This is a genomic window from Nostoc sp. FACHB-110 (assembly GCF_014697425.1).
Taxonomy (GTDB): domain Bacteria; phylum Cyanobacteriota; class Cyanobacteriia; order Cyanobacteriales; family Nostocaceae; genus Nostoc_B.
Genome location: NZ_JACJRU010000019.1, coordinates 57,672 through 115,342, shown reverse-complemented (window position 1 = coordinate 115,342; position 57,671 = coordinate 57,672). Strand labels below are relative to the sequence as shown.

53 protein-coding genes and 1 pseudogene (2 of these 54 cut by a window edge) are annotated in these 57,671 nt (G+C 39.1%); 41 read left to right on the top strand and 13 right to left on the bottom strand.

Annotation, left to right across the window (positions count from 1 at the left end; all coding sequences use genetic code 11):
- Both nifU and nifS read right to left on the bottom strand, forming a co-directional pair.
- Window positions 1-277, bottom strand: the 5' portion of a protein-coding gene (gene nifU / locus H6G69_RS18460; protein WP_190690372.1) for a Fe-S cluster assembly protein NifU. 638 nt of this gene lie to the left of the window's left edge; 277 of the gene's 915 nt are visible here — the first part of the coding sequence; the start codon lies at window positions 275-277; the stop codon falls past the left edge of the window.
- Window positions 278-388: 111 nt separating this feature from the next.
- On the bottom strand, window positions 389-1,591 hold the full coding sequence (gene nifS, locus H6G69_RS18455; RefSeq protein WP_190690369.1) for a cysteine desulfurase NifS: 1,203 nt from the start codon (window positions 1,589-1,591) through the stop codon (window positions 389-391).
- 111 nt (window positions 1,592-1,702) lie between these two features.
- Here nifS and xisF (H6G69_RS18450) point away from each other — a divergent pair, with 111 nt between their 5' ends.
- Entirely contained in the window at window positions 1,703-3,247 is a 1,545-nt protein-coding gene (gene xisF, locus H6G69_RS18450; RefSeq protein WP_190690366.1) for a fdxN element excision recombinase XisF, read from the top strand.
- On the opposite strand, the gene H6G69_RS34405 is transcribed toward xisF (H6G69_RS18450), so the two are convergent.
- From H6G69_RS34405 to H6G69_RS18435, 4 genes are all read right to left on the bottom strand, one after another.
- The gene (locus H6G69_RS34405) at window positions 3,244-3,372 is read right to left on the bottom strand and encodes a hypothetical protein (RefSeq protein WP_277883411.1); all 129 of its coding nucleotides are present in this window, start codon (window positions 3,370-3,372) and stop codon (window positions 3,244-3,246) included. The genes xisF (H6G69_RS18450) and H6G69_RS34405 overlap by 4 nt on opposite strands.
- 306 nt (window positions 3,373-3,678) lie before the next feature.
- On the bottom strand, window positions 3,679-4,002 hold the full coding sequence (locus tag H6G69_RS18445; protein ID WP_242072104.1) for a hypothetical protein: 324 nt from the start codon (window positions 4,000-4,002) through the stop codon (window positions 3,679-3,681).
- 72 nt (window positions 4,003-4,074) lie between these two features.
- The gene (gene xisF / locus H6G69_RS18440; RefSeq protein WP_190690360.1) at window positions 4,075-5,616 is read right to left on the bottom strand and encodes a fdxN element excision recombinase XisF; all 1,542 of its coding nucleotides are present in this window, start codon (window positions 5,614-5,616) and stop codon (window positions 4,075-4,077) included.
- A gap of 317 nt (window positions 5,617-5,933) precedes the next feature.
- Window positions 5,934-6,791, bottom strand: coding sequence for a hypothetical protein (locus H6G69_RS18435; protein WP_190690357.1), 858 nt, complete (start codon window positions 6,789-6,791; stop codon window positions 5,934-5,936).
- A 567-nt stretch (window positions 6,792-7,358) separates the two neighbouring features.
- Here H6G69_RS18435 and H6G69_RS18430 point away from each other — a divergent pair.
- Window positions 7,359-8,282 carry a ParB/RepB/Spo0J family partition protein gene (locus H6G69_RS18430; protein WP_190690355.1) on the top strand — a complete coding sequence of 308 codons (924 nt, stop codon included), beginning with the start codon at window positions 7,359-7,361 and terminating at the stop codon, window positions 8,280-8,282.
- A 177-nt stretch (window positions 8,283-8,459) separates the two neighbouring features.
- Here the strand turns inward: H6G69_RS18430 and H6G69_RS18425 are convergent, their stop codons facing one another.
- Window positions 8,460-10,652, bottom strand: coding sequence for a pentapeptide repeat-containing protein (locus tag H6G69_RS18425; protein WP_190690352.1), 2,193 nt, complete (start codon window positions 10,650-10,652; stop codon window positions 8,460-8,462).
- Between the two features lie 63 nt (window positions 10,653-10,715).
- Window positions 10,716-11,576 (bottom strand): peptidoglycan-binding protein, encoded by an 861-nt coding sequence (locus H6G69_RS18420; RefSeq protein WP_190690349.1) that lies wholly within the window; start codon window positions 11,574-11,576, stop codon window positions 10,716-10,718.
- Window positions 11,577-12,185: 609 nt separating this feature from the next.
- On the opposite strand from H6G69_RS18420, the gene H6G69_RS18415 reads away from it, so the two are divergent.
- The 25 genes and pseudogenes from H6G69_RS18415 to proC all read left to right on the top strand — a co-directional run bounded on the left by H6G69_RS18415 (window position 12,186) and on the right by proC (window position 40,911).
- On the top strand, window positions 12,186-12,770 hold the full coding sequence (locus tag H6G69_RS18415; protein WP_190690346.1) for a DUF4255 domain-containing protein: 585 nt from the start codon (window positions 12,186-12,188) through the stop codon (window positions 12,768-12,770).
- A gap of 13 nt (window positions 12,771-12,783) precedes the next feature.
- Window positions 12,784-13,422 (top strand): carboxypeptidase regulatory-like domain-containing protein, encoded by a 639-nt coding sequence (locus tag H6G69_RS18410; RefSeq protein WP_190690343.1) that lies wholly within the window; start codon window positions 12,784-12,786, stop codon window positions 13,420-13,422.
- Between the two features lie 42 nt (window positions 13,423-13,464).
- Window positions 13,465-14,910, top strand: a complete 1,446-nt coding sequence (locus H6G69_RS18405) for a phage tail sheath subtilisin-like domain-containing protein (RefSeq protein ID WP_190690340.1) — start codon at window positions 13,465-13,467, stop codon at window positions 14,908-14,910.
- A gap of 3 nt (window positions 14,911-14,913) precedes the next feature.
- Complete coding sequence (locus H6G69_RS18400; protein ID WP_242072103.1) at window positions 14,914-16,080, top strand: phage tail sheath subtilisin-like domain-containing protein; 1,167 nt, start codon at window positions 14,914-14,916, stop codon at window positions 16,078-16,080.
- A gap of 33 nt (window positions 16,081-16,113) precedes the next feature.
- On the top strand, window positions 16,114-16,554 hold the full coding sequence (locus H6G69_RS18395) for a phage tail protein (RefSeq protein ID WP_190690334.1): 441 nt from the start codon (window positions 16,114-16,116) through the stop codon (window positions 16,552-16,554).
- A gap of 58 nt (window positions 16,555-16,612) precedes the next feature.
- Window positions 16,613-16,975 (top strand): phage tail assembly protein, encoded by a 363-nt coding sequence (locus H6G69_RS18390; protein ID WP_190690331.1) that lies wholly within the window; start codon window positions 16,613-16,615, stop codon window positions 16,973-16,975.
- Between the two features lie 17 nt (window positions 16,976-16,992).
- A pseudogene (locus tag H6G69_RS34690) lies at window positions 16,993-17,127 on the top strand (DUF6760 family protein); the annotation flags it as partial.
- An 8-nt stretch (window positions 17,128-17,135) separates the two neighbouring features.
- The gene (locus tag H6G69_RS18385) at window positions 17,136-17,618 is read left to right on the top strand and encodes a phage tail protein (protein WP_190690328.1); all 483 of its coding nucleotides are present in this window, start codon (window positions 17,136-17,138) and stop codon (window positions 17,616-17,618) included.
- A 4-nt stretch (window positions 17,619-17,622) separates the two neighbouring features.
- Window positions 17,623-19,185 carry a hypothetical protein gene (locus H6G69_RS18380; protein ID WP_190690325.1) on the top strand — a complete coding sequence of 521 codons (1,563 nt, stop codon included), beginning with the start codon at window positions 17,623-17,625 and terminating at the stop codon, window positions 19,183-19,185.
- Window positions 19,182-19,844, top strand: a complete 663-nt coding sequence (locus H6G69_RS18375; RefSeq protein ID WP_190690323.1) for a LysM peptidoglycan-binding domain-containing protein — start codon at window positions 19,182-19,184, stop codon at window positions 19,842-19,844. The genes H6G69_RS18380 and H6G69_RS18375 overlap by 4 nt, the downstream gene beginning before the upstream one ends.
- 3 nt (window positions 19,845-19,847) lie before the next feature.
- Window positions 19,848-20,912 carry a phage late control D family protein gene (locus H6G69_RS18370; protein WP_190690320.1) on the top strand — a complete coding sequence of 355 codons (1,065 nt, stop codon included), beginning with the start codon at window positions 19,848-19,850 and terminating at the stop codon, window positions 20,910-20,912.
- Complete coding sequence (locus H6G69_RS18365; RefSeq protein ID WP_190690317.1) at window positions 20,909-21,622, top strand: phage baseplate assembly protein V; 714 nt, start codon at window positions 20,909-20,911, stop codon at window positions 21,620-21,622. The genes H6G69_RS18370 and H6G69_RS18365 overlap by 4 nt, the downstream gene beginning before the upstream one ends.
- The gene (locus H6G69_RS18360; protein ID WP_190690314.1) at window positions 21,622-22,008 is read left to right on the top strand and encodes a GPW/gp25 family protein; all 387 of its coding nucleotides are present in this window, start codon (window positions 21,622-21,624) and stop codon (window positions 22,006-22,008) included. Before H6G69_RS18365 ends, H6G69_RS18360 begins: the two co-directional genes overlap by 1 nt.
- A 6-nt stretch (window positions 22,009-22,014) precedes the next feature.
- Window positions 22,015-25,734, top strand: a complete 3,720-nt coding sequence (locus H6G69_RS18355; RefSeq protein WP_242072102.1) for a putative baseplate assembly protein — start codon at window positions 22,015-22,017, stop codon at window positions 25,732-25,734.
- Between the two features lie 37 nt (window positions 25,735-25,771).
- On the top strand, window positions 25,772-26,710 hold the full coding sequence (locus tag H6G69_RS18350; RefSeq protein WP_190690311.1) for a baseplate protein J: 939 nt from the start codon (window positions 25,772-25,774) through the stop codon (window positions 26,708-26,710).
- Window positions 26,691-28,358 (top strand): phage tail protein I, encoded by a 1,668-nt coding sequence (locus H6G69_RS18345; protein WP_190690308.1) that lies wholly within the window; start codon window positions 26,691-26,693, stop codon window positions 28,356-28,358. The genes H6G69_RS18350 and H6G69_RS18345 overlap by 20 nt, the downstream gene beginning before the upstream one ends.
- A complete protein-coding gene (locus tag H6G69_RS18340; RefSeq protein ID WP_190690306.1) occupies window positions 28,351-31,068 on the top strand; it encodes a tail fiber domain-containing protein in 2,718 nt (905 codons plus the stop codon). The genes H6G69_RS18345 and H6G69_RS18340 overlap by 8 nt, the downstream gene beginning before the upstream one ends.
- A 48-nt stretch (window positions 31,069-31,116) precedes the next feature.
- Complete coding sequence (locus H6G69_RS18335) at window positions 31,117-31,545, top strand: hypothetical protein (RefSeq protein WP_190690303.1); 429 nt, start codon at window positions 31,117-31,119, stop codon at window positions 31,543-31,545.
- A 7-nt stretch (window positions 31,546-31,552) separates the two neighbouring features.
- Window positions 31,553-31,768 carry a hypothetical protein gene (locus tag H6G69_RS18330; protein WP_190690300.1) on the top strand — a complete coding sequence of 72 codons (216 nt, stop codon included), beginning with the start codon at window positions 31,553-31,555 and terminating at the stop codon, window positions 31,766-31,768.
- 197 nt (window positions 31,769-31,965) lie between these two features.
- On the top strand, window positions 31,966-33,156 hold the full coding sequence (locus H6G69_RS18325) for a DUF4157 domain-containing protein (RefSeq protein WP_190690297.1): 1,191 nt from the start codon (window positions 31,966-31,968) through the stop codon (window positions 33,154-33,156).
- A 21-nt stretch (window positions 33,157-33,177) separates the two neighbouring features.
- Window positions 33,178-34,605 carry a DUF4157 domain-containing protein gene (locus H6G69_RS18320; protein ID WP_190690294.1) on the top strand — a complete coding sequence of 476 codons (1,428 nt, stop codon included), beginning with the start codon at window positions 33,178-33,180 and terminating at the stop codon, window positions 34,603-34,605.
- A 9-nt stretch (window positions 34,606-34,614) separates the two neighbouring features.
- Window positions 34,615-36,726: an ATP-binding protein gene (locus H6G69_RS18315; RefSeq protein ID WP_190690291.1), complete on the top strand. Its 2,112-nt coding sequence runs from the start codon at window positions 34,615-34,617 to the stop codon at window positions 36,724-36,726.
- A gap of 1,203 nt (window positions 36,727-37,929) precedes the next feature.
- Window positions 37,930-38,724: a hypothetical protein gene (locus tag H6G69_RS18310; RefSeq protein WP_190690288.1), complete on the top strand. Its 795-nt coding sequence runs from the start codon at window positions 37,930-37,932 to the stop codon at window positions 38,722-38,724.
- A gap of 165 nt (window positions 38,725-38,889) precedes the next feature.
- A complete protein-coding gene (locus H6G69_RS18305; protein ID WP_190690285.1) occupies window positions 38,890-39,996 on the top strand; it encodes a zinc-binding dehydrogenase in 1,107 nt (368 codons plus the stop codon).
- Window positions 39,997-40,089: 93 nt separating this feature from the next.
- Window positions 40,090-40,911 carry a pyrroline-5-carboxylate reductase gene (gene proC, locus H6G69_RS18300; RefSeq protein ID WP_190690282.1) on the top strand — a complete coding sequence of 274 codons (822 nt, stop codon included), beginning with the start codon at window positions 40,090-40,092 and terminating at the stop codon, window positions 40,909-40,911.
- Window positions 40,912-40,948: 37 nt separating this feature from the next.
- Here proC and H6G69_RS18295 read toward each other — a convergent pair whose 3' ends face one another.
- Both H6G69_RS18295 and nifB read right to left on the bottom strand, forming a co-directional pair.
- Window positions 40,949-41,299: a DUF362 domain-containing protein gene (locus H6G69_RS18295; RefSeq protein ID WP_190690279.1), complete on the bottom strand. Its 351-nt coding sequence runs from the start codon at window positions 41,297-41,299 to the stop codon at window positions 40,949-40,951.
- Window positions 41,300-41,457: 158 nt separating this feature from the next.
- Entirely contained in the window at window positions 41,458-42,894 is a 1,437-nt protein-coding gene (gene nifB / locus H6G69_RS18290) for a nitrogenase cofactor biosynthesis protein NifB (RefSeq protein ID WP_190690276.1), read from the bottom strand.
- Between the two features lie 135 nt (window positions 42,895-43,029).
- Between nifB and H6G69_RS18285 the strand changes: the two genes are divergently transcribed.
- Both H6G69_RS18285 and H6G69_RS18280 read left to right on the top strand, forming a co-directional pair.
- Window positions 43,030-43,245, top strand: coding sequence for a hypothetical protein (locus tag H6G69_RS18285; RefSeq protein WP_190690273.1), 216 nt, complete (start codon window positions 43,030-43,032; stop codon window positions 43,243-43,245).
- A gap of 749 nt (window positions 43,246-43,994) precedes the next feature.
- Complete coding sequence (locus H6G69_RS18280) at window positions 43,995-44,939, top strand: NAD(P)-dependent alcohol dehydrogenase (RefSeq protein WP_190690269.1); 945 nt, start codon at window positions 43,995-43,997, stop codon at window positions 44,937-44,939.
- Window positions 44,940-44,943: 4 nt separating this feature from the next.
- On the opposite strand, the gene H6G69_RS18275 is transcribed toward H6G69_RS18280, so the two are convergent.
- From H6G69_RS18275 to H6G69_RS18265, 3 genes are all read right to left on the bottom strand, one after another.
- Window positions 44,944-45,798: an HIT family protein gene (locus H6G69_RS18275; RefSeq protein ID WP_190690266.1), complete on the bottom strand. Its 855-nt coding sequence runs from the start codon at window positions 45,796-45,798 to the stop codon at window positions 44,944-44,946.
- A gap of 66 nt (window positions 45,799-45,864) precedes the next feature.
- Complete coding sequence (locus H6G69_RS18270; protein ID WP_190690263.1) at window positions 45,865-46,611, bottom strand: Uma2 family endonuclease; 747 nt, start codon at window positions 46,609-46,611, stop codon at window positions 45,865-45,867.
- Between the two features lie 8 nt (window positions 46,612-46,619).
- Entirely contained in the window at window positions 46,620-46,814 is a 195-nt protein-coding gene (locus H6G69_RS18265; protein WP_190690260.1) for a hypothetical protein, read from the bottom strand.
- 238 nt (window positions 46,815-47,052) lie between these two features.
- Between H6G69_RS18265 and H6G69_RS18260 the strand changes: the two genes are divergently transcribed.
- The 12 genes from H6G69_RS18260 to H6G69_RS18205 form a co-directional block, all read left to right on the top strand.
- Window positions 47,053-50,874: a HEAT repeat domain-containing protein gene (locus H6G69_RS18260; RefSeq protein ID WP_190690258.1), complete on the top strand. Its 3,822-nt coding sequence runs from the start codon at window positions 47,053-47,055 to the stop codon at window positions 50,872-50,874.
- A 15-nt stretch (window positions 50,875-50,889) separates the two neighbouring features.
- Window positions 50,890-51,114, top strand: a complete 225-nt coding sequence (locus H6G69_RS18255; protein ID WP_190690255.1) for a type II toxin-antitoxin system HicA family toxin — start codon at window positions 50,890-50,892, stop codon at window positions 51,112-51,114.
- On the top strand, window positions 51,111-51,335 hold the full coding sequence (locus H6G69_RS18250; protein ID WP_190589871.1) for a type II toxin-antitoxin system HicB family antitoxin: 225 nt from the start codon (window positions 51,111-51,113) through the stop codon (window positions 51,333-51,335). Before H6G69_RS18255 ends, H6G69_RS18250 begins: the two co-directional genes overlap by 4 nt.
- 770 nt (window positions 51,336-52,105) lie before the next feature.
- Window positions 52,106-52,870: a serine O-acetyltransferase gene (cysE, locus tag H6G69_RS18245; protein WP_190690253.1), complete on the top strand. Its 765-nt coding sequence runs from the start codon at window positions 52,106-52,108 to the stop codon at window positions 52,868-52,870.
- A complete protein-coding gene (locus H6G69_RS18240) occupies window positions 52,867-53,100 on the top strand; it encodes an Asr1405/Asl0597 family protein (protein WP_190690250.1) in 234 nt (77 codons plus the stop codon). The genes cysE and H6G69_RS18240 overlap by 4 nt, the downstream gene beginning before the upstream one ends.
- Window positions 53,101-53,315: 215 nt before the next feature.
- Entirely contained in the window at window positions 53,316-53,513 is a 198-nt protein-coding gene (locus tag H6G69_RS18235; RefSeq protein ID WP_190690248.1) for a DUF2949 domain-containing protein, read from the top strand.
- 526 nt (window positions 53,514-54,039) lie between these two features.
- Entirely contained in the window at window positions 54,040-55,173 is a 1,134-nt protein-coding gene (gene nifV, locus H6G69_RS18230; RefSeq protein WP_190690245.1) for a homocitrate synthase, read from the top strand.
- Window positions 55,160-55,447 (top strand): nitrogen fixation protein NifZ, encoded by a 288-nt coding sequence (locus tag H6G69_RS18225; protein ID WP_190588706.1) that lies wholly within the window; start codon window positions 55,160-55,162, stop codon window positions 55,445-55,447. Before nifV ends, H6G69_RS18225 begins: the two co-directional genes overlap by 14 nt.
- On the top strand, window positions 55,422-55,625 hold the full coding sequence (gene nifT / locus H6G69_RS18220) for a putative nitrogen fixation protein NifT (protein WP_190690242.1): 204 nt from the start codon (window positions 55,422-55,424) through the stop codon (window positions 55,623-55,625). The genes H6G69_RS18225 and nifT overlap by 26 nt, the downstream gene beginning before the upstream one ends.
- A 240-nt stretch (window positions 55,626-55,865) precedes the next feature.
- On the top strand, window positions 55,866-56,405 hold the full coding sequence (locus tag H6G69_RS18215) for a (2Fe-2S) ferredoxin domain-containing protein (protein WP_190690239.1): 540 nt from the start codon (window positions 55,866-55,868) through the stop codon (window positions 56,403-56,405).
- A gap of 243 nt (window positions 56,406-56,648) precedes the next feature.
- Window positions 56,649-57,458, top strand: a complete 810-nt coding sequence (locus H6G69_RS18210; RefSeq protein WP_190690236.1) for a Uma2 family endonuclease — start codon at window positions 56,649-56,651, stop codon at window positions 57,456-57,458.
- Window positions 57,459-57,518: 60 nt separating this feature from the next.
- On the top strand, window positions 57,519-57,671 hold the 5' end (the start) of the coding sequence (locus H6G69_RS18205) for a Uma2 family endonuclease (RefSeq protein WP_190690234.1). The gene runs 426 nt beyond the window's last position; the window shows 153 of its 579 coding nt (coding positions 1-153); it begins with the start codon at window positions 57,519-57,521; the stop codon falls past the right edge of the window.

Sequence of the window (57,671 nt, the reverse complement as noted above, 5' to 3'; positions counted from 1 at the left end):
CCTTCAAGGCTTCATCTAAAGTCAAACCCTTAACCATTTCTGTCAACGCACTCGAAGAAGCGATCGCACTGGTACAGCCAAAGGTTTGAAAGCGTGCATCCAGAATCTTATCAGATTCTACTTCTACTTTCAGGTGGAGTCTTAAAGCATCACCGCAGGCAATACTTCCTACTTCTCCCGTTGCAACCTTAACTCCAGGTTCACCCGTTTCTTCGATGACTCCCTGATTTTTGGGATCGTAAAACAGTTCTAATACTTTATCTGTGTAGTCCCACATATTTTAAGTGCTGAGTGCTGAGTGCTGAGTGGAAAGTATGAAGTATGAAGGATGAAGTATGAAATTTAGTATTCTTTCAGACTTTAACCTTCATCCTTCCTTACTCCTTATTTATCGATGTGCCAGTGTTTGTTCTTGAGATTGCAACCAACCTGCGTCGTCGTTTTTGAATGGCGACAGAGCGCGGAGACGTTCTACAATTTCGGGCATGACTTCAATGACGCGATCGATTTCAGCGTCGGTGGTGTAGCGACAAAGGCTGAAGCGAATGGAACCATGCAAAGTGGTGTATGGTAAACCCATTGCCCGGAGAACGTGGGATGGTTCGAGTGAACCAGAGGTGCAAGCGGAACCAGATGAGGCACAGATATTGTGTTTATTTAACAAAAGTAGGATTGCTTCACCTTCGATATATTTAAAACCGATGTTGGTGGTGTTGGGCAATCTATTTTTGATATCGCCGTTAACTTCACAGTCAGGTATTTTAGCAAGGAGAGTTTGTTCCAGGCGATCGCGCAACTTTCTTTCTCTCGCAGTTGCTTCTTCTATATGCAGCAATTCCAACTCGGCTGCTTTTCCTAAACCAACGATACCTGGAACATTCTCTGTACCCGCGCGGCGACCGCGTTCTTGGTGTCCACCAATCAACAGGGGACGGAATCTCACGCCCCGGCGCACATACAACGCGCCAATCCCTTTGGGTGCGTGAATTTTGTGACCAGACATAGTTAACATATCTACTGTGCTGGTCTTCATATTCAGGGGAATCTTACCCACTGCTTGCACTGCATCGACGTGGAACAGTGCGCCGCGTTCTTTGACGCGCAATCCAATCTGCTCAATCGGGAAAATCGTACCTGTTTCGTTGTTAGCATACATGATGCTGACCAAGGCAGTATTCCCTGTCAGGGAGGCTTCTAGTTCATCTAGATCCAACTGCCCCTGACTATTCACCGAAAGATAAGTAACACTATAACCTTGGGTTTCTAATTGTTTGCAGACATTCAGCACCGCCGGATGTTCTACTTGGGTGGTGATGATGTGGCGCTTTTCGGGCTGGGCTAACAAAGCGGCGCGAATGGCTGCGTTATCTCCCTCGGTTCCACAACTGGTAAAAACAATTTCTGATTCATCTGCACCGAGGAGGGCGGCTAGTTGTTCTCTGGCTGTTCTCACTGCTTTAGCCAGTTGACCGCCAAAGGTGTGCATACTTGAGGGGTTGGCATAATATTCGGTTAAATAAGGCATCATTGCCTCTAAAACCTGTGGGTCTACCTTAGTAGTCGCATTATTATCTAGATAAATGACGCTCATTATTTATACCCCTAGGATTTCACCCTGATGCTTTTGAATTTGTTCAGAGAACTGCTGAGACTAGAAGTATTTGCTATCTAATATAATTGAAAGTCGTATCTATGCGTTGTTATGGAAAGTTGGGGTTATGCCAGAGTTAGTGGTGAAGAACAGCAAACAGATAAAGGTGCGTTGCGTAAACAAATAGAACGCTTGCGTGGTGTAGGATGTTCCAAAGTATATTGGGATATTCAATCGCGGACAACGGAAGTCAGGGAAGGTCTGCAACAATTAATTAATGATTTGAAGACATCGCCCAAGGGTAAAGTTAAATCTCTGCAATTTACCCGCATTGACCGGATTGGTTCATCATCGCGGTTGTTTTATTCATTGTTGGAGGTGCTGCGTTCCAAAGGAATTAAACTCATAGCCTTAGACCAAGGAGTAGACCCCGATAGCTTGGGTGGAGAATTAACCATAGATATGTTGCTGGCGGCTGCCAAATTTGAGGTCAGAATGGTGACAGAGAGATTAAAAAGTGAACGTCGTCATCGGGTGAACCAAGGCAAAAGTCACCGAGTTGCCCCATTAGGATATCGTATCGACAAAGATAAATATATCTGCGATCGCTCTCCATGCGTTTGTTTGTTAGAAGGACGCAGAGAATTAACTGTATCTGATGTAGCGAGGTATATTTTTAATACTTTCTTTGAGTGTGGTTCAGTGGCGGCGACTGTGCGGAAGTTGCACGCAGATTTCGGTATAGAAACAAAAGCTTTTGATTTGAACAAACCAGAAACATCTTCACGGATTGTTAGTGATGATGACTTAGATAAAATTGTATTTACACCACATAAAACTAACCATCCCTTGCGTTATCCTTGGTCTGGGTTGAGATGGTCGATCGCAGGTTTAAAGGCATTATTAGTCAACCCTGTTTATGCTGGGGGTTTACCTTATGATACTTACGTTAAATCAAAGGGGAAACGCAAAAACTTTGACGAGTGGAAAGTAAAATGGGGAACTCATGATGATCAGGCAATAATTACCTACGAAGAACACGAACGAGTCAAACAGATTATTAGAGAAAATCGCAATAATCGCTGGGCTTCTAGAGAAGATAAAGAAGTAAACCCATTTGCTAATTTAATCAAATGCGCTCATTGCGGAGGTTCGATGACGCGCCATGCAAAAAGGGTAAATAAAGATGGTGAAGCCATTTATTATTATCAGTGCCGTTTGTATAAAGCTGGCAACTGTAGCAATAAAAATATGATTTCATCAAAAGTATTAGATATCCAAGTAGTAGATTTTTTAGCACAAGAAGCCGAACGGTTAGCGAATTTAGTAGAAACAGATGAACCATTACCAATAGAGGAACCCGCAGAAGTCAAAACCCTGCGTGCATCGCTGAATACATTGGAAACCTTACCACCAAGTTTAGCGATAGAACAAATCAAAAATGACCTCAAAGAACAAATTGCGATCGCGCTTGGAACAACACATAATACAGCTAAAGAATCTCTAATTGCTAAAGAACGAATTATACAGGCTTTTGCTAATAAAAGTTACTGGCAAGGATTGAAAGGTCAAGATAAACGATTAATACTCAATGGCTGTGTAAAAAAAATATTTGTAGATGGCCACTTCGTTACAGCCATTGAGTATCGTTACTAAGCAGTTTTGTTTTTGGACTTTGTTTTTTGTTCTGGAATAGCCGAGGTAGATTGTAGCTCGGCTTTACGTTTTTCCCATTCTAAAACTGTGCGAATTACAACTTGTGACCAAGATTCGTAAGCCATAAGCACCATTGTTAGCTAATATGAGGATAGCGAAAGTTAAAAATTTTTTTGTTCATGACAAGCCAGTTGCTAAAAATAATTTTTATTGAGAGAAAAACCTTAAACAGTAGTTTGGATACCCAAACTAAAGCACTGGCAAAGAAAATGAACTAGTTGGAATAGAATAATTTGACAGCTTCTGTGTATAAAGGAAGTTGTCTTGCAATAATCTTCAATCTTCGGAGACTCTGAAAGATTTTTGGAGGATTCAGTGTTATGCAGCGACTTTTAATTACTTAGTAATAAATAATACTACAATAAAAATAATTAATCAAGTGTTTCAGCCAAAGAAGATTTGAGATTTTGTAACTCTTGAAAGCTTAAGATACGCAATTCATCCATTTTTTGCTTAACTAGGGCTAAAAATTCTTGGAACTGAGGACAAGACTGACAATTTGACTGATGACCTGGGATTAAACATTCACATTTAAGCCTTGGTCTTTCTTGAAAAATGCGATCGCAATCATTACATAAATACTTTTGTTTGCCATTATACCTACCCATTTTCACAAGCTGAGTGGAATTACATTTAGGACAATCAAGACCATAAGTTTGAGGCTGTGGTTGCCATTCCTGTAGAGCCTGTTGCATGGCAACTTCACATCTAAGTTTATTTAGATCAAAAATCTTTTGAGTATTCATAAGTCTCAATGAGGATAAACCTTAAATTTTCAGAATAACTTCTTTAACTTTTCCGTTATGGACAGTGATTTTATGGACAATTTGCTGAAAAACTTTCACCTTATCATCCGGACAAAGTGTGTGCCAGATTGCTAAATTATTACCAACACGAATAATTTCTTCCGTACTCTTATCCACAATAGAATCAGAGATAAAAGGATTAATTTCCTCTGTGATCTGCTTACGAATCTTATTCTTGAGATTTTCCATGTCGGGATCAAAACCAGGAATTTTTTCAAGAGCATCTAGCCTTGATTCTAATTCCTTTAATTTCTCTGACTTTTCTGGTGGTAGGGGAGATGGTTCTAACTCACTTGTGATAGTTTGAGAACGTTGTACTAAAGTCCTAATTAGAGCATCTTCAATATTTTGTTTCCGGGTAGATGTTATATTTTCACATCCCATTCCTGTATATCTACAGGCAAAATAATAATACATGCCCCCATGCTTACGTTTGGCACTTTTAGTAATGCATTTAGAACCACATTCAGCACAGAAAACAAGCCCGCTTTGATAAGCATACTCTCGATATGAGTTAGTCTCATTGAGTTCTGGATTTGTAATCGGCCCTTTCTTGTGATTAAACTTAAGTATTCGCTGAATTTCTAAAGCTTCTTCATCAGTAATCAGCTTATGTTCTGAATGCGTATTATAGACCAATTCCCAATTTTCGCGTTGATTCTTCTTTCGTTTACCTTTCCCTAGATTAATTCGTTGCAGATAGGCAGTATGTCCACATAACACAGGATTACTTAACCACCAAATAAATCCTGTAACTGTCCAATGAAATTTACCATCGCTACCATTTCTTCGGTAATTAATTTTAGCCAAGCCATATTTTTGAAATATGACTTTTAAAGCCCTTGTAGCTCCTTTAACATTGAAAAAAATATCAATACAATCTCTGGCAATCTCTTTAACTGTTAAAGCATTTAGTTTAGTTAAATCTGTTTCATAATAAAGTTCTAGATAAGTAGATGGTCTATTAGATATTAGACAGAGGAATGGACTCTCATTTAAGTGATATTTATCGTTAACAATTTTATAACCCCAAGGATAAGATTCATTAGCTACTTGTTTATTACGGCGGTACTGTTTACCATGACGCACTCGTTCTGATAAAAGGTCAGTTTCCCATTCGGCAAGAGAGCCTAATAAATTAACCATTAATTTACCTTGGGATGTCGTAAAATCAATTTCTTGGTCTAAAACTCGGAGATCAACTCTACGATTGGCAAAAATTTCTATACATTCTCGCAGCTTTGGTAAAGACCTTGCGATTCTATCAATTCTAGTGATGATGACTTCATGGATCTTTCCTTCGCTGATTGATGTCATTAATTCTTTCAACGCAGGTCTGTTATTCTTACTTCCAGATTGAATATCTTGAAAAATTTCTGTTGCTCCGGCTGCTTTGAGTCTTGCAATCTGTTGTTCCAAAGCCTGAGAGTCAACAGCTTGTTCACGAGAAGAAACTCTAGCATAACCGACAATTATTCTGTTTTTTTCTAATTCAACTATCATTTTGCTCCTTGCTAATTCAATATATTTATTTAGTAGCCAGTATTTATATTTGCGACTAATTAATATGAAAATGTTAACAGTTTTTTGTGCATACCTAGCAGGCAGTGGCTATGCACAAAAGCTAGCCAATTTATTGGATTATTTAATAGTGAAATTACTCTTTTACAATTTATTCAGTCTGCTAATTATGAATAAAATAAAGAAAGAATAACTAGTATTTTCTCTTTGATTTCATCTCCTAAAAAAATTCTGCTCTGAAATAAGTTTCTCAAAGCAGAATTTGAATTTCATCTTCTGTGCATCTTTTTGGCTATTTGTTACTTTTCTTTACAAAACCCTTTTTGACTTTTTCCCCGTTTACCCTTTCCACCAACAAATAGAGAGCCGTCTGTTTCTAGAGCAGCAAACTGTAGATTGGGATTATTACGAATGCTTCTGAGAGTCTGTTTCCGAATCTTGATGTATTGGGAGTAAATAGAACTGAACTGAATGTCTTGTTGTGCAATTTTTTCAGCATGCACTCTGATAGCATCCTCAGTGGAATCCCAAGATTGAATTTGATTTGCTTGAAATTTAGAAGCAGATTTAAATCTTCGTGAAAGCAGAGAATTGAAGTCTGTGTTGATTTGCTTTAACATTGCATCACAGGAAGATTGTTTTCCTTTTCGAGAGCTTGTGTCTAATATTCCGGTTGTTTTAAAAGTCTTTTCTAATTGCTCACACTCATAGCTAACCCAAAGTTGAGCAGATGAAAGAGATGGTATTTCCTTTTTCCAGCCGAATAAATCTCTCTTTAGAATTTCTTCACAGAGATTTAGTAAAGCCCAAGATTGTAGAGCATGGGTTTTGTAGTCAAATTCCCAGCTAAAATGTAGCTCTGGTGGATCTGGGGTAAGGCTATCATTGGCGGTTTTATCAAAGTGAATTATCCACTGATTGATAGCTTTAAAAGCATCTCGATGAGATTTGAGTAATACACCAAAAGTTCCTTCATTTAGCTCTGAGCTTAAAATTCCTTTCGTCTTAAGAACAAAATCTGGTATAAATTCAAAAGCTTGAATATAGTCATTTCGATCTGGCGTTTCTTTACCGTGAATCTTCAACTCATAGATTGTTAGATTATAAGTACCTGGGTTACGTTCTTCTGCTGACGGATAAATTGTTTGTTGGTTCATTTAATTAATTCCGTAAATATCTGCTTATGTTGTATGAGATTTTTTAAGAAAATGTAAAGGTAAAGAGTGTTGGTAAAGAACATTTGCGTTGGTGGGATGCTGTTGATGCTTTCGGAGTTTGCTGGGAGTTTGTTCTTGGGTGCTACCTCACAAATTCCTCATATTTATCCTTTAATTTAACGTTAGAAGCAGATTTAGCCAGCTTCAAGGAAGCTGATCAAAATATTTGCTTTATCAAAACAGAATTCAGAAATCAGGAGCCAGAATTTTCTAATTCAATTCTGTGTAATTGCTGGACGTAGCTTGTTTATGTATAGCAAGTATAAAAGATTACTAATCTTGCTCTTAAAGGGTGAGGATTACCCAAACAAATTTGGGTGACGCAAGCGGTGAATAGCCATGAAACACCACACTAAATTCTTTGCGCTGTATCTCGTGGAGAAGACTTGGGACTTTACCTTTCAGTAACGTCTCCATACGAATAATTAGTGGCGAGTTTAAATCTCTCCCACTTTCTTGTTCTGATGGATGTATTCTTCTTCAATTTAAGCTTAATGGGCAAAATTTATGCTGACACTATCAGAACCGTCAAATTGGACAGCATCATCAGATAGATTTAATAACTATATTGGCTTCCCTTCACAATGCCCTATTACAGTTGCAATTGATCTGATTGAATTATCGCTAAAACAACCACGGCGTTACTTTGATCCGACAAAGTTGGCTCAACTTGTAGAATCGGTGAAAGAACACGGCATTTTAGAACCAGTGCTAGTTCGTCCACTTCCTCACGGTAAATATGAATTAATTGCTGGGGAAAGAAGAATCAGAGCTGCACGTACTGTAGGATTATTTGAAGTTCCTATTATTTCCCTAGAGCTAGATGATCAGCAAGCTCTACAAATTGCTCTGATGGAGAATTTGCAACGGGAAGAACTCAATCCAGTTGAAGAAACTGAAGCCATATTAGAATTACTATCGCTATCTCTAAAAGTGAGTCCTAATGAAGTCATTTCTTTATTACACCGATCTTTCAACGCCAAACAAAGAAACTTATCGCTGAATCAAAGCGATCTAATTAAATTAGACCAGATTGATTCAATACTTCTAATGATCGGAAAATTCAATGCAGCTAGTTTCCGTTCTAGTCGGCTTCCCTTACTGAAACTACCGGAAGAAATTCTCTCATCTCTGCGACAAGGTGAAATCGAGTACACGAAAGCCCAAGCGATCGCACGAGTTAAATCTGAACAACAGCGCACTGAATTACTCAAAACAGCGATCGCAGAAAATCTTTCTTTGAGCGAAATCAAAGCTAGAGTTAAAAAGCTTAAATCGGAATCACACTTACAATCACACAATGCTGTAACTGAAAGGTTAAATGAGATTAATAAGCTCCTACGCCAAAAACGTAGTGCTATCAAATCTCAAAACCAACAAAAAATCAACCAGCTTTTAGATGAAGTGGAGAAATTAATTGCCGAAAATTAAAAACGCAGAGATAATGTCAACAAATCTGCGTAATATTACTTAACAGAATGAAATCTCAAAACCATTGAAAAATTGACCTTTTGTTTTTTACTACTAGTTAGCTATATATTAATGTTTATAGTGTTAACTAGTAGTAAAAAATGCTTGACTGAATGGTTAATTTTTAAGAACTTTGGATTAACTAAGGCTCAGGAGGCTGGCTATCGCAGGCAGTAATTTAGCACATTGGGGTACGAGTTCGGCAACTTCCGATAAACCTGAGATCGTCCCTTTCAAAATTTTCAAAGCAGTTTTGGCGGCTCTTTGCAAGGTGCTATCATGTGGATTTTTTCCCGCTTCTGCTAGTGTTTTCAATTGTTCTAGAGCCTCTGCTTTGTCCTCCGATGACAAATTCGGTTCGGCTTCAATTGCCTTTTGTAGTTGCGCTAAAAGTTCCTTTAAACTTGGTTTGTCAGGTTCTGAAACTGAGGAGAGTTGATCAATAGTATTGCTGACATCACCACCAATGGCACCCAAATTTAATACCCCACTGACATCTGCAATTTGTCCGCTCATCACACCGCTAACATTACCGCCACCAGAATTAATACTAATTGAATGTTGTTCAGACATGGTTTCCCCCAAATTATAATAAGTTTCTACATAAAATTTATCCCCAGTGATCGCACTCATCACCATTTGCTCCAGACTGTGAATGCGCTCATCTTTCTCAGCTATTCCGGCTAGTAACGACTGTAGATCAGGATAAGGCAAGGATGAAATTTCCTGATACTGCATAAAATATTCTTGACTCAATTGAGAACGATCTGCTGTTCCTGTAACTCTGGCTTGCAGTCGCATTTTTTCCTCACCTCGTCCTTCCAGGGCAATGAGTTCCAATCCCGCCTCTGGATACTTTTCAGCCAGATGTTTGAGAGCGATCGCTACTGCACTGGGGTCGATACCGTTATGATGGTACAAATCAAGGGTTTTAAATGTATGTCCCAAGATTCGCAGATCGACATTTTGAGTATGATATAAATCTAAGGTTTTAATAATTGGCGCAATAAAGTCAGCAAAGTCTCCCTCCTGAAAAACCTCATTGCGGTTGTCTGGTTTGCGACAAGGATCGGGATCGGTTTTGGTAGGCAATTGCATATAAATGTATTCGCATTTCACCGCCTCCAATTTGGTATCTGTGGAAATACTCCAGTTTTGAATGATTGCACCAGTCAAACAGACGGCTGTTAAATCTGCATAGTAGAATTGTGCCTGTACCAAATTGGCTCTAGATAGATCAGCTTCTCGTAAAGTTGATTCGCTGAGTTTAGCACCAATAAAGCTGGCATCGACTAAGTTTGCTCCCTGTAAATTCAATCCTCGCAAATCCATCTGATTAAAACTTTGGTCAACACCTGTTTTTGTTACCACAAGTTTGCGGATTGGTTCATTTTCTAAATAAGTTCCTTCCGTTCGTGCTTCAGTCAAATACTTAGCCTGAAACCAACAGGTACGAGTGAGAATTGCACCGCGCAGATCAGTATGTTTGAGAGTAGCCGAAGTGAAATCTGCATCAGATAAATTTGCCCCGCGAAAGCTGGTTCCTCCCAGGCTACATATAGTAATGGCAATGCTACGAATGATTGCATATTTCTTATCACCTGCGATCGCCCGCCAGCCGATGTAATAACTGAGTGTAATCAGTGTGATCGTCACGCCAAACGCTATGCTTGATGCAAACACATTATTTGTTGAAAAAGGGTTCTTAGAGCCTACCAAAAGCGCAAGTGTAGTTGTTAATACAGCCATCATTCCCACAATACCCTGCCCAAAATTTCCAGCTAACATTATGGCTGTAGCTCCTGTAACTGCTACAATAGTTACCCCTACATTGACGAAGGCAATAGCCAAAGATGCCAGTATTATTTCTATAGCGTTTTGTATAGCGTCCCTACATTTATCTGATAAACCTATAAATATAGGTAGTATAGTAGCTAATGTTGCTCCGATCGCTATTGCAGAAGCTCCTAAAGCTTTTCCTAAGCCTCGATAAATCGTAAGTAGGAGAAAGATAATTAACCATATAACAGTTACAGTAAGGACTTGATAATTTACAATAGGGTCTTTTGTTTGAATTCCTAAAGCGACAAAAGTACCAACCAATACTAAAATACATGCACTCAGGAAAGACAGAAGTAACAAACCAAATCCTAGAAATATAGTCCGAGAGTAAGTTAATCCCGATAGCACCTGTTTGAATGTTGCTCCAGCAAGAATAGCGTTGGTGAAATTTACTCCTCGTAGATCGGCACCGCTAAAATCCGCATTTACTAAATCTTGTCCGCGAAAGGATTGCCCTCGGAGATTTTTATATTTAAAATCTTTAGGCATAGATTTTTAATAAGTATGTTAAATAAATAAGTAAGTAAGTAAGTAAGTAAGTAACTTTATAGATTATCTGCTTCTAGATTTTTTATGCCTGTTTATAAATTTTTGCAAATACGGCCAAAATTCAAATGGATCTATTAATATTTTTGGAATTTTTCCTACATTCATTGGTTGTATTTTAGGGACAAGGGCTTTAACTACCTTTTCAGGATGTTGTGGCTGTTGACTTTGTTGTATTTTTTCTAAAAGTTCAGTAGCAAGCTCTCTAATTTCGCTATTATCACTATGACTGTCTTCATCCAGAATATTCTGCAATTTATATAGATCGAGCTTTTCCAAATCCTGTATAAAAACATCATCTGGTGTTATGGGAGTAGGTAATTGAGAAAGAATTAGTCTCCTCATATCCTGACTAATATTTTCCTGATTAAACTTATCAATTAGCACAGTAACTGAAGGTTGACAAAGAAGCTTAGACGTTTCAGAATCAAAAACCTTGCTCTGTGTTAGTTTTGCTTGTTGCTGAAATTGGACTAAAGCTTCTTGTGTTAGAGTTCCAAAAATACCATCAATCTTCAGAGGTTTAGCAGGTGCTAAAGGGAAACCCCATTCTTGCAAAGCCTCTTGTAGTTTGCAAACACTCTCACCTCGACTATTTAAATGAATGGGTTCACAAGCTTTGAATATTAACGGTTGAGGTGGGTTAGATAGCACTTTATAAGTTTTCTCGCCAACAATACCATCTACTTTCAAACCTTGGTCTTTCTGAAACTGGCATACTGCTTTCTCTGTTTCATCACCAAAAAAACCATCAATCTCTAAGGGTTGGGAAGGCTTAAAAGGATCTTTCCAATTATTTAAGCTTCTTTGAATTTGACGAACGCGATCGCCTTTACTTCCTTTCTGAATACATTCAAAGTTTGACATAGCAAATACTCTTCCCTCTTTTCACTTGGAAGTTTGAATTGTAATTTGGTTATGTAGGGTAATTAGATAATATTTATTTTCAGTTTATAAACATATAGCAAGTATGCAGCATATAGAAATAGATTGATACAATTGTTTATCAAAAAAACTCTCACAATCTAAAATACGTCTTTAGTATAGCTAATTATTTTTATCCTAATAAAAAATATTTGTTTGTATTTAACGAATATATCCTAATTTTCTTGGTAAGCTACTAAAAATATTATCCCTATCTCTAAAAATGGTGCCAATGAAGTCATTCCCTGATACACATATTTTTAAACACCAAACAAAGAGGTTAAACTTTGAGTCAAAACGATCTAATCATTTTTAGATGAATTAGAGACATTAATTTCAGAAATTTAATAACGCAGAGATAATTTTATACAATATCTGCAATATTACTTAACATAGCGAAGTCTTTAAAAGCTTCATTTTTGGAGCTTTTATTTTTAATAGTTTGATAACTATATAAACAAATGTAATTAATAATATCTAACTGTAAAAAGTAGTTGACTATTTTAGCAAGCAAGTAAGACATTAAAAGCATAACAGCACAGTAATTCTGCTATGTTAGATGCTTTAGACAGCACTTTAGAATTATTGCTTGAAAAAGAACTTCCAGGCAGTCTCCCTTCTAAAGACACGAAAGTTTTTATCAGTTTTGTTACCCCTTATCAAGGAGCAATTAAACAAAAGCCAGCGATTAACTTATTTCTTTATGATGTAAAAGAGAATCTAGAGTTACGCAATAGTGCATGGTCAGTAGAACGTCAAAGTAATGGTCAAGCTAAGAGAAAACGTCCTCCTGCTAGAGTAGACTGTTCTTATCTCATTACTGCGTGGCCGCAAAATGAAGAGGATGTGCAGACAGAACACCAAATTCTAGGAGAAGTGATGAAGGTGTTACTGCGTTATCGCAAACTTCCTGAAAGTTTTGTTACAGATAATTTGGAAGGGCAAGAAATTCCCTTGAGACTGATTAGTTTACGTCCAAGTAACTTACAAAGTTTTGGGGAATTTTGGCAAGCAATGGGAGGTAAAGAAGGTACTAGACCCAAGGTAGTTTTGCATTGTACTGTTACTATCTCCGTTCCTGTAGATGAAACAGGGGAAGACGTGAGACTTGTGGGAATTTATCAACCCAACTCTTAATTTAGTAGGAGCAATGCTCGAATTATCCATATTTAACCAACAAATAGCAATCGCTGGTCAGGTTTTGCAAGGAGAGACGGAAAAACCTATTTCTGGGGCGATAATAGAAATTATCGAAATGCCAGAAAAATTCCGTGATATTTTATCCCTAAAAGTACTACAATACGGTTCGCAATGGGAAAAAATGAGCGAGCGACCTGACCGCAAAATGACCAGTATTGATGGTTATTTTTACTTTACTAATTTACCCGCTGGAGAATATATTCTTGAAGTATCCTTACCTAAGAGTCAGACTCGTTACCACAAAGTTACAACCACAGCCAAAGTATCTGCACCTGTTAATGGCAAACAGCCTACAGCGATGGCAGAGATAGTGCTTACACCTACGGGTATTAAAGGTATTATTACTGATGCCAATGACCCAAAAAAATTTATCGCCAATGCCAAAATCTACATCTCCGATAGTGGAGAGAGTGCCATTAGTGACCAAAAAGGTAAATATCTGTTAATTGAATTGGAATCACCCGCATCAGGTCAAAGGATAATGACTGTGATTGTATCAGCCACAGGTTATCAGCAAGTTTCCCAATCTTTAAAAATTCAGCGTGGGCAAGTGATTTCTTCACAAAACTTTGCTCTACCATCCAAATAAATATTCTATTTTCTCAACCTATCAACCCCAGGAGTTCATCAAATGCCAACCTATCTTTCACCAGGTGTTTACGTCGAAGAAATAGCTTCCGGTTCTGCGCCAATTGTCGGGGTGGGAACAAGTATTGCGGCTTTTATTGGTACGATTAAAGCAAATGTTTGGTCACCAAATAATACTAGCATTCCCTCAACTAGATCGGTGGGTAGTTCAACAAATCCAGTGGAGATTGGTACAAGTCAAGGTGGAACCCAAAAAAATTATTCATTAATAGCTGGAGATTACCCCATAGTTACAACATTAGGAAGTTATGGTTTCTTCGTCGATGGATCTCCTGTGGCTTTAGATGACACCAACCCCGTCACTAATAATGATGCTGACAAATCAGCAACTATAAAGTTTAAAGATGCGGTGGCTTCAGGGGCAAAAATTACCGGATATTACCAAGTTACATTACCTGTAACAGTAACTCCCAGTGACCCGAATATTGCTAAAGAAGGGGAAATTAAATTAATTACTAACTTTAGTGAATTTAAAAAATTCTTTGGCGACTTTTTACCACCTACTGGCGATAGCCAAGGACAAAACACCCTAGCACATACAGTTTATGGATTTTTTAGAAATGGGGGAACTCGTTGTTATGTAACTTGGGTAACAGGAGAAAACAAGATTGGTGGCGTTTTAGAGGCACTGGAAGCAATTGATGAGATTAGTATTGTTGTGGCTCCAGGTAATCTGGCCTTGCGAGATGATATTAAAGACCATTGCGAAAAATTAGGCGATCGCATTGCTATCCTAGATAGTCCAGAAGTGGTTGACCTGAGTGGTACAGGAGTTGTCAATACTCTTAAACCCTTCAACTCCACCTATGCAGCTTTATACTTCCCCTGGATTCAAGTATTTGACCCAGCCAGCAACGACAATATTTATATTCCCCCAAGCGGTCATATTGCCGGAGTTTATGCCAGGGTAGATGGACAAAGGGGAGTCTACAAAGCCCCAGCTAATGAAAATATTTTGGGGGCCTTAGATTTAAAATATAATCTCAGCAAAGCTAAACAAGATGGTCTTAATCCCGATGGTATTAACGTGATTCGCAAGTTAAACGGCAATATCCGCGTTTGGGGCGCGCGTACTTTAGGCGGTGATGCTAATACAGAGTTTAAATACGTCAACATTCGCCGCCACTTCAGTTATTTGCGAGACTCCATTGATAAAGGAACTCAATGGACTGTGTTTGAACCCAATACCCCCGAACTCTGGGCCAAAATCCGCCGCAATATCAGTGCATTTTTAGTCATGGAATGGCGCAGAGGTGCATTGTTCGGCACAACACCTGAAGAAGCCTTTTATGTGAAATGCGACGCAGAAAACAACCCTCCAGAGGTAAGGGATTTGGGACAAGTTGTTACAGAAATTGGTTTAGCAGTCGTTAAACCCGCAGAATTTGTGATTTTCCGTCTGAGCCAATGGGCTGGTGCTGGCAAATAGGAAATGGTGAATCTGATGCAGACTAGAGAATCAAACATCCCAGGTATTTCACTGGAATATGTCGTTCCTACACCAGACCCTGAGTTATTGACGGGTGTGCCTGTATTCTTTGGTTTAGCATCGCCCAAACAAGGAGTAAAGCAACCCAAAAAGCTGACCTTGGCAACCCATTTTCAGCAGTATTTTGATAGTGCCAAGGGATATTTAGCTGATACAGTTACAGGGTTTTTTGAAAATGGAGGTCGTATTTGTTATGTGATGGGTCTATCTGAGAATACCTTCAAAGCCCTAAAAGCAGGTTTAGAGGTGAGCGAAGTCTTAGAAGATATCGATTTGGTTTGTGTTCCAGATATCATGTTGCCTTCAGATGCAGAAGTTATAGCAATGCAGCAAGCAGTTTTACAACTGCGTTCAGATGCAGAAGTTATAGCAATGCAGCAAGCAGTTTTACAACACTGTGAGCGTATGGGCGATCGCTTTGCAATACTGGATGCTTTAAATGATCCACAAAAACTCCCCGGACAACGCCAACAACTTATTAGCCGTAACGCTGCATTATACGCACCTTGGCTAAAAGTAGAGTCTCGTCCTCATCCAATTCCCCCTAGTGGTCATATTGCTGGCATATATGCAAGTTGCGATCGCACAGTTGGGGTACATGGCGCACCAGCCAATATCCCCCTTACAGGAGTATTGGATTTGAGTTTCTCCCTCACTTCTACAGAACAAGAACAGTTGAATCTCGCAACTGGAGGAGGAGTCAATTGCATTCGTAGCTTTCAAGGGCGTGGAATGCGAGTGTGGGGAGTGCGTACCCTCAGCCCCATCCCTGAATGGCAATATGTCAACGTACGACGCATATTTATCACATTCGGACGCTGGGTGAACATGAACTTAGCCGATACAGTATTTGAACCCAATGCTTTTCCCTTATGGGTGCGATTGCAAAGGGAACTAAGCGTCTATTGCGAATCCTTGTGGCAACAAGGTGCATTGCAAGGTGCTTCTCCTCAAGAGGCATATTACGTCAAATGTGATGCCGAAACTAACCCCCCTCAAAATCGGGATATTGGCAAAGTCATAGCAGAAATTGGTTTATCCCCCACAGTTCCCGGCGAATTTATCCAACTATTACTAGTGCAAAGTAATAGCGGAATTACAGTTACTTAAATTCAATCCCAATTAGTTACAGGAGATTATTTTATGCCGACAATTTCTAATCCTCACGACCCTTATAGTGGCTATAATTTCTGGGTAGAATGGGATGGTATTGTTCATGCTGGTTTTCGTGAATGTAGCGGCTTAACAGCAACTCGCAAACCAGGAACATACAGAGAAGGAACAGACAAAGCATTAACTCAACGTCAAATTCCTGGTCTGAATAGTTATGGTAATATCACACTCAAACGGGGAATTACTGATAATAAAGAACTATGGGAATGGCACAAAAAATTACAAAATGGTGAAACAGATCGGCGTAACGTGTCAATTATTTTAGCAGATGACAAAGGAGTAGAAAAAATACGTTGGAACTTAGAAAATAGCTGGCCAACAACATGGAATGCACCAGATTTCAATGCTACCTCTGATGAAGTAGCAATAGAAACTTTAGAGTTAGTTCATGAAGGAATTACTGTTGGTTAACCAGAAATAGGGAGATGGGGAAGAAGAACTGTTGACTAATGACTAATGACTAACAAAAATGCAACAAACTGAATTTCCTTTTATCTTACCTCAAGGCTACCTTGACCCAGAAGGTAATACTCATCATGAAGGCATCATGCGGCTGTCAACGGCCTATGATGAAATTGCCCCAATGCGAGACCCCAGGGTGCAGAAAAATCCTGGTTATTTGGTGATTATTCTCTTAGCGAGAACAATCATTAAACTAGGAACTTTAGACCAAATTAATACCAAAATTATCGAGGGGTTATTTTCTGGAGATTTAATCTACTTACAGGATTTTTATCAGAGGATTAACCAAAATGGTCATAGTCGTTTGCGGGTAGCTTGTCCCCACTGTGAGGGAGAGTTTGAAGTAGAAACTGTACCGATGGGGGAGTAGTTTGCTACCCCACAGAACGGCTGCTGGAGGAGGTAGCTTACCTTGCTTATCATTTTCATTGGTCGTATGAACAGATTATGGCAATGGAACACCGAGAACGTCAGCAGTGGGTGACGCAGGTAGCACAAATTAATCAGCGCCTTAGTGAGTGAATAAGAAAATGAATCCCAAGCTTATCGCCCTCAATGCAGCTTTAGCCGCAGGTTCAACAGCCAGTTTAGCGGGACATGATCCCTACATGGCTTATAACTTTTCTGTAGAAATTGGTGGAGTTGTTGTTGGTGGTTTTAGTGAAGTTAGCGGTTTAAGTAGCGAAATTGATTTGGAGTCTTATGAGGAAGGAGGTTTGAATGATTATATTCATAAATTCCCCAAACATACCACTTATCCTAATTTGGTTTTAAGTCGCGGGTTAGTCAATATTGATTTATTTTATATCTGGTATAAAGCTACTAGCCAAGGATGGATTCAACAGTTAAACGGGACGATTCTTTTACTTAATAACCAGCAAATTCCAGTCATGTGGTGGACTTTTAAAAAAGCATATCCCGTAAAGTGGGAAGGCCCACAGTTTAATGCAAGTAGTGACGAGATTGCTATAGAAAAAATTGAACTGGTGCATCAAGGAATTTCTAAGTTATAAAATTATGGCAAATTCTTTAGCAAATTGGCAGGACGCTCTAGATACTAGGTTGGTAAATCGATTGACTCGTCCCTTACATCAACCAGGGATAATGAATTTGATGATGGGTCAGCGTATTATTAATCGTTGCGATCGCTTTTTACATCGCTTACCCCTACTCAACCAGCAAATACAACGTTGGGGTAGCACCAATACTCTATCATCAGAGTCAGTTCCGATTGTTTATGCACAGCCTACAAATTTGGTGCAAGCACAGCCAGGAGAGAATGGATTAAATAGTCCTATATCAACTAATACTATAATTCAAAGAAAATTAGATACTACTGAATCATTACCAATGACAAAATTCATATCTACTGCTCATTCTTTAGATACAACAAATTCATTTGTGGATTCAAAAACACAAATTCACCAAGCAGACACACCGCTAGTTTCGTCACAATTAACTTCCATTAATCACGCTCCATCAGAAGTTGCATTAACAGATAATCCCACTCCTGTTTTTATCCAAAATACTGAATCAAATCTGTTCAATCAAAAGGTGATCGCTACAACAGATAGTCAAATAATTACAAACCAACCGATAAATAATATTGAGCGGCAGCTACAAAATTCTTCTACATCACAATCATTTTTATCTATCAATACTAAATCAAATCATTTAAATAAAAAGGTACTCGCTGCATCAGATAGCACTATAATTACACCACAGTCTATAACTCGTCTTGAGCAGCAATTAATCCCGATTATTCAAGCCAAACTCCAAAATAATTCTCAATCACAGTCATCCATTCCTATTGCTAATAAATTAAATCTTTTATCTAACAATCGCTCAATAACATCAGGTAATGATAAAGAAAATTATCTAGCGTCTACCGCAAATTTGAGCAATGTTCAAACAACTTTCCCAACTCCTAGCAAATTAGATATTAAACCAGGATGGAATATAAACTCTTCTTTGGATGAACTAAATTCTCCATTACCAAAGAATGGGTTAAATCAAAATGCGATCGCCGCATCGCAGAATCCGGTAGTTAAACCCCTACCCATAACTGATATTGAGCATCTAATACTCAATTCTTATACATCACAAACTTTAGTTAATTATCCACCAAAATCATCAGGTGATTACGCCGAAAATTTTCCTGTAATTCGGCAAAAAAACACAATCACAGAAATAGCGACTGAACAACTTCCTATAGTCACTGCACAAACAATAACTAATCAAACTCATAGTCAAAAAAATATTAATCCTCTTCCTCTTACTATTGTTATTCCAACCAATCACACACCATTAAAACCTAAATCTGCGCCTTTACCTTTAGCTAAAATCACCTCATCATCAAAAAGTAACAGCCAACCAGTTAACCACCATCCCACATCTAATACAGATTATTCATCGCCTCCTAGAAGCATTACACCTCCAGTGTCCTCAACAAAAACTTCAGTCTCTTCTATAACTACTAAGAATACTGATATTGATATTGATGCGATCGCTAGTCAAGTTGAACGTAAACTTATGCGTCGGATAGTAATAGAAAGTGAACGCAGGGGTAAAAATCGATGACTTTAGAGAAATTAACTATCAAAGCTGAAAAAAGTAATCCAGGGGACTTTGCTGATAAATTCAAAGTTCTGTTTAATCCTAATGAAGTAGAAATTATCAAAACAGGCTGGACGATGCAAAAGTATGGCCCGGTAGCATCTAAAGAATTAACTCAACTCAACCTAGATTTGTTCTTTGATACTACATTAATGAGATTACCGCCGGAAAATGTACAAAACTATACTCGCAAAATTTTTAGTTTGACTCAACCGCGTATTGGTACAAATCCTAAACGTCCGCCTCGTTGCCAATTAATTTGGGGAACTATATCCGGTAAAGATAGTATTTTATTACCTGATGGTTTTTTAGAAAGAGTTACTAAAAAATTAACTCATTTTCTGGAGGATGGTACACCCGTCAGAGCCACCTTAAACTGTACATTTAAAGAGTGGAGAGAGCCGAAAAAAAAGGCAAAAATTCTCAATCCCATTGATGATCCAGTCAGAATTGTTAAACAGGGAGAAACTTTAAGTAGTATTGCAACTGAAGAATATGGTGATCCCGCTTTATGGCGGGTGATTGCGGCAGAAAACAAGTTGAATAACCCACGCATATTAAATCCTGGAACTGTGTTAACAATTCCTCCTTGGAGAATTACTAACTCGAACCAGGAGCAGTAAATCATGCCAAATGACGCTTCTTCATTAAATCCTCGTCTCCAAATTTTGGTTCAAGGCAAACCCCTCAAGGCAGAAATAGAGGCTGATTTGATCTCAGCATTAGTATCTGAGGATTTGGAAGCACCCAGTATGTTTGAGTTGCAATTAGTTACTTGGGATATTGTTAAACAACAAATTACATGGGTGGATGACAATATATTTGATATTGGTAATGAAGTAGAAATTAAGATGGGGTATGAAAAAGATATTCAAACTGTGATATTGGGAGAAATTACAGGATTAGAACCAGAATATACCCTGGATGAGTTACCAATATTAGTAGTGCGTGGTCATGATTTCCGCCATCGGCTGTTACGAGGAAGACACACAAAATCATTCCTAAAAGTTAAGGATAGTGAAGTTGTTAATCAAATTGCTAGAACTAACGGGCTGACAGCAAAAATTACTGATAGTAAGGTGATACTAGATTATATTTTGCAGCATAATCAGACAGATTGGGAGTTTTTAAATGAGAGAGCTAAACGTATTGGTTATGAAATAACAATCGATAAAAAAAATCTCTATTTTCGTCCCTATCAAAATACACAAGATAAACTTTTGACTCTCACTTATCCAGAAAAAATACAGGAATTTATACCTCGACTAAGCACTATGAATCAGGTACAAAAAGTAGAAGTAAGAGGTTGGATTCCTAAAGATAAGAAAGAAGTAATAGGTAAGGCATCGGTAGGACAAGAAGGTGGCACAATGGGAGGTTCAACATCTGGAGCTAAAGCAGTTAAAAAAACCTTTGGAGAATCTAGCCAGACAATAGTTATTCAACCTGTATTAAGTAAAGAAGAAGCCGATAGCATAGCTTTAGGGCAGTTTCAAAATATGGTACTTGCCTATATTACTGGTGAAGGCATTTGTCAAGGTAATCCTGAATTACGTGCCGGGAAAGTAATTGAAATTTCTGGTGTTGGTAAAAGATTTGGTGGACTTTATTATCTCAATAGTGTAGAACATTTTTATATACAAAATCAGGGTTATAAAACTTCATTTACTGTCAGGAGAAACGCCACATGAATGGATTAGATTTGTTAATAAATAATCACAATCAAGATAATACTCGTTTGTATGGAGTAACAGTTGGTATAGTAACTAACAATCAAGATCCAAAGAAAGAGGGACGAGTCAAATTAAAATTTCCTTACTTATCTAACGCAGAAGAAAGTAGCTGGTCAAGAGTCTTAACCCCAATGGCAGGAAATGACCGTGGTATTTATTTTTTGCCAGAAGTAGATGATGAAGTTTTAGTTGCTTTTGAACACGGTGATATTCATTTCCCTTACATTTTAGGTGCTTTATGGAATGGTCAAGATAAACCACCTGGTAAAAATGATGATGGCAAAAACAATCAAAGGATTATTAAGTCTCGCAGTGGTCATCAGATTATTTTAGATGATACTGATGGGGAAGAACAAATTATTATTCAAGACAAGACTGGTAAAAATAAAATTGTGTTTAATTCTAAAGAGAATAACATGAATATTCAAGTTGAGAAAGATTTAACTATTGCCACTAAAGGAAAAATTATATTAAAAAGTAGCGATAATGATATTTCCCTTGAATGTAAAAATTTGCAAATCAAAACCCAAGAAAATTATCAATTGACAGCAGGTAAAAACTGTATCATTCAAGCTAATCAAAAGTATGAATTAGAAGCCAAATCTGGTTTAGAAATTAAATGTGCAGCCGGAGTTAAAGTCAATGATGGTGCTTTAGAGGTGATGTAATGGAAATTGATTTTTTAGGCATAGGATGGACTCTACCCATTATTAAAGATGAACAGGGTCAAATTGAGATGGCACGATATGAAACTGCTGTGAGTAACTCAATTTGGATGATTCTGAGTACAGCTAAAGGGGAACGGATTATGCGTCCTGATTTTGGCTGTGATATTCACGAAAAGGTCTTTGCCCCTAATAGTTTAGGAACAATTGGGCAAATTGTCAGTGATGTCAAAGATGCCTTAATTGAATGGGAACCTCGCATTGATGTTTTAGATGTGGATGCAATTCCTGATCCAAGTCAACCAAATGTGATTTTAATTCAAATAAATTATCAAATTCGCACAACAAATAATATTTTTAATTTGGTTTATCCTTTTTATATACAGTGATTGTTTATGACTTCTTTACCTCCCAAAATTGACCAGCGTACTTATGAGGAGATTGTTCGGCAAATCGAAGCATTTGCTGAAGATTATACCAATGGCATAAAAGAACCAAAAGGAGGATGGAAGCCCCCTGGAGCAATAGAAATTGATTCAAAGTCTGAATTGTTATCTGGTCTTATTCTAAATGAAAATATTCCGATTAAAGTTGAACCAAAAATTGCTAATTTAGTCGGTAAAATTCTCAATGAAGACGTTGATTTAAGTAATATTTTTATCAAAAAAGGTACATTAGTTACTGAAGAAATTGCTCAAAGCATTGTTAAAATTAAGGAAAACAAGCCAGTAGAAGTATTACTAGCAACGAGAAATACTCTCATAGATGGAACCTTAGCGCAAAAGATTAGTCAAATTGATGGGTTGAAGCAAGTAAAAATTAAGGTACAACCACCTAGTATTATTGAAGTTGAGCGAAAAAACTGGATTGCTCGAACATTAGCAGAAGACATAGGCAGTGATATTAAATCAGGTACAGTAATAGATGAATATCTAGCTAAAAAAATTGAACAACTTGGAAGAGTCAAGGTCAAGGTTAAGGTAGAAACTGATGTTGGTCAAGCTTTGATTCGCATCTTTGCTAAGATGCTGAAGGTGGTAAGCGATCGCCTCAACCAAGTTCCTGAAAAAAATTTCCTGGCTTTCCTAGATTTAATCGGCGGAGAACTCAAACCCCCTCAACCAGCGAAAGTTCCTTTAACCTTTTATTTAGCAGAAGGAAGTCCCACAGATGGCTTAGTTCCTGCTCATACTCAAATTTCTGCACCACCCGCAGAGGGTTCAGATGAGGAAATCGTATTTGAAACGGATCGGGAACTGGTTGTCACAACGACGGAATTAAAAGCAGTATTCGTGCGCGAACCCAGTCAGGATAAGTATAGCGATCTCTCCGAGATCCGCTACGCGGAGCGCACTTTGGAAGCCACAGGCAAAAAAGATGCAGCCTTCTTAGCTTTTACTGGCGATCGCCCGATTCCCCATTCTCTTTATATAAGTTGTCCGGAAATTTTTAATTTACCAGAATTAAAACAACTAAAACTAACTATTGTTGATAGCACCAATCAATTTCAAAATCTACCCCTGAATTGGTCTTATTGGGATGGTTCTCAATGGGAAAAACTAGAACATAGCCCAAAATATGAAAATAATCAATTTATTTTTACTAATTTACCTATTCCAAGTTTTTATAAAATAAACGAACAAACAGCAAGATGCTTGCAAGCCAGTTTAACTAATATATCCTCTCTGTCTGGCAATTTACCTCAAGTTACTAATATTCAAGGTAGTATAACAGTCACACAATCTAATTTAATTCCGGAAGTTTGCTTATTTAATGCTACTCCTTTAGATATCAGCAAAGATTTCTATCCTTTTGGTGAACAACCGGAACTTAATGATACATTTTATATAGCTTTACATGACACATTTATTAAGCCGAATGTCAAGGTTACATTTGATATAATTTTAAGTCGTAAGCCTATCAATACAAGTAATTTAAAAATTAGTTGGGAAATTGGCAACGGTCAAGTATGGGAAGAAATAGCAGCTACAGCTAATAATAATCAAATAAGCTGGATAGCAGATTTTTCAGCACTTCAGTTTACTAATAAAAATACTATCCAGGCAACTTTACAATTCCCAGAAAAAAATCTCCCTTCTCCTAGTAGCGTGAATGGAAAAACTCGTTATTGGATTCGCGCACGCATCATTGATGGTCATTATGGCAAAGCCGCAAGTGAGCGTACATATCCTATTTATGATGATTTAGCAGTTATTAAAAAGGCAACTACAGCAACTGTCAGCGAAATTGAAGTTGATACTATCGATTTATTTAAACAGGGTGATAAAATTCGGATTATCCCTTTAAATAAGGGATTTTCAGAAGAAAATCAAATTAAAGAAAAGCCAGAGAATAATAAACTGATCCTAAACACCCCAACTTTGAACAGCAGTTTAGAGGTAGGAACTCGTATTATGCGTAAGGCAATACTGATTGAGACAATCCCACAAACTTACGATCCGCCTCTGATTAAGTCATTAAAATTAAGCTACGATTTTACTGTAAAAGAACAGGCTATTTATTCTGCTGAGAATGATTTTATCTATACTTATGTACAACCACAACAATCATTTCAACCATTTGTAATAACCGAAGATAAAGAACCTACTCTCTATCTCGGATTTGATCAATCATTCGAGAATAAAACAGTTACTCTTTATGCTCAAGTCGAGCCACCATTACCAAATGAATTATCAGATAATAATCTGTTAGAAAAACCTCAATTAGTTTGGGATTATTCTAGCACCTTTGGTTGGCAAAGGTTAGGAGTAAAAGATGAAACTCAGGCATTTTTTCAACGAGGTTTGATTCAATTTGTTGCTCCCGCAGACTTTAGTCAGAAAGAAACCTTTGGAAAACAATTATATTGGTTACGAGTGCGTTGGGTTGCAGGTAATTTTCGGGTTAAACCTCGTCTACGTCGCTTGTTAACTAATACTACTTGGGCAGTTCAAGCAATTAGTTTACAAGCAGAAGTTTTAGGTTCAAGTAACTACGAAGCAAATCAGGTTTTTGTTGCCAAAAATACTCCTATTTTGTCAGGACAGCAGTTAGAAGTCCAAGAAGTCAACATTCCTTCCCAAATAGAACCCGATCTCGTCAAAGTAATTCGAGATAATTTAGGAGAAATTGAAGAGATTTGGGTAGTTTGGCAGGAAGTACCAGATTTTTACGGTTCTAGTGCGAGCGATCGCCATTATATTTTGGATCGTCAAACTGGGGAAATTCGCTTTGGGAATGGACAAGCTGGGATGATTCCCCCGAGAGGACGTAATAATATTCGCCTGTCTTTTTATCGAACTGGAGGAGGTAAACAGGGTAACGTCTCTGCACAAACCATTAGCCAATTGAAAACTACTATTCCCTATATTGATCGGGTAATTAACCTGGAAGCAGCAGCAGGTGGGGCTGAACAGGAAACTTTAGATCGTCTCAAGCAACGAGTACCAAAGCAATTACGTCACCGCGATCGCGCTGTCACTATTGAGGATTTTGCAGACTTGGCTTATGAAGCTTCTACAGAGGTAGCAAGGGTGAAAGTGATTACACCAGATCTGATGACGGTGAATTTTAGTTCATTGACAGAAGACTTTTGGCTAGAACCTACCAAAGCAGATGTATCATTTGCAGATAAATCGCCAGAAATTCGCAAAAAAATCGAGGAAATTAACCAGCGTGCAGGACAAGTTAAATTGATTATTTTGCCCCATAGTAGCGATCGCCAACCAACCCCTAGTTTAGCTTTGCTAGAGCAAGTCGAAACCTATATCCGTTCTCGTTGTGCAGCGACGGTAGATTTATTAGTGACAGCCCCAAAATGGCAAGAAGTTACTGTAACTGCAACTATAACTCCTGTGTCTCTTGAAAGCGCAGACTTGGTGAGAAACAGTGTTAGACAACGCTTAGAAACTTTTCTCCATCCCTTAACCGGCGGAAGAGGGGAGGGATGGCAATTTGGACGTTACCCAAAAGAATCAGATATTTACGCCATTATTCAATCTATTCCGGGAGTGGATCATGTTAATTCGGTGGAGTTAGTTCCAAAAGACACCGATTCATCATTGAGTGCTGATTGTGTAATTTATTCTGGGCAACACAACATCAATCTTAGCTAACTTTTAAATTGATGATTTTGACTGCGGAGGAAAAAAAGTGGCTTTACCCTTACCCAACCTTGACGATCGCACTTATAACGACTTAGTGGAAGAGGCAATTGCTCAGATTCCTTTAGAATATCCAGACTGGACAGATCATAATCCTACAGATACGGGAATTATTCTGATTGAATTATTGGCATGGTTAACAGAAATGGTTCTCTATAGAGTAAATCAAATTACTGATGAAAATTATGTCAGTTTTGTGAATTTACTGAGAGAAGAATCGTGGCAGTTACCTATTAATATTCCTAACCAAGAGCGACAACAAATTTTGCAATCCGAAATTCAGAATACCTTATTAAAATTACGCCAAGTTTATCGAGCCGTTACCCCAGAAGATTTTGAAAATCTGGTACTTGTGGATTGGAATAAATTACATAATGCTGATGCTGTAAAAATTGCACGAGTTAAATGTCTAGCATCTCGAAATTTAGAGTCAAATGCAACTTCTGCTAAGGGGCATATTAGTTTAGTAGTAGTTCCCGAAAATAATAGCAAAGAAAATCAGCAAAAAAATAAATATCAAAAATTATTAGACTTTCTCAACGGACGTAAGCTTTTAACTACACGCCTACATATCGTAGAAGCTGATTATGTATCTTTAACTATAGATGCAAATTTAGTGCTTCAGGATGGTGCCAAACCAGAAAATGTCAGAAAACAGGCAGAAAAAGAAGTAGAGATGTTTTTTGAACCTCTGAATTCACAAAAATATTGGCAGGGAAAAGGATGGCCTTTTGGTCAAAGTGTATATCGTTCAGCATTATATAAGTTATTAGATGATTTAGAGGGTGTAGATTATGTCAAAGCCCTAAAAATTAATCAGTCTGAATCTGACGTTTATTTACAAGATAATCAGTTAGTTAAATTCGATATTAACAATAGTAAATTTAAAATATTGGTAGCATTTAGCAATGAACTTAAACCAATTTGAATTAGTTAGTAACTATCATCAATATTTACCAGCAATTCTCCAAAAAGATATTTTTATTGGGAAATTTTTGCTGGGTTTTGAAAAAATTCTCAGTGGCTTAAGTGAAAGCCCTAGCAAAGAGCAAATTATTACAGCTAATACCCAAGACATTCCAGGATTAGAAGAAATTATTGATAATATTCACCTTTATTTCAATCCGAGAGATACCCCAGAAGAATTTTTACCTTGGTTAGCAAGTTGGGTAGCCTTAAGTTTACGAGACGATTGGCCAGAACAAGTTAAAAGAGAGTTTATTCAACAAATTGTTCCTCTGTATCAATTACGGGGTACAAAGCAAGGATTAATCGAAACATTGCAAATTTATTTAGAAAAATCTGGATTTGGTAAAACAGTTGATGTCTTCGATGAATTTGAAAATTTTCCTAATTATTTTCAAGTTCAACTAACTTTAAATGACCGCGATCCTGATAAGTATTGGCGACAGGCTAAAATTGCCAAAGCAATTATTGACCAAGAAAAACCAGCACATACATTTTATAGCTTAAAAATTCTTGTACCAACGATGCAGCTAACTAAGCAATCGTACGTTGCTTATTATTTCAAATTATTTGCACCGCCATTAAATCAAAAATTTGCTATAGAAGTTACAATTACACCCAATAACGTTAATAGTGTTCCTATTACCCAATTGGCTAAACAGCTAGTTGTTCAAATTCAAGGGAACTCAAAAATTATTACTCCTTACTCACCGGAAATTATTGTTAGCGATCAATTTTTTTCTGTTAAACAAAATTTAACTTATCAGAATTTACAAGAAAACCTAGCTGGATTTAATGTAACACTATCAAATCGAATCGATAAACAGTTTATTGGTAATTTAACTGTGAAGCTACATTTTTCAATCAATGATAAGGACTTTGAAAATATACTTGTAGCGGAAAATGATGTACAGTTATCACCAGTTCTCAAAATTTGCATTCAAAATGAAAAAAAAGAAATTATTGCTGGTAATACAATTTTTCAACCAGCTAGTAAATCGAAACAACCGGGGATGAAGTTGACAGAATATGTTTGGACTAAACCCTATAGCTTTCAGATATTTGAACCACCAAAAATTCAAGAATTACAACCTAATATAATTGCGCTGATTGAAAAGCTAGAACTTGCCGCTATTGTGGAAATTACCAAACCGGATACCATCACCACAGATTTACTCAATAAAATTACAGTGCGCCTGCAAGATGATTTATCTGATTTTCATTTATTAACACCAGCAACCATTATAGATAGTAATAAAATTACAATTAAGCGCGTCCTCTCCTACCAACAATTTCTGCAAACTATAGATAAGTTAGCAGTAACTATCAAAAATCTTAACAACGCTGAGATTGTCGGCAAAGTAATTGTTCAAGTATCTTTCAACTTAAATCAGCGTTTATCTACTTATAAGTTACTAGAGCAAACCTTTCATCTTGCAGCCGTTCCACTGGAAGATATTTTACAAATTTGCTGGGTCAATGATAAAGGAGAAATTATGTATGAAACCATACATAATGACCAAGGAAAAATTGTTGCACAAACAATACCAACTATTTTAGGAACAAGTAGTCAAATAGAAAAAAAATTTCAAGGAGAAAACCATGTCTAACACCACTGATTTTACTAACTTTACTAACGAACGTCCTAACTATTTTCCTGGTCAATATTTGCTAGAAGATGACTTTGAACTTCAGCATAGATATTTTAGCGATCGCCAACGCTACTATAATCAAAGTCTTCATATTTCAGGAATTATAGAAGGAATAGAAGTTAAATTTGATACAACTTCAAAATCCGTAAAAATTACATCAGGTTCGGCTATAGATAAAGATGGCAATCTGATTATTTTAAAACAAGAAAGTACATTTTCTGACTTTAAGAATATTACTGACGGTGAACTCTACATCCAATATGATGAAAACAAACAAAATCAACAGCAAAAAGATGTAGCAGATAGCAATACTCGTTGGGTTGAAAATCCCAAAATAGGATTTGCAGTTACAACTCCTGCAAATGGTGTCAAGTTGGCAAAATTGACCATTAAGGATAATACCATTACTCCTGATACTATTTTGAGAGAATATTCAGGTTTATCCCTACCAAATTCTAGTGGTCAAGCTTTAACTCTTCGTTCTGCTGGAAATACTAATCCCAACCTAGCAGTTTTAACAGGTAGCTTAAAAATCGAGGGTGATTTAACTGTAAATGGAAATTTTCAATGTAGTAATGGTGCGGTCACAAATGTATTAGCGATTGGTGATACACCTTACACCAAAAATACTGGTGGAAATCGTGAGTGGATGACGAAAGGGATGAAGATTTTTTGGGATAGCGACAATCTATTTATCGGTTTAAAGAATGAAGGAGATAACCGCAAAGATGCCATAATTGCTTGGGGTGACGATCCACAAGATAACTTGCGATTTATTTATGCAGGTTCTGGAGGCGCTGTTTCTGGAAGTGAAGTAATGAAATTAACTCCAGATGGTAATTTATCAGTTGCTGGAACAATTTCAGGAACCATAGATACAAAAAATATTACCTCTGGCGTATTAGATGTTGCACGAATTCCTAGCTTATCAGCAGATAAAATTACCTCTGGAACGATTACTGGTGATTTAACTGTTAATAGTTTAACCGTCAGTGGTAATATCACCGGAAAAAATTTATCGCTTGCAGTAGACAATCTTAAGCGCGGTACATTATTTCTAGCTACAGCAGGAGACTACAACCATGCACTGTATAATAACTACTCAAACATCGATAATGAAGGAGCATGGGATGGAGCTAAGTTGAATGTTAACAATGGGTTAAATATCCGAGTAGGATCTGAAAAAAATAAAAGTACAGCCTTGTATATCAATAATACTGGTAATGTTGGCATTGGTACAAATAATCCTGGTGAATACAAATTAAATGTACAAGGTAATCAGTTGATTCAAGGTAGTTTAACAGTCAATGGATCTGCTCAATTAGGCGGATTTAGCGATGCTGACCAAGATGAATGGCCTAGAGTAACTTGGTATAGAGATACCAATAAAAATTGGGATGAAGGTTTACTTAAACATGGTTCTAGTAGAGGAGTTTTTAAAAAAGCAGGATACGGAATTCATTTTCATCAAAGTCGAGAATTTGGTTTGTGGTCTACTAACTGGGATGCCTTATTTGCTGTTGAAGGTCAGACCGGAAATACTTTTATTAAAGGTAATTTAACGGTTAACGGAACAGGAGCTTCTTCTTTGGCTGGAAGTTTAACAGTTACCGGAAATTTGACGATTAACACAGGTGGTGCGGGTTCATGGAATAAATTGGTTGTAAATACGACATCTGAATGGGGAGATGGAACTACTCAATATGTGACAATTGGAGCAGGTGGAGCAGCAGGGATTATGTTATCTAATCCCCATATTACTTGGAGAGACAACAGAGCTTCAATTCGTTATGGACGTAGTGGAGGAATACAAACCGGTTCTTATTGGGATGCTGGCGTTCGTGGGGATGGCTCGTTTTCTTTTGCATTAGATGGAGCTAGCGATCAAAAGCTAACCATCGCAAAAAATGGGAATATATTAATCCAAGGAGCGATACAACCCAGTGCTGGAAGCACAGAAAACAACGGTATTATGTTCCCTAAAGATCCTGGTGGTGGTGGCGGCGATGCAGCGTGGATACGCTATTACTCACGCAACCCTGATTCCACTGACGCGGGACTCAAAGAACAGTTGACTTTAGAAATTGGCACATCAAATGATCCACAAGATCATATTGCCTTGATGCCTTCTGGCGGGGTGGGAATTGGCACAAATAATCCAGCAGCAAAACTTGAGGTAAAAGGAACTACAAAAACCTCCAAATTACAGTTGGGTGATAAATGGCTACTGTCAGGTGATGGGGATGGTGAAGCAAATGACGATTGGTTGAGGCTTAAGTCTCCAACTGTACCAAAAGATTATTATGGTGGTTTTGCAGCAGAGAAATTATGGTGTCGTAGTGGTGTTGCCAATGGTTCAGATATACGCATGAAGAAAGATATCAATCTTTTAAGGAAATCTTTAGAAAAAATTGTTTTATTACGAGGTGTAGAGTTTCAATGGAAAGATAGCCAGCAGAGTACAATACCACAAATTGGCATAATTGCTCAAGAAGTAGAAACTGTCTTTCCAGAACTGGTAGAAATTGGACCTAACAAAATGAAATCTGTTAACTATACAGGATTTATTCCAATTCTTATAGAAGCGATTAAGGAGCAACAAGAACAGATTTCGACTTTACTAATGCAAATTCAAGAACAACAAAGCCAAATAGAAAAATTGACTTAACATAAATTACTATTTACCAAGAATTGATAATCATCTACGAATCAAACAATGTCTGACTTCATTCTCATCACAGGCGATAAAGCCATGTTTAACCCCACCTTTGGACAAGCAATTGTCACCGTGCGTCCAGGGGATTTAATCGGCACAGGGAAGGATAAAATTAACCAAAAACCAGTCTGTGTTGATGGTGACGAAAAAAAAGTTATCGTCCCTGGTTGTCCCTATATGACCCCCCAATATAGTATCCCTGGGGTGGGAATACTCTCTATTGAATCTTTAGCGGGGAACCAAAAAGCCAAAAAGACTAAATCAGGTGGGAAACCAATGCTGCTTAAAGGTGCAACTTTTAAGGCTAAATTTCAAGTGATGGTTCCCGCACAACAACCAAATATACCTAGTCCGATTCCCGATGCTACCCCCCACTATACCGGTACAGGGACATTTATGTCGATGAATGTAAAAATCAAAGGAACTTAATTAAATCATGAAAGAACAATTAGAAAAACGCCTCGCGGAACTCAAAGCTGAATTTGCATCTGGACAAAAAGTTATGGCAGATTTTGAAGTGCAACAAGCAAATCTGCGCGATAAAATGTTGCGGATTAGTGGCGCAATACAAGTTTTGGAAGAAGAATTAGGCAACTTTAGCACAGAGTCAAACAATACTCAAGAACGCGAATTGAGCCACAATAACGCCTAAATTGGTTTGGATTTGGGCTAGAAGTTAGAGTTAGCTTTTAGCCCTTGTAGATTTATCTGGTTAAATATTTCTCACTTGATTAATTAGGGTGAAAAATTGAATTCATCAAGGGGATAGGGAAGAGGAAAACAATGTGTGTAATTAATACTTTCTAAGTCACGAATCTAGCAAAAAAAGCCAAGATGCAGGAGATGACTATGTACCGAAAACAAATATCGCCAAAAGCTTCACCGTCTGTGCGTTCAATGGCAAAAAGTCAAGAGATTGCACCCAGTCGGAGTTATGGATCATTGTCTTCAGTGGTGCAGAGAGTGCAACATGACCCAAATAGCGTGAGTGAGGATGAGAGACAGCAGTTAGAAAGTGCGATCGGTTCTAGGTCAACAAAAGAGATTTTGGCAGGAAAGCAAACGCCTTGGGTTCCTGAGTTTCAGGGGATTTCTGCCCAGCTTTGGGGTAATGTGGGACAAGTGGGCGCACCAATACAGGCGAAGGGAAAGGATGATATTGGTGTTTCACAGGTGCAGCAAAAAAATCAGACCGGATTGCCAGATATCCTGAAAGTTGGGATAGAAAATCTTTCTGGGATGGCGATGGATGATGTGAGGGTTCACTACAATTCCTCTAAACCCTCACAGTTGCAGGCGTTAGCCTACACCCAAGGGACAGATATTCATGTTGCGCCAGGACAGGAAAAGCATTTACCCCATGAAGCATGGCATGTTGTGCAGCAGATGCAGGGAAGAGTAAAGCCAACGATGCTGGCGAAGGGAGTAGGAATTAATGATGATCAGGGACTGGAACGGGAAGCAGATGTGATGGGGGCAAAAGCGGCAGTTAAGGCTGCACAACTCGAAGATGATACCGAGGAAGGCGCACTCCTGGATAGCAAGTTGGAGACGCTGCAACAAAAAGGAATAGAGGATGAAAAGGAATTGTTGCAAAGGAAGTTTACCACCGTGCAGCGCTTTGGTCATGAGAAAGAGGAGTTATGCCAAGACCAGTTTGAGCCGATTGACCGCCGGAGTGTGGAAGAGGATGAAGGGAAGTTGCACAAAAATAGCGTAGCGCCACTAACACAGGAACCTGCCACCCGCCACGCCAAGGGATGTGGATGTTTTAGTTGCTCTACACAAACAGGACTCAGGGCGCAATTCCCACTTGTTCAAGCGAAGGCGGATGGAGATGAAGGCGGTAGAGGAGTAATTCAGCTTAAATGCCACTACTGTAAAAGTGAGGAACACAATACTGACGAGTGTCCATGGAAAACTGGAAACCCGAATATAAAAGGGGACAAAAACGCGGCGACTGGCCGTCGCAAAAGCAAACCAACATCTCATCACCAGAACCCGAGGGCGCGTTGGAAGGCAAATCAAGATAAAAAATAGAAAGAACGCAGGAGATGACCTATGTACGGTAAACGAGTATCAAAGAAAACTTCCCCTTCAATTTGGTCAAAGCCAATCAGTAAAGAGATTGCACCCAGTCGGAGTTATGGATCATTGTCTTCAGTGGTGCAGAGAGTGCAACATGACTCAAATAGCGTCAGTGAGGATGAGAGACAGCAGTTAGAAAGTGCGATCGGTTCTAGGTCAACAAAAGAGATTTTGGCAGGAAAGCAAACGCCTTGGGTTCCTGAGTTTCAGGGGATTTCTGCCCAGCTTTGGGGTAATGTGGGACAAGTGGGCGCACCAATACAGGCGAAGGGAAAGGATGATGTTGATGTGTCTGAAGTGCAGCCAGAAAATAAGACCGGATTGCCAGATAACTTGAAAGCCGGAGTAGAAAATCTATCGGGATATTCCCTTGATGATGTTAAGGTTCATTATAATTCCTTTAAACCTGCCCAATTACAAGCATTAGCTTACACGCAAGGGACAGATATTTATGTTGCGCCAGGGCAGGAAAAGCATTTACCCCATGAAGTATGGCACGTTGTACAACAGATGCAGGAACGGGTAAAACCGACGATGCAGAGGTCGGGAGTACATATTAATGAAGATGAGGGGTTGGAGAGGGAAGCGGACGCGATAGGTAATAAAGCGAGACAAATAAACAAGAATCCGCTCTGTAAACCCGTTAGCGAAGAGATAAAGAAGCCAGTGAATGTCACTGAAATGATACAAAGGCAGGTAATACTAGTACCAAATAGCAACCCGCCAAGATGGTTTTCAACGTTAATTCCAAACAGTTCATTCGACTCTAGGCAAGAGGCAGAAGCAGCAGAGAGAGACGCACGGTTGGTATCATTTCAAGCTCTTCCCTTGCATTTCGGTAGGGGAGCACCGTATGGATTCCACAATTTTCCGAGGATCTCATCGATAGATGAGGCTACAGCGATGATACACAATGAAAGAGTAAGTCAGGCGTTACCAATGTTGGATGTGCTTTCACCTGAGAATCGTATCTTTAATACATCCGAATCGGGTCGGCTTCCAACTATGTATTTCGGGCAAAGAACAGTGGACGCGGAAGGGAATTCAGTCATCAATACTGGTCGGATCAGGCAGACCCACAGCGATGGAGCCTTAATGCAAGTTGACAGTCAACCCCGGGATGATCTGTTTTCACACGACCAAAGGATTTTAGATGCGAATACAGAACAACAGATGACAGATGAAGGGATGAATCCAGTGAGCATTCGCAACGCACAAGAAGGTATGTATCACGTAGAAATAGAAGAAGTTCAACATGAATGGGTGAATGCCCATCCCTCAGGAGGAACATTGTCACTTCAAGATATGACCCCAGCAGAAGTAGACGAGGCGATCTTGCGTGTACTCCTCGACCCCAATGGGACAATAAGGGATCGGAGAAGAAGGGATCGACGTTATTAGTTAGAGTTGATGATGACAGAAATTACTCCAGATTTAAATGGCTTACAACCTCTCCTGCAACGTTTAGATTGGCTAATCCAACAGGCTATATCTGCTCTCCAATCTCAGCAAAAAGCAGAGGGAGAACTGGGTGTCTCATGGCTGCAAAAAACGGAAATCTCACCAGAACGAACACCAATTACAATTCGGTCAGATTCGCTCTTAGCATGGATACAAAAAACTTTTAACTTATCTGCCTTTGACTTAGATATACTCGCTATTTCCCTCGCACCAGAATTAGACCGTCACTATGAACGGATCTATACTTATCTCCAAGATGAGATGAGCAATAAAAGACCGACCGTAGATATGGTCTTAAACTTGCTCTGTGCTACCATTCCCGAAAAACTATCACACCGTCAGCATTTTACTACCAATGCACCTCTAATCCACCACCGTCTACTCCATCTCTACCCAGAACCCCAGCAACAGCAATCTACACTGCTTGCTCATCGTCTCATCCTCGACCCCCAAGTGGTAAGATTGCTTCTAAATCAACCGGGGTTAGATTCCCGACTCGCTTCTGATTGTCAACTTCTAGAACCGACGAAAGATTTCGATAATTTATCTCTTTTAGCAGATGTACAAACATCTCTAACCGCCTTAGTGAAACAAGACTGGGAAAAACAACAACCCCTACTGCTTTATTTTCAAGGAAGCGATCGCACTGGTAAACGCCGCACCGCCCAAACTCTCGCCAATTCCCTAGATGTTCCTTTATTAATCGCCGATTTAGCACGAATGGTAGAGGATAAAACTCAGTTTGAGGAGAAACTACAATTATTGTGGCGAGAAGCTTGGTTTTTCAACTATTTGCTGTATATCGATAACTTTGATATTCTCTACCTCCCAGAACATCAAATTCTCTATCAATCCTTCCTCAGAGAATTAGAGAAAAATCGGGGGATTACCATCCTCGCTGGGGTACAAAATTGGATACCCACAGCCACAGGTGTAAAGGGGTTAATTACAGTCACCTTTACCATTCCCGAATCTAGCCAACGCCGAGAATATTGGCTCACTCACCTGCAAGCAGCGCAAATCACCCTTGAGGATAGAGAGTTAGATGTGTTGAGCGATCGCTTTTTGCTCACTCCCGACCAAATTGCCGATGCTGTTGCCACTGCCTATAATACCGCCCGTTGGCAATCCATCACAACTGCATCTAATCAAAACAATAACCAGCAAAATCCAGATCAACCACTATCATCATTTTTCAACTTATGTAATGCAGCCCGCGCTCAATCTGGTCACGATTTAGCCAAGCTCGCCCATAAAATTACACCGAAATATACTTGGGATGATATTGTCTTGCATCCCAACCAAATCATACAACTCAAAGATATTTGTAAAGAAGCAGAATATCGAGATTTAGTACATCAAAAATGGGGTTTTGCGGCTAAATTATCTTTAGGAAAAGGTCTAAATGTGCTGTTTTCTGGTGCTTCCGGTACAGGTAAAACGATGGCGGCTGAAGTCATTGCCCATCAACTGCAACTAGACCTGTATAAAATAGATTTGTCGCAAATAGTCAGTAAATACATCGGTGAGACAGAGAAAAACCTCAATCGCATTTTTACTGCTGCTACCAATTCTAACGCCATCCTGTTTTTTGATGAAGCAGATGCCTTATTTGGTAAGCGTTCTGAGGTGCAAGATGCACGCGATCGCTACGCCAATATCGAAGTAGGTTATCTATTACAAAAAATGGAGGAGTATGAAGGTATTGCCATTTTAACTACAAATCTCCGTAGTAATATGGATGCGGCTTTTGAGCGTCGCCTCCGATTTATTATTGAGTTTCCCTTACCAGATCCAAAAAATCGTCACCTCATGTGGCAGAGAATTTTCCCCAAAAATGCCCCCTGTAGCCCCAATCTGAATTTAGAATTCCTGGCACAGAATTTTGAAATTACTGGGGCTAATATTCGCAATATTGCACTGACAGCAGCCTTTTTAGCCGCAGATGATGGGGAAGTAATCGAGATGGTGCATTTAATTCGTGCTGTGCGTCGAGAGTATCAGAAAATGGGGCAAATTCTGAGAGAAAAAGATTTAGGTGAATATGGTGATTTGCGTTGATCTCCACTAATTATTTTTCTATTAATCCAAGTTGCGGGTCATGAAGCTCTGGGTGCTGTTATTCAAGTGAGTCGCGATCGCTCACGACAAACTGTCAGATTGTATGAGTACATCTGCGGCTAAGTTGTCAACATGGCTCACCTGCTCCAAGCAATTCGCCGAGAATATTCAGAAACTGGGCAGAATTCTGATGGTAGGAGATATTAGTTTATTTTTATAAATATAAAAATGGCGTTGCATAAATGCGGGATGAATTAAGCATTTTTAGCAAGGTTAACTATCGATGTTTCGCGCAAAGGCGCAAAGACGCAAAGAATCAATATTTTATTTTTGTTAAACATCTAAATTCATCCCGCATTTATGCAACGCCTGATTTATAAATTATATAAACATGACTTACTCACAAAGATCATCTGTTGAGGCTGGGTGTAAGCGTATAGAGTGACTAGGTTTTGGCTCAATACATCCTCGACATCCACCCACCCTTATACTCTTCCCCAAACACTTGGTTTTTCGTTTTCATATGTAAATCCTCATAAAGTCTGGCAAATCACCCATAATAATAGATAGCTGATGGGTCAAAACAAATTAGTGTCTGTACCAGTCCCGATCACCGCACCCATAAAAACTAGAAAATATCGATTGATTGGTCAGCGATCGCTAATACACAAATTTAAATCTTAGACGAAAATATAAGCTAGAGTCACAAAAATATCCTATTTCCACGAAAAATTTCGGATTTTCAGGAATTCCTTGGTAATTAGCACTTTTTGGCAGACTTAGGAAATGCGATCTCGTACTTAAGTGTCTTAAATTTCTTCTTAAACATCTTAACTGTCTTAAATTCCTATTTCCTGTTCTCTTAACTGTCTTAAATGACATTGCATTTTATTGCTAAAAATGGCATCATCTCTCTGCTGATCAATAAAACACAACACGATAAGTAAATATTAACAACAACAAATCAGTAGAAACTTTCATTTCTCGACAGTATGAACTGGAGTGAGTTTACTGGCGAACTAGTAGACATCCATATTGCTCCAGGCAAACACATCACGATAATTGCTGAACATCCCGTTTAAGTATTAGCTGAACGGTTGGAAGTTGGCATTCAGCAAGCAAAACATAGTATGGCATTGCTGAATAAAACTAAGAATTTAGATTTTTAACCAAAGTTGCAATTTAATATCCAGGAACTGTAATATGACAACCGCTTTTAATCAAATTAAATCAACACTGTGGGAAAACAAACAAGAATATCCCTTAACAGTCGAATCTTTAAAACAACTGATTGAACACCGTATTCCTTTTATTCGCATTAAAGGATTTGCCACGCACGAAGAGTGTGCGACTTTATCTGAGCAATCTAATTTTTTTACTTTTAATGCTTATCAAGATGTCACTCCTAAAATTGAAAAAGTTGGCATCACAGTGTTTGAATATAATAAAATAGGTAAAGCCGATTACTTTCAAGAAGTAGAAAAAGCATCTAAATTAAGAGACTCTATTTTTGCAGCTTCCTTCAATCCTTTGGAGCGCATCATGGATAAGTTTAGAGATTGTGGAGCTAAGGTGCGAATCGCTTCTGAAGCAAACTACGGTAACTATTATGCAGGTTTGATCAGAAAAATTGAGAATGGAACTCAACTTCATATTGATTTTGCCCCAGTAGAACAATCTGGATGGGAAGTTTGCACAGTTACCACCCAACTTTCCTGGACTTTGTACTTGAAATTGTCTGATAATAATCAAGGTAAAACTTGCATTTACGATCGCCGTGGTACACCAGAAGATGATCAATATAAACTTGACTCTTACGGATATAGCGATACCGTAGTCAAAGATGCAGACATGATAGCTTTCCAACCTTATGTCGGCGATGTATTGATTTTTAATACAAGCAACTTTCACTATGTGGAGCCAATGAATGGACAACGTTTAGCCGTTACCTCTATGATTGGTCTACTTCCTAGCGGTGAAATTATTTTTTGGTCTTAAACCAGTTAACAGTCAACAGTTATCAGTAAACAATAAACAGTTATCAAGGCCTATGGTGGAAATTATAGCCCAAGGATAAATACATAACTGCTAACTGACAACTGCTAACTGATAACTGATAACTGCTAACTGATAACTGATAACTGATAAGTGAGGAAATGATTCATGCCCTTAGCAGCTGTGATAACTGCACCTAAACAACCGGTGACACTGCAACTATTTCCAGACCCAATTCTGGAAAAGGGCGGAATCATTATTGAAACCTTATATAGTGAAGTTTGTGGGACTGATGTACATTTACTACATGGGCGTTTAGAGGGAGTGCCGTATCCAATTATTCCTGGACACTTCACAGTTGGCCGTGTGTTAGAAACAGGGGGACAGGTTACTGATGTCAATGGTAAATTAATTCAGCCTGGGGCGATCGCTACTTTTTTGGATGTCCACGAAACCTGCTACAACTGTTGGTATTGTCTAGTAGCTAAAGCATCTACACGCTGCCCCCAACGCAAGGTTTATGGTGTCACCTACTCAGCCAAAGAGGGTTTATTAGGGGGTTGGTCTCAAGTAGTTTACCTGAAGCCAGGGGTGAAAGTTCTCACTTTGCCAGAAGAAGTTTCACCAAAACAATTTATTGCTGGAGGATGTGCTTTACCAACGGCACTCCACGCTGTTGATAGAGCGCAGATTCAAATTGGTGATGTTGTTGTAGTGCAAGGTTGTGGCCCTGTGGGGTTAAGTGCAGCAATTCTCGCTTTGCTCTCTGGTGCGGGTAAAGTCATTGTCATTGATAAATTTGCAAGTCGATTAGCCGTTGCCAAATCTTTTGGTATAGATGAAACCCTGGCAATTAACACTGATGACCCACAACAACATCTAGAGCGAGTTTTGGAATTGACCCAAGGACATGGTGCTGATGTGACTATTGAAGCCACAGGTGTTCCTATTGCTGTCAAAGAAGGCTTGCAGATGACCAGAAATGGAGGTCGTTATGTAATTGTCGGACATTACACTAATACTGGTGAGATTCTCATCAATCCCCACTTAGAAATTAATTTAAAACATATAGATATTCGTGGCACTTGGGGAATTGACTTTAGCCATTTTTATCGAATGATTGAATTATTAAAACGTCATAGTATTTCTAGAAAAAATATTGCTTGGGAAAATCTTATTAGTCGTTCATACACTTTAGAAGAAATCAATCAAGCCTTACTAGATGTAGAGCAAGGTTCTGTATTAAAAGCTGTAATTCAACCGAATATTAGTTGAATAACCAAGGGAATTTGGTGAATAAATTTGATTGATCAGCGATAATCTTTAAAACACAAATATATCAATTTAATAAAAACATTAAGAGGTGATATGCTAGAAGATTTACAAATAGCTTTGATTGGTGGTGGGATAATGGGAGAGATGATAATTAGTAGATTATTATCAACAAAAATTGTACCAAAACCTGAGCTAATTATTGTTAGCGATCCACTTAGTACACGATGTCTGCATTTAGAAAGAGAATATAATGTACGTACTACAACGAACAATCTAGATGCTATACAAGGTGCTGCGATTGTCATACTTGCAGTGAAGCCGCAGGTATTAACTTCCGTTATGGCTTTGCTTAAAGGTCAGATTTCATCTGATACTTTAGTGATTAGTATTATTGGTGGAGCCAGCATTCAATCTCTGCGCGAGGGTTTGAATCATGCTGCGATTGTCCGGACTATGCCCAATATTGCAGTCCAAGTTGGTCATGGAACTACAGTATGGAGTGCATCATCAAGTGTGACAGAAATACAGCGATCGCAGACTCAAACCATTTTACAAGCATTAGGTCAAGAGTTCCTAACTCACAACGAACACTACCTAGATATGGCCACGGCTTTGAGCAGTGCCGGAACCGGATTTATCTTTCTCTACATTGAAGCCATGATTGATGCTGGGGTACAGATAGGCTTAACTCGCGCACAAGCTCAAGAATTAACTTTACACACAATTGCTGGCAGTGTAGAACTGATGTTGCAAACTGATGAACATCCAGCAGTACTACGTAATAAGGTTACGAGTCCTGGAGGCATCACAGCTGCTGGTCTTTACGAATTAGAAAAAGGTGGAATGCGAACTGTGATTGCTGATGCAGTGCTGACGGCTTTGAGTCGCTCACAACAATTAGGTAAGATGATTTGACAGAACAAGGCAAAAGAAAACAAGCCGCTGGATTTATTTATAGGATTACCTTTTGACTTTTTAATATTTTTTCGTTGGATAGTATAAACTGCTGAGAATAACAGTCAAACCAACGTTCCCAATAATCTTGTTTTTTTGTTAACTTCCCGACGACACGGTTATATTTAGCAAACCAGCTTTCCCAATAATCGTTTGTTTCTTTAACGCAACCATCACAGGTTGGGCAACCAGCTTTGCATTGAGGTACTGTGTGAATACTACCAACACAGTCTGTGCAGAGTTCGGACTCAATCCAGTGGCGTGACCCTTCCACTTTAATTGCTCCGGTAGGACATACAGACTCACAGAGATTGCAAGAAATACATTGGCTGGTAATCTTATAAGCCATGATTATTCTCCTTGCGAATGAGAGAAGAAAGTATGAAGTGTGAAGTATGAAGTATGAAGTATGAAGTGTAAAGTGTGAAATTTTTAATCTTTAATTCATTAACTCCATTCTGCGGAGCAGTAGAATTTTCATACTTCAGCCTTCATACTTCATACTTCCTATTGTTCTTTGACGTACTGTTCGTAAAACTCTAAAGCAACCTTCTCGATTACGTCGTATGCTTCAACGGTCTGTATGCCAGCTGTGAGCAATTTTTCTTTGGGACAGTTGCCAATCTTAGAAACCAATACTGCTTTACAATCTGCAATTGTCTTCATGATATTCTCTGCGGTGGCGGCTTCACCGTATCCACCTTGACAATATTGATCAATTTTGCGGTGACTGATAAAGCGAACTTCGTGGCCGTCAACTTCGTAAACTTGGAATTCTTTGACATGGCCGAAGTGTTGGTTCACTAAGCCGCCGCCTTTGGTGGCGACTGCAACTAAGATTTTAGGATTGTTGGCTGCTTGCTGCTTGCCTGATTTTGCCTTTTCTTTAGCTGCTTTAATTTCTTCTCTAAATTTCTCAATACCTTCGTGAACTTCTTGACGTTTGCTGAAGTCATACTCTGGTGTCATTTCCAAGAAATTCTCTTTGGTGAATTCTTGGCTGCGGTCTTCACCCAACAAACCAATGGCATCTGCACGGCATTGACGGCAGTGGCGCATCATTTTCATGTTGCCGGCGCACTGGTCTTGAACGGTCTTGAGTTCTGTTTGTGAAGGGCCGCGTTGACCGATTAAACCAAAGTGTGTGCCGTGTTCGGGTGCAGAAATCAACGGCATGATGTTGTGCAGGAATGCACCATGTTCACGAATGGCTTTGTTGACTTCTACTAAGTGTTGGTCATTGATTCCGGGAATCATCACGGAATTGACTTTGCACAAAATATCGGCTTCTTTCAAAGCTTGTAAGCCTTCTAACTGCTTTTCGAGCAGAATTCTGGCTCCTTCAATGCCTCTGTAACGCTTGCGCTTATAGTGAACCCAAGAGTAAATCTGCGCGCCGATTTCTGGGTCGATGGTATTTAGGGTGATAGTAACGTGATCTATATTTAGTTGTTTAATGCGATCGATGTATTCAGTTAACATCAAACCGTTGGTTGATAAGCACAGTTTGATATCTGGTGCTTTGTCTGCAACCAACTCAAAGGTGCGGAAAGTTTTTTCGGGGTTGGCGAGGGGATCGCCTGGGCCGGCAATTCCTAAAACTGTCATTTGAGGAATTTTGCCAGCGATGACTAAAGCTTTGTGGGCTGCTTCTTCAGGTGTAAGTAACTCGCTCACTACACCAGGACGGCTTTCGTTGGCGCAGTCATATTTGCGGTTGCAATAGTTACATTGAATGTTGCAAGCAGGTGCAACTGCAACGTGCATTCTGGCGTAATGGTGGTGAGCTTCTTCGCTGTAGCAGGGATGTTTAGCAATGCGTTCTTGGAGCTTTTCGTCCATTTCCACGGTGGCGCTGCTTTTGCTGTCGCATCCGCAACCACCAGATTTTGCTTGGGTAGGTGTCGATTCAGTAACGGAGGAGCCTGTAACCTGTGGTGTCATTGAATTTCGCAAATGTCGGTGGACTAAGCTGCCACTGTGGGAGATGCCGTTGCTATTTGATTTGCCCTAGTAGAATGGAAGTCACGACTTTCACACTGCCCGCAGGAGTGCATCCTTGGGTTGTAGCAAAGCCGCTTGGCGGGAACTTTGCTGATTGTGGCAGGCTATGAATCCTTGTGTTTCGGCTGGTGTGTGTCAACTTTTTGGTTGGGGGTAGAGTTGCTGTGGAAAGCCGTGACTTCGATTCACCGAGGCATGGTGCTATCTCATCCCTCCACTCACTTTTGGCTTGTTGTTTTGTTTCGAGCCATTGGTGATTGGCGATATATGATTTATAGCAGCCGTTTTTGAGCAAGGCTGTGGTTATTTTTGGATAGAATTTATTGGATTTATTAGGTTTGTACTCAAATCTGCAAACCTGAATAGAGAGCTATAAAAAAGTTTATAAATTTTTTTTTCGGGTAGGGGTTCTAGTATTTTTCGGTCAGGGTTCTTGTATTTTTCGAGTGGGGTTTAGGATTTCTTTGTACTCAGCTATAGCTTAATCTCAGCAAGGCTTTGAGGCGGGTTGCTGCTAATTTCAGGATACAAAAAGTTGTACTCAAATACCCCTTAAACCTAGCCAGAAACCTTGATGGCTAAAGGATTTAGGGGGAAAAACTGGAGCAGATTTCTTGGTACTACTCCAGATACGTGCGAAATTCAATTCTGTATACAACATATCATTTTTTTTTAGAGAAAAATGTAATTCACATTTTCTTAAGTTTTATCAGTTTAATGAAATTAAATCGCACTGAAAAGTATGATATTCTTGGGTTTCGCGGTTTTAGAGCCAGCCAAAATTAATGAATATAATTTGCAAAAATTAATTTTTTTATATAAAAAGTAAAATATTTTTATATTCAAATAGAAGCATATTTAACAGATAGCATAAAAAGTTAATTACGTCACAATATTAGGAGGGGTTAGGGGTTAGTAGGCTAATTAGCAGTGTTAAGCTCATCTGCCAAAGGCAATCATGCCTATAAATTAGGTGGTAAAATCTTCTTCTAGTCCCTAGCCTCTAATCTCTAGCCTCTTTTTTCCACAGGAGGAATGCGATGAAGGCAGTTATTATTCGCGGTTATGGCAGCACCAATGTTTTGCAATATGAAGACTGGATGCAGCCGCAAATCAAACCTGACCAATTACTGGTGAAAGTCTACGCCAGCAGTGTTAACCCCATCGACTGGAAAATTCGCAAGGGAATGTTGAGCTTGCTAGTTGGCAATAGTTTACCGTTAATTTTGGGGTTTGATGTGGCGGGAGAAGTTGTGAGTGTGGGTTCGCAAGTCACCCGCTTTCAAGTGGGAGATGCGATTTATGGCAGCACGAGCTTTCCTGGCGGTGCTTATGCGGAATTTGCGGCCATTCCGGAAAATTTGGCAGCACCCAAGCCAACAAATTTGAGTTATGAAGAAGCAGCTACAGTACCTTTAGCCGCGCTGACAGCTTTGCAAGCATTACGTGATTTGGGAACTATCCAGGCTGGACAGAAAGTTTTAGTTAATGGTGCTGCGGGTGGTGTGGGTATATTTGCCGTGCAAATTGCCAAGGCTTTGCAGACAGAGGTAACGGGAGTTTGTAGTACCAAAAACCTCGATTTTGTGAAATCTTTGGGGGCTGATAGGGTGATTGATTATACCCAACAAGATTTCACGGCGGAGAAAAGTCAATACGACATTATATTTGATGCGGTAGCCAAGCGATCGCTGTTTGAGTGTAGAGCAGTTCTCAAACCAAACGGTATTTATGTTACCACCTTGCCAACCCCAGAAGTATTGGTTGTGGGTTTTTTGACAACGTTTTTACCTGGACAAAAGGCGAAATTAGTCATTGAAAAGCCAAATAGTCCAGATTTGATTTATTTAAAAGACTTAATTGAAAAAGGGAAAATTCGCACCGTCATTGACAGGACTTTTGCACTGTCAGAAGTAGCTGCGGCTCATACCTATAGTGAAAGTGAGAGGGCAGTTGGTAAAATTGCGATCGCAATTTCTAACTAATTGCTTATTTCTGTTTAGGAATGACACTTCTGATGCCACTTTTAGCACCATTGCTGTCACCTTTGTAACGGGGAATAATATGAATGCTGGCGTGCATAATATTTTGACCGGCTTCGCGGTTAATGTTCATCCCGATATTAAAGCCATCAGGGGCAAATTCCGCTTTGAGAATTTCTTGTACTTTGTTTACCATTAACCAACAAGCTGATTGTTCTTTAAATGGGAGTTCAAAATAATTGCTGACATGACGTTTAGGAATGACTAATATATGACCTTTACTGATAGGGTAGCCGTCAAATATGGCGTAGGCTGTGGCTGATTCTGTTAATAATTTGAGATTTTTGGGGGGATTACAAAATATACAGTAGTTGGTGGAATTGCGCTGGCGATTGTAATGAACATACTGGTAGATTTCTCGACGCTCATCTACCAAAATTGAAGCAAAGGGAAGTTTAACATTACATTGATATGTAGGCTTTTTATGGACGTAGTGTTCCCGAAAGCCTTCTTTTTTGATATCTCTTCTGACAGTGAAATAAGCTTTACCACCTGGTTTTAATAAGTGTGCTACTGCCATTAACACATTAGCTTGTTCTTCAGGAAACAAGACATTTAAAACATAAAAGCAAATGATTGTGTCAAATTTATCAACAGGATATTGAGGAAAGTAATAAGGGTCATAGCCCGTGATATCAAAGCCTTTTTGATGTAATAATTTCACATCATTACCAAGACCACAACCAAAATCGAGGATGTGGCCTTGCAGGAGGTTTTGATTTAATAAAAACTGTGCGGGGAATGAGAGATAAATTCTTTCTATTGCTGTGAGATGGCTAAATTGATTTTTTTGCTGTTTCATGGAATTTCAATGCTGTTCCCCTGTGTACAGCAAAGAGTGAATAGCTAATTATTGTCTTCATTTTGGTCAGGCGATCGCATCAGGGTCAACACCTAGTTCGCGTAACTTAGCTGCTAATCTTTCAGCGCGTTGGCGTTCTTGTTCCGCACGCTGGCGTTCTTGTTCGGCTTGTTCGCTACTCCACAACAGCAGATTTCCGGCACTATCCCACCACCTGAGCCAATTTATAGTTTTGCAGAGTCTTTCACCTTGCCAAATTCCCAGAAATAACTCTAATTCAGGAATCCAAAAACGTCCATTTGCATCTGCTGTTTGCAATGTGTATTGTTCATTTTGCCAGATGCGTACTTCTAGACTTGGTTCGTAGGGGTCATAAGTGACGTAAGTTGGAACCTGGAGAATTTTTTCGTAAAAGTAAAGTTTACCGTAGGGTGGCGTTGAACGAATAGATAGTTCTCCACCTTCTGTTTCGGAAAGAAATTCCATCACCACAGCCACAGCATCACCTTCTAAATTGGGGGTGTAACTACGACGAATGATATCGGCGGCTACAGGTTGCACTTGCGGGATGTAAAACCAGTCAGGTGCTTTGACAACAATTTTTTTGTTAATTGTGGCGACTAGACCAAAATTAGAACCTATTAACATTTGGGGTTGGATGCGTCCGTTAGCACCTAAAGCATCAGTAAGTGCTGCGGCGAGAGAGGGTTGCTGAATATTTTCCACTGGGTCGTCAGGTAAAATGAAGTCGGCTGGAAGTGCTTCCCAACTGACATTTGGCTTTTTTTGACTGGGTTGTATTTGTAGAACCATAAAATATTTTACTGCTCTGGTGATGTCTGCTTTGCTGCTTGCTGAACTTGGGCAATATCCAAATCTAAAGCCTGTGCTATCTGTTCCACAGTTAAACCCAATGCTAACAATTGAGGGACAGATTCTAATTTTGCCTCAACACGACCTTCTTGTTTAGCTTCTTGATAAACTCGTGTTTGCTTGAACTCACTTAACCCAAACATTGCTTCTATTTCCTCTGTGCTGCTGTCTGTTCATTTTCAATTATTAATTTGATGGCAATGATGCAATTTCAGCTAATTCATTTAAGTAGATTATACTAATGCGATCGCTGTTAAAAAACTTATAACAATATTGTCATTCACCAACATCTATAACTGAGGTTAAATTATCCTAAGTTAGGCAATGCCTACTTAAACTGGTAGATATACTCGTAATTAAAATTGCTGCGGATGTGGGTATATGGTAGATTGGTTGCTGATCTGGGGAGTTGCTAAAGGTGCAGAGTTGATTTTTAAACCAATTTTAGAAGACTTAGCCAAAGATGCGGCGAAAGATTGGGCTAAGGATATATTAAAAGGCATTCCTGGTAAGATTTTCGAGAAACTGAAAAAAGAAGATATTGATATTGCTGCGGGTAAGGCGTTGAAAGAGTTTTTACAACTGATGCAGCAGCAGTTAAAGGTGCGGTGTAAGCTGCCGGAAGGTGAAATTAAAGAATATATCGGGGATATCAAGAAATTTATTAGTGATAAATCTGTCAAAAAAACTCTTGGGCAAGCTTTTGATATTACCTGCGAAGATTTGAGTTACGAAGTTTTAGCCGAGAGTTGGCAGAAACTCCAACTTAAAACTTTACCAGCTAAATTTAATTGGCAATCATTAACCGAGCAGTATTTTACTCAGGTTCAAGAATTGCTGTTAGAAGCAAAAGAATTACATTCTATTTTAGAATTACAAAAATTATCAAATATTGAAATTAATACTAAAGAACTTGCTGGTGTTGTTGCTGATTTTGATTTAAATAAATATCAAGAAAATATCCGCGAAAGCTACGGTAATTTAAAGTTAGATAGTTTAGATACAACAGGTTACGCCTATAACGAACTGAAGTTATGGCGCATGTTTATTGCTCAAAATGTGCGGGAAGTGCATCAAGTTTTACCGCAAGTACATGAATTGCCCAAAGAGCATTTAAAACGACTGCGCGAAAGTGACCAACTTGAGGCGGAAATTGCAGCCGAAGAATTAGAAAATCACAAACGGGTTTATTTAGAACAAGCAATACTTTCTGTATTAGATGTTGTTAATGACAAACAGACTTATAAATATATTGTGGTATTAGGTGATCCTGGTTCGGGTAAGTCTACATTATTGCAATATTTAACTTTGAATTGGGCAGAATCACCACTAGATAATGTTATCTCATTACCAATTCCGTTGCTGATTGAGTTACGCACTTATATGCGGCGGCGTGACGATAAAGAATGTCAGAACTTTCTCGAATTTTTTCATAAATGTAGCGGTGCAATTACTCACTTAAATCAACATCAACTCCACGAAAAACTAAAAGCTGGTAACGCTGTGGTGATGTTTGATGGTTTAGATGAAGTATTTGACCCTGGTAAGCGAGAAGATGTGATTACTGATATTCATCGCTTTACTAATGACTATCCTAATGTGCAGGTGATTGTCACTTCCCGCGTAATTGGTTATAAACCGCAAAGATTACGTGATGCTGAGTTTCGTCACTTTATGCTGCAAGATTTAAACTCAGAACAAATTCAAGAATTTATTCACCGTTGGCATGAGTTAACTTTTAGTGATGAAGCGGATAAAGTCAGAAAACGAGAAAGATTACAAAGAGGAATTGAAACTTCTAAAGCTATTACTGAACTAGCGGGAAATCCTCTGCTGTTAACGATGATGGCAATTCTGAATCGGAATCAGGAATTGCCTAGAGATAGAGCCGAACTTTATAATCAAGCATCGCGGGTATTGCTACATCAGTGGGATGTGGAACGCGCTTTAGTAGAAGATGAACGGCTAGACAATAAAACTATTGATTATAAAGATAAACAGGCAATGTTGCGTCAAGTTGCCTATAGTATGCAAACCAGTGATAAAGGTTTAGCGGGTAATTTGATTAGTGCTAGTCAATTAGAAAATATTTTGGCTGCATATTTAAGAACTCTAGAGATTAATCAACCCAGACAAGCCGCAAGGGTAATGATTAATCAATTGCGGACTCGTAACTTTATGTTATGTTTCCTTGGCGCTGATTATTATGCCTTTGTGCATCGGACTTTTTTAGAATATTTCTGTGCTTGGGAGTTTGTGTGGCAGTTTAAAGAAACGCAGACCCTCAGTATTGAGGTATTAAAGGAAGAAATTTTTGGTAAGCATTGGGAAGATGAAAGTTGGCATGAAGTTTTGCTGTTAATCGCTGGGATGATAGAGGCAAAATTTGTGGGAGAAGTGATTAAATATTTAATGATGCAAGATGGGGAAAGCGAAAAATTTCTCAATTACTTTTTAGCAGCTAAGTGTTTAGCAGAAGTGAGAAATCGCCAGGAAATTGAAGAAATAGCTGACGAATTGTTGAACAAACTCAAAGACTTAACTAAGTATGACCTGTGGTATTATTATGAACCTTATAAAGATGAAGAAGAAACTAAGCTAGTTCAAGAAATTCGCACTCAAGCAGTTGTAGCGATCGCAACTACTTGGATAAAATCTCCCCAAACTCTTACCTGGCTCAAAGACCGCGCCATTCATGATAATAATTGGGATGTGCGATATATAGCAGTACAAGAATTAGCCCGTGGCTACAAACATGACTCCGCAATTCTCGGCTGGCTCAAAGACCGCGCCATTCATGATGATGATTACCCTGTGCGATATGTAGCAGTGCAAGAATTAGCCCGTGGCTACAAACATGACTCCGCAATTCTCACCATCCTCAAAGACCGCGCCATTCATGATGATTACCCTGTGCGAAGAGCAGCAGTGCAAGAGTTAGCCCGTGGCTACAAACATCACCCCGAAGTTCTCGCCATCCTCAAAGACCGCGCCATTCATGATAATCATTCGGCTGTGCGATATACAGCAGTGCAAGAATTAGCCCGTGGCTACAAACATGACTCCGCAATTCTCGCCATCCTCAAAGACCGCACCATTCATGATGGTAATTCGGATGTACGACAAGCAGCAGTGCAAGAGTTAGCCCGTGGCTACAAACATGAACTCGAAATTCTCTCCTGGCTTAAAGACCGTGCCATTCATGATAGTAATTGGGATGTGCGACAAGCAGCAGTGCAAGAATTAGCCCGTGACTATAAATATGACTCCGCAATTCTCACCATCCTCAAAGACCGCGCCATTCATGATGGTAATTCTGATGTGCGAAGAGCCGCAGTACAAGAGTTAGCCAGTGGCTACAAACGTGACCCCGAAATTCTCGCCATCTTCAAAGACTGTGCCATTCACGATGATAACTGGGATGTGCGAAGCGCAGCGGTGCAAGAATTAGTCCGTGGCTACAAACATCACCCCGAAATTCTTGCTTTCCTCAAAGACCGCGCCCAAAATGATGATAATTTAGCTGTGCGAAGTGCAGCAGTGCAAGAATTAGCCCGTGGCTACAAACATGAACCCGAAATTCTCTCGTGGCTCAAAGAACGCGCCCAAAATGATGATAATTGGGATGTGCGACAAGCAGCGGTGCAAGAATTAGCCTGTGGTTACAAACATGACCCCGCAATTCTCACTTTCCTCAAAGACCGTGCCATTCATGATAGTAATTGGGATGTGCGACAAGCAGCGGTGCAAGAATTAGCCCGTGGCTACAAACATGACCCTGCAACTCTCGCCATCCTCAAAGACCGCGCCCAAAATGATGATAATTGGCATATCCGACGAGTAGCAGTGCAGGAATTAGCCCGTGGCTATAAACATGACCCCGCAATTGTCTCCTGGCTCAAAAACCGCACCCAAAATGATGATAATTGGGATGTGCGACAAGCGGCAGTGCAAGCATTGAGCAAATATTTCAAAAATCAACCTGAGTTGTTTGATATCTACTACAATTGCGCTGTTAATGACCCCTTTAAGCGAGAATATAGTTTTGAAAACAACCCACGCCAAACCGCACTCGAAATAATTGTCAAACAATTTCCCCGACATCCCCAGACTTTACCACTGTTGCGCGACAGAGCCGAAAATGACCCAGATGATAAGGTGCGGGAGTATGCTCAGAAACAGTTGAAACGGTGGGAAGGGTAAACATAAACTGAAGTTATGCCGAAGAAAATTAGAGAACTTAAAAGTTTATTGTTGCAAGCTGGGTTTACTTATAAGCCTGCAAAGGGTAGTCATAGTAAATGGATACATCCGCTATTACCTCAAGCTATCATCATCGCTGGTAAAGATGGTAGCGATGCCAAAGCTTATTTAGAAAAACAAGTTAATGAAGCACTTGCAGAATTAGAAAAAATACAAGAAAGCGAGGACACTGAAGAATGAAATACACAATTATTATTCAATGGTCAGATGAAGACCAATGTTATGTAGTTTCATTGCCTGAGTTTACTAATGTAATGCAGCCTTGTACACACGGAGATACTTATGAGGAAGCTTTAAAAAATGCTCAAGAAGTTTTAGAAATGCTAATTGAATCAGCTTTAGAAGATGGTGAAACTTTGCCAGAGCCGCAAACTTTGGGCAAGTCTTTAAAAGTAGCATAATAAAATGAAAAATCAATGGTTTTAAACCCACGCAGGTGGTGAGACCAGCGCTCTTGGTAGGGTTTCCCTCCGCAGGCGACTGGCGAACCCGTTAGCGCAGCTTTAGCGACGCAGGAGCGTCAGGGGTTTTGTCTGTGTAGCCAAGCCATTGCGTTGGGCGGGTTCCCCGACTCCCTCAATGGCGCGCGATTTCTAATCGCCAAGACTTTGATGTTGAAGAGTTAGTCAAAGATTATCAGCTAGCGATCGCACTTACGGAAGTTTTGATTTTGTGCTAATCCGCGCAGGCGAGGGGATATTGATTGCAATAAAATTTATTAGTAGCTAAAAATACAGACAACAAAAGCTAAAATAAACTGAAGAAATTGGTTTTTTGCGTGGCAAAACCGTAAAATTACAATCGTAACTAGAGATACAGAATTTTGACTTGTAGTCCTCTCTACAGCCCATTTCCGGGCAAATGAGTACAGCTTAATATATCGTAAAATAACTTGCCTAAATCGCTGCAAATTCTTACAGGCAAAGCAATTAATAGTGAGTACCGCAATTCTAAAACCCCCACCCTAGAAATACTAGTACCTCTACTCTGAAATACTAGTACCTCTACCCCAAAATAAATTGGAAATTTATTGATAATCAGCGTTTCAAGTTGTTGAGTACAACCTTAATAAATACAATAAATCCAACCGACATGGGGTGTACTGTCCTCTAGGGAGTCGCCTGCTATAAGCATAAAAATAGCACATGGCTTTTTTACCCAGGCAGTACAGATGCAACAGTCACTAGACAGTATCGAGAATCTTCCAAAAGATTCAGCAAATACATCCCTGCTGAAAAATCTACTCTCTGGCGTTTATTGTGAGCCATTGTTGAGTGATTTTCGGATTATATTTGAACGCGACCCTGCTGCACGCAATTGGCTAGAGGTAGTATTCTGCTATCCAGGATTGCACGCGCTTTGTTTGCATCGTCTCGCCCACTGGTTACACCGTCGAGGTGTGGCTTTCTTCCCCCGACTAATTTCGCATATTGGTCGATTTTTAACCGGGATTGAAATTCATCCAGGTGCAGAGATTGGTAAAGGTGTATTTATCGATCATGGAATGGGTGTTGTCATCGGTGAAACTGCAATTGTCGGAGACTACACGCTGATTTACCAAGGCGTAACTCTCGGCGGAACTGGTAAAGAAAGCGGTAAACGCCACCCAACTATTGGCAGTCATGTTGTTGTTGGTTCAGGGGCAAAGATTTTAGGGAATATTCAAATTGGCGATCGCGTCCGTGTGGGTGCAGGTTCAGTTGTCTTGCGTGATGTCCCCAATGATTCCACAGTTGTCGGGATTCCTGGTCGAATTATCTCTCGCAAAGATAGTAATCAGTCTCCTCTTGACCACGCCAAGCTACCCGATGTCGAAGCCACTGTGATTCGTTCCTTACTTTCTCGAATTGAACAGCTTGAACAACAAATCAAAATTCAACAGTCAATAGTTAATGGTCAACAGTCAAACGTCAATAGTAATTCACAGGAGAAATGACAAACCTGACATTAGGTGAGCAAATTTTGCAGATTCCTCTGAGCGATCGCTGGCAAATTTATCACCGTTTGCAAGAATTAATGATTTCTTGTTCTTGCCCTGCGGACGGTTCTTTACGAGTCAAAGTCAACAGTTTGTTAGAAGCAATTTTAGTCCGTAGCACTATCATGCAATTGCTTGCACCTCGTCAAGAATTAGTAGATTGGCTTGAACATTGTTGGTATTTGTAATCAGAAGGCAGGAGGTAAAAGGCAACTATGCTGGAGTTTCAAGTATTACTATTTCTAGCATTTATGCTTTTCAAAATCTCTCACCTATACTTTGATTACGCTGCAAATCTCCAAAAACCAGCCGCTTAAATCTCTTTTTGACTGATAAAATCAGTCTTCTAAATCGCGCTTCAACCTTTAATTTTTTTCTCTACTTATTTGTTCACAGTTCAATTATGGTTTCCCGTGCAAATGAAAAAAAGTTCATCAAGTTTTTACATAACGAAATAGAACTTTCTAATGCAGATATTGATGTAGCATTACGACAACGTAAATCCGATCATGCACCATTACCGATGCTGCTTTGGCAATATGGATTAGTTAACTTAGAACAGCTTGAACGGATTTTTGATTGGCTGGATGACCAGCGATAATCAAATTTTCGATTTGAGATTTTCCGGAAAGTTAAGCTAGTGAGTTGGGCGACTTACCCAACTTGAGCGACCTTTCCAATACAGAGGAATAATTGCTTTTTATGTCTCAATTCTATCCATCTGCTGCAATCATTTTGCTAAGTGGCATAGACAAGTTTTTACTGGCGATAACAATGCAAAATTTTTTGGCAGAAATGACTTGCAATTATTGGGAAATGCCACTATGATTTCTAGCTTGCTGACTAGATTTTTTGTTTTCAATAATTTGATTCTAGTTAATAGCTATCAAGGCAATCTACTACTTCAAAAAAACATAGCTGGCAATAGTAAAAACAGTTTTGAAATTATACTCTCGTTTTGTTCTCTGCCATACAGATGCGTTGTTTTTGCTTGAGTATTATTAAAGAATCATGAAGACAAAATATTAATTGTATTAATTTATAGCATTTACCCTAAATCAGCGTTGCGGAAAGTATTTAAAGCTCCAGAAAGAATATTAAGAAAAATTCCTAAGAGGCTGTTTGAGATGAGTGAAATCATAATTAATGACACTACATTACGCGATGGCGAACAAGCAGCAGGCGTTGCTTTTACTCTCAAAGAGAAAGTTGCGATCGCTAAATTTCTTGATGCTATCGGTGTCCATGAATTAGAAGTTGGCATACCCGCAATGGGTGAAGAAGAAACCCGCGCTATCTCAGCAATTGCTGACTTAGGTTTAAAAGCCGACCTCCTTGCTTGGAACCGTGCTGTATTATCAGATATTAAAGCTTCCATCGCCTGTGGAATGAAGCGAGTGCATATTGCGATTCCGGTTTCCGGTATCCAAATCGCCGCCAAATTTCATGGACAATGGCGAGTAAGTCTGCAAAGACTCAAAGATTGTATCAGTTATGCGCGCGATCGTGGTCTTTGGGTTGCAGTCGGCGGCGAAGATTCTTCTAGAGCCGATGAAAGCTTTTTATTGGATGTCGCCTTGTATGCTCAAGAATGGGGTGCATCTCGATTTCGTTTCTGCGACACCGTAGGAGTTCTCGATCCTTTCACCACCTATAAAAAAGTCAAACGGCTTGTTTCCTGGCTATCAATTCCCGTGGAAATCCATACCCACAACGATTTTGGCCTAGCAACAGCCAACGCCCTCGCCGGAATTAAAGGTGGAGCCTCATCTGTAAACACCACCGTCAACGGCTTAGGTGAAAGAGCAGGTAACGCCGCTTTAGAAGAAGTTGTCATGGCCATCAAACGCATCTATGGCTTAGATATGGGTATCAACACACCCCGTTTGCTGGAATTATCGCAACTTGTCGCCGCCGCCTCCGGTGCTGGCGTACCACCTTGGAAAGCAATTGTCGGTGAAAACACCTTTGCTCACGAATCTGGAATTCATGCACACGGCGTAATTCAAAACCCCAACACCTACGAACCCTTTGCACCAGAAGAAGTAGGTTGGGAACGACGTTTAGTAGTTGGTAAACATTCTGGCAGACATTTAGTATCTAACTTGCTTCAGCAGCATGGAATTTTTCTCAACCCAGAAGAAACCCAATCTGTATTAGATGCAGTTCGCCAACAATCAGTTAAGAAAAAACGTAGCCTCACAACAGAAGAACTGTTGAACCTAGTAAAAGAACAAAGGTATTCTCATGCAGCCCGATGAATACGAATTAGAGTCAGAACCCGATTTTGAAATTGGCGAAAAAGTCAGACTCCGCAAACAAATTAAAAACGACGGGACATTTCCCGGTAGAGAAATTGGTGAGATTTTAGCGAAAAAAGGAGATATTGGCTACGTAGCAAGTATAGGCACTTTTTTACAACGTTCCTATATTTATGCTGTGCATTTCTTAGATAAAGGAATCGTTGTTGGTTGTCGCAAAAAAGAACTAGAATCTGCTGAGGAAAATCATGAAGGTAATGCTACGGATGAATGATGCTGGTAATTTAACAGTCTACGTCGCTAAAAAAGATTTAGAAGAAGTAGTAGTTAAACAAACAGATGGTGAAGCAGGAAAAATTCTTACCTTAGCCAACGGTTGGGAATTAGAATTTCCCGAAATACCTGATTTAGCAAATTTACCTAAAACTGTAGAAGCTAGACGCTTGGCTTGAAACGAGAGGCTAGAGACTAGGGACTAGCTTAATAATTACAAGTCAACAGTAAAGAGAGAAGGCAAAAGGTAACAACCAATTTTTCCTTCTTCCTTTTTACTAACTCTTGATAAAACCTCCGCGCAACTCTGCGCTAACCTCCGCGCACCTTTGCGTTGAAAAAACTAGATTGAACAATGAGCAACAACGCCCCAAAAGCTTGGGGTTAATTATTTTGTAGTTAATTTTTAAGTAGTTAACATGGGTGACAAATATTTGAGGTTATCGGAATTGAACCTAGAAGGGCAGTTCCTAGGTTTTGCTGGCATCAAATCAGGAAAAGCAAAATATCTGCAATTAGCAATTCCTTCTGGTAATTTGTACATTAAATTACCAAAAAATTTGCGTAGTTCGTTGCAATGTAGTTTAGCTCCTGGTGAACAAATTCGCATTTGTGGTGTTAGCAAAGTAAACACAAAAACAGGCAAGATTAAAATTAAAGCTCATCAAGTTGCACCAATTGATGCTTACCCAAATCAAGAATTACTACCGCAACCTCAAGCCAAAATTATGGTGTGTCAAAAATCAGGTTGCGTAAAAAAAGGTGGTAAAGGTTTATTATCAGAACTAGAAAAAACATTGTGCGATCGCGGTTTGTTAGACAAAGTACAAATAGAACACACAGGTTGCCAAAAGCGTTGTAGCAGCGCACCTAACTGTGTATTGCAGCTTGGTAAAAAGAAGTATAAAAAACTTCATCCAGAAGCGATCGCATCACTCCTAGAAAACCACTTAACTTAAGTCTAAGCTTCTTTTCAAATGTACATATTATTATACAGGGGTAAAACTTTTACCCCTATTTGTTATGTTCCTTAGAATAGTATGAGCAGAGAAAAAGCTATAGAAGAACAGAGTAAGATTGCAGGCGATCGCCCAAAATGAATATAGCTTGTATACACGCTATAATTGCCATATACCGCTGATACTGGTATCGTCTTAATATGAAGTCAGCGGACACTTAATTACTTTCTTATACAAGTCGTCATGCTAGACTACAACACTCCTGAGTATCTACCCTCTTCAGAAGAGTTACCTTGTTCCGACGACACGCCTGTGGATAATGAACTACAAAACCTGATTCCCAACTTATTAAAAGCAATTTTAGCTTTAATTTGGCAAGACCGTTGGGACTGGTTTTTTGGTGTTGATATGGGCATTTATGATCGTACAAGACAAATTCGCAGAACCCCAATAATTCCTGATGGTTTCTTAAGTATAGGAGTACCACGTCGGAAGAACGATCCTAAAGGACGCTTAAGTTACGTTTTATTAGAAGAAAACAATGTAGTGCCTATATTAGTATTAGAAATTGTTTCTCAAACCTATGGAGGAGAATACGACAATAAAATGACCGCCTATGCTCAATTAGGCATACTGCATTATGTAATTTATAATCCTGATTATTATCACCGCGATAAACATGAACCTTTTGAAGTATATCGTTTAGAGAAAGGTGAATATTTGCGTCAGTTTGGTGAACCACTATGGTTGCCAGAAATAGGTTTAGGTATTGGTAGAAGTCAAGGTATTCATGAAGGTTGGGAACGAGAGTGGCTATACTGGTTTGACGAACAAGGTAATAGATTTGCTACTCCAGAAGAAATTGCAGAACAAGAAAGATTTCGTGCAGAACAAGAAAGATTTCGTGCTGAACAAGAAAGATTTCGTGCTGAACAAGAAAGATTTCGCGCTGAACAAGAAAGATTTCGCGCTGAACAAGAAAGACAGCAAAGAGAAATAGCTGAACAACTTTTGCAACGTTATCGAGAACAGTTTGGTGAATTACCAGAGTAAATTTTGGTAATGAATAATATTTCTAAAACAAAATATAAACTATCTTAACCTTTAAGGAATATGAACATAGTAACTGCTAAACGTTTTACCATAGCTGAATATCACCGTTTAGCTGAACTCGGTTTTTTTGCCGAAGATGACCGAGTTGAGCTAATTAAAGGAGAAATTATTCAAATGGCGGCTAAAGGTAAACCGCATTCTGTTTGCAACACT

Excerpts from the sequence above, each read along its gene's own strand:
- nifS (WP_190690369.1), bottom strand. The coding sequence starts at position 1,591 with ATGAGCGTCATTTATCTAGATAATAATGCGACTACTAAGGTAGACCCA.
- xisF (WP_190690366.1), top strand. The coding sequence starts at position 1,703 with ATGGAAAGTTGGGGTTATGCCAGAGTTAGTGGTGAAGAACAGCAAACA.
- H6G69_RS34405 (WP_277883411.1), bottom strand. The coding sequence starts at position 3,372 with ATGGCTTACGAATCTTGGTCACAAGTTGTAATTCGCACAGTTTTAGAA.
- H6G69_RS18445 (WP_242072104.1), bottom strand. The coding sequence starts at position 4,002 with ATGCAACAGGCTCTACAGGAATGGCAACCACAGCCTCAAACTTATGGT.
- xisF (WP_190690360.1), bottom strand. The coding sequence starts at position 5,616 with ATGATAGTTGAATTAGAAAAAAACAGAATAATTGTCGGTTATGCTAGA.
- H6G69_RS18435 (WP_190690357.1), bottom strand. The coding sequence starts at position 6,791 with ATGAACCAACAAACAATTTATCCGTCAGCAGAAGAACGTAACCCAGGT.
- H6G69_RS18430 (WP_190690355.1), top strand. The coding sequence starts at position 7,359 with ATGCTGACACTATCAGAACCGTCAAATTGGACAGCATCATCAGATAGA.
- H6G69_RS18425 (WP_190690352.1), bottom strand. The coding sequence starts at position 10,652 with ATGCCTAAAGATTTTAAATATAAAAATCTCCGAGGGCAATCCTTTCGC.
- H6G69_RS18420 (WP_190690349.1), bottom strand. The coding sequence starts at position 11,576 with ATGTCAAACTTTGAATGTATTCAGAAAGGAAGTAAAGGCGATCGCGTT.
- H6G69_RS18415 (WP_190690346.1), top strand. The coding sequence starts at position 12,186 with ATGTTAGATGCTTTAGACAGCACTTTAGAATTATTGCTTGAAAAAGAA.
- H6G69_RS18410 (WP_190690343.1), top strand. The coding sequence starts at position 12,784 with ATGCTCGAATTATCCATATTTAACCAACAAATAGCAATCGCTGGTCAG.
- H6G69_RS18405 (WP_190690340.1), top strand. The coding sequence starts at position 13,465 with ATGCCAACCTATCTTTCACCAGGTGTTTACGTCGAAGAAATAGCTTCC.
- H6G69_RS18400 (WP_242072103.1), top strand. The coding sequence starts at position 14,914 with ATGGTGAATCTGATGCAGACTAGAGAATCAAACATCCCAGGTATTTCA.
- H6G69_RS18395 (WP_190690334.1), top strand. The coding sequence starts at position 16,114 with ATGCCGACAATTTCTAATCCTCACGACCCTTATAGTGGCTATAATTTC.
- H6G69_RS18390 (WP_190690331.1), top strand. The coding sequence starts at position 16,613 with ATGCAACAAACTGAATTTCCTTTTATCTTACCTCAAGGCTACCTTGAC.
- H6G69_RS18385 (WP_190690328.1), top strand. The coding sequence starts at position 17,136 with ATGAATCCCAAGCTTATCGCCCTCAATGCAGCTTTAGCCGCAGGTTCA.
- H6G69_RS18380 (WP_190690325.1), top strand. The coding sequence starts at position 17,623 with ATGGCAAATTCTTTAGCAAATTGGCAGGACGCTCTAGATACTAGGTTG.
- H6G69_RS18375 (WP_190690323.1), top strand. The coding sequence starts at position 19,182 with ATGACTTTAGAGAAATTAACTATCAAAGCTGAAAAAAGTAATCCAGGG.
- H6G69_RS18370 (WP_190690320.1), top strand. The coding sequence starts at position 19,848 with ATGCCAAATGACGCTTCTTCATTAAATCCTCGTCTCCAAATTTTGGTT.
- H6G69_RS18365 (WP_190690317.1), top strand. The coding sequence starts at position 20,909 with ATGAATGGATTAGATTTGTTAATAAATAATCACAATCAAGATAATACT.
- H6G69_RS18360 (WP_190690314.1), top strand. The coding sequence starts at position 21,622 with ATGGAAATTGATTTTTTAGGCATAGGATGGACTCTACCCATTATTAAA.
- H6G69_RS18355 (WP_242072102.1), top strand. The coding sequence starts at position 22,015 with ATGACTTCTTTACCTCCCAAAATTGACCAGCGTACTTATGAGGAGATT.
- H6G69_RS18345 (WP_190690308.1), top strand. The coding sequence starts at position 26,691 with ATGAACTTAAACCAATTTGAATTAGTTAGTAACTATCATCAATATTTA.
- H6G69_RS18340 (WP_190690306.1), top strand. The coding sequence starts at position 28,351 with ATGTCTAACACCACTGATTTTACTAACTTTACTAACGAACGTCCTAAC.
- H6G69_RS18335 (WP_190690303.1), top strand. The coding sequence starts at position 31,117 with ATGTCTGACTTCATTCTCATCACAGGCGATAAAGCCATGTTTAACCCC.
- H6G69_RS18330 (WP_190690300.1), top strand. The coding sequence starts at position 31,553 with ATGAAAGAACAATTAGAAAAACGCCTCGCGGAACTCAAAGCTGAATTT.
- H6G69_RS18325 (WP_190690297.1), top strand. The coding sequence starts at position 31,966 with ATGTACCGAAAACAAATATCGCCAAAAGCTTCACCGTCTGTGCGTTCA.
- H6G69_RS18320 (WP_190690294.1), top strand. The coding sequence starts at position 33,178 with ATGTACGGTAAACGAGTATCAAAGAAAACTTCCCCTTCAATTTGGTCA.
- H6G69_RS18315 (WP_190690291.1), top strand. The coding sequence starts at position 34,615 with ATGATGACAGAAATTACTCCAGATTTAAATGGCTTACAACCTCTCCTG.
- H6G69_RS18310 (WP_190690288.1), top strand. The coding sequence starts at position 37,930 with ATGACAACCGCTTTTAATCAAATTAAATCAACACTGTGGGAAAACAAA.
- H6G69_RS18305 (WP_190690285.1), top strand. The coding sequence starts at position 38,890 with ATGCCCTTAGCAGCTGTGATAACTGCACCTAAACAACCGGTGACACTG.
- proC (WP_190690282.1), top strand. The coding sequence starts at position 40,090 with ATGCTAGAAGATTTACAAATAGCTTTGATTGGTGGTGGGATAATGGGA.
- H6G69_RS18295 (WP_190690279.1), bottom strand. The coding sequence starts at position 41,299 with ATGGCTTATAAGATTACCAGCCAATGTATTTCTTGCAATCTCTGTGAG.
- nifB (WP_190690276.1), bottom strand. The coding sequence starts at position 42,894 with ATGACACCACAGGTTACAGGCTCCTCCGTTACTGAATCGACACCTACC.
- H6G69_RS18280 (WP_190690269.1), top strand. The coding sequence starts at position 43,995 with ATGAAGGCAGTTATTATTCGCGGTTATGGCAGCACCAATGTTTTGCAA.
- H6G69_RS18275 (WP_190690266.1), bottom strand. The coding sequence starts at position 45,798 with ATGAAACAGCAAAAAAATCAATTTAGCCATCTCACAGCAATAGAAAGA.
- H6G69_RS18270 (WP_190690263.1), bottom strand. The coding sequence starts at position 46,611 with ATGGTTCTACAAATACAACCCAGTCAAAAAAAGCCAAATGTCAGTTGG.
- H6G69_RS18265 (WP_190690260.1), bottom strand. The coding sequence starts at position 46,814 with ATGTTTGGGTTAAGTGAGTTCAAGCAAACACGAGTTTATCAAGAAGCT.
- H6G69_RS18260 (WP_190690258.1), top strand. The coding sequence starts at position 47,053 with ATGGTAGATTGGTTGCTGATCTGGGGAGTTGCTAAAGGTGCAGAGTTG.
- H6G69_RS18255 (WP_190690255.1), top strand. The coding sequence starts at position 50,890 with ATGCCGAAGAAAATTAGAGAACTTAAAAGTTTATTGTTGCAAGCTGGG.
- H6G69_RS18250 (WP_190589871.1), top strand. The coding sequence starts at position 51,111 with ATGAAATACACAATTATTATTCAATGGTCAGATGAAGACCAATGTTAT.
- cysE (WP_190690253.1), top strand. The coding sequence starts at position 52,106 with ATGCAACAGTCACTAGACAGTATCGAGAATCTTCCAAAAGATTCAGCA.
- H6G69_RS18240 (WP_190690250.1), top strand. The coding sequence starts at position 52,867 with ATGACAAACCTGACATTAGGTGAGCAAATTTTGCAGATTCCTCTGAGC.
- H6G69_RS18235 (WP_190690248.1), top strand. The coding sequence starts at position 53,316 with ATGGTTTCCCGTGCAAATGAAAAAAAGTTCATCAAGTTTTTACATAAC.
- nifV (WP_190690245.1), top strand. The coding sequence starts at position 54,040 with ATGAGTGAAATCATAATTAATGACACTACATTACGCGATGGCGAACAA.
- H6G69_RS18225 (WP_190588706.1), top strand. The coding sequence starts at position 55,160 with ATGCAGCCCGATGAATACGAATTAGAGTCAGAACCCGATTTTGAAATT.
- nifT (WP_190690242.1), top strand. The coding sequence starts at position 55,422 with ATGAAGGTAATGCTACGGATGAATGATGCTGGTAATTTAACAGTCTAC.
- H6G69_RS18215 (WP_190690239.1), top strand. The coding sequence starts at position 55,866 with ATGGGTGACAAATATTTGAGGTTATCGGAATTGAACCTAGAAGGGCAG.
- H6G69_RS18210 (WP_190690236.1), top strand. The coding sequence starts at position 56,649 with ATGCTAGACTACAACACTCCTGAGTATCTACCCTCTTCAGAAGAGTTA.